The following is a 51,900-nucleotide window of genomic DNA, read 5'->3' as shown; positions in this document are numbered from 1 at the left end:
GCTCGTTGAGTGTCCGCATGGTCCCTGGACTGCGTCCAAGGTCCTTGACTACCAGCGCCAAGGGCGAACTTGCATCTCGCTTAATGAGAACTCCTGTAGAACATATGACCGACGTACCATCTTAGCCTGATCTCGCTGGAGGACTCAAACCGACGCCGGGCGCGCGCAAAGGCGCGGTGGTTTCAGCTGGGGACTCTGCGTGAAGGCGCAAGGTACCCGTCAAGCTTACCCTTTGCGTGGCGGTTCGGTGGGCGGCTCGCCAGCGAGGAGCCGTTTCAGCACGGACTTGGGAACAAAATCGGAGATATCGCCCCCCAGGACGCTGATTTCCTTGATCAGGGTGGAAGACAGGTGGACGTAATGCGCTTCTGCCGGCAGGAAGACGGTCTCGACGCCGGTCAGCTGACGGTTCATGGTGGCCATGGGCAGCTCGTAGTCAAAGTCCGAAGAGGACCGAAGGCCCTTGACGATTGCGGACACACCCCGGTTCCTGCAGTACTCGGCGAGGAGCCCTTCACCCATGGGCTCCACGATGATTCCGCGCAACGACGCCAGCGTTTCGCGTGCCATCTCCATACGGTCTTCGAGGCTGAACCGGTACTTCTTGGCGTAGTTCGTCGATACCGCCACGATAACTTCGTCAAACAAGCCGGCAGCCCGGGCGATGACTTCGAGATGTCCGTTGTGGATAGGGTCAAAAGATCCAGGGCATACCGCGCGTCTCATGAGACGAACCTACCCCATGGCTCTGCCGGGATACCATGGCTCCCATGGCATCCGCAGGCATCAGCCCCCTTGATACACACGCCGGCAACGGATCCCCCCAGGGTACGGGCAGCGCCGCCCCGTGGCAGCGGGCAGCCCTCGGAGCGAACCTGTTGTCGCCCAATGGAGGGCTCGGAGTCACCATCTTCGAGGAAATGACCACGCTGGCGGTATCCACGGGCGCCATCAACCTGGGCCAAGGCTTCCCCGACGAGGACGGCCCGTCGGAGATCAAGGCCGCCGCCCAGGATGCCATTGCATCCGGAGCCAACCAGTACGCTCCGGGCAAGGGCATCCCCGCGCTGAGGGAAGCAATCGCGGCCCACCAGAAACGGTTTTACGGACTGGACCCGAATCCCGACTCGGAAGTGCTGGTCACTACCGGCGCTACCGAGGCCATCGCCGCGGCCCTGTTGGCCTTCGTGCAACCCGGCGATGAAGTCCTGACCTTCGAACCGTTCTACGACTCTTACGGTGCCATTATTGGCATGGCGGGCGCCAAACACGTCACTGCTCCCCTGCTGGCACCGGACTTCATGCCGGACCTCAATGCCTTGGAAGACGCGTTCAGCAGCAGCACCAAGGTTGTGCTCCTCAACAACCCGCACAACCCCACAGGTGCTGTCTTCCCCCAGCAGGTCCTGGCAAAGGTCGTTGAGTTGGCGGCAAAGCACGACGCCATCATCGTCAGCGATGAAGTGTACGAGCACCTGACATTCGGCCCTGCCCACATCCCCGTCACGTCCCTGCCGGGGGCGGCCGGGCGGACCATCACCATCTCCTCCGCCGGAAAGACGTTTTCCTTCACCGGCTGGAAGATCGGGTGGCTGAGCGGCCCGGAACACCTCGTGGCGGCTGTGCGCACTGTGAAGCAATTCCTGACCTACAGTTCCGGCACTCCATTCCAGAGCGCCATCGCGGTGGGCCTCGCGCTACCGGACGAGTTCTACACCGGCATCGCAACGACCCTTAAGCACAAGCGCGATATCCTCGCCGCGGGCCTGCGTGCCGCTGGATTTGGGGTGTACTCCCCCAGCGGAACGTACTTCGTCAATGTCGATACCGCCCCCCTGGGCATCAGCGATTCCGTAGACCTGGCACGGCGGTTGCCCGGCCTGGTGGGAGTGGCAGCAATCCCGGTTCCAGTGTTCTGCCACCCTGAAGGCGCCGAGCGGACCCGCTCCCTGCTGCGCTTCGCGTTCTGCAAGAAAACCGGGGTTCTGGAAGAAGCTGCCGAACGCCTGGCCACGCTCAAGGACCGGCTCTGAACCCCGCCCAGCCCCATGCCACCCGCTTCCTTCGGACCACGGGCCAACACGCCACCATCGAGGCCGACACTCTCATAAACGGCAGCTTCGTCCTCAGCATCGGCGGAGCAGAACAATCCCACGTCAACCTCCAGGACCCGGCAGAGATCTTCTACGAGTACCTGCGCAGGATCGGACACGTGGTGGACCTTGCAGCAGAACCGGGCAAGCCCATCACCGCATTGCACCTCGGTGCCGGCGCCCTCACCTTGGCCCGCTACATCCAGGCCACCCGTCCGGGTTCGGACCAGTACGCCGTTGAGCTCGAGCGCGAACTCCTGGATTTCGTCCTCCAAAAGCTGCCCATGCCCGACGGCACGGCGCTGAGCACCCATATCGGCGACGCCCGCGACGCGCTGGGTGAGCTGCCCGCCCACCTGAGGTTCGACGTCGTTATCCTTGACATCTTCTCCGGACCCGAGGCACCAGCCCATATCGCCTGCCAGGAGTTCTACGAAGAGGCAGCCGCAAGGTTAAGCCCGAACGGCGTCCTGATCATCAACGTGGGCGATGAGCCCGCACTGACCTTGGTACGCAGCCAGGTAGCTGCGCTGCGGGAAGCGATGACGGACGTCGCCGCCTTTGCCGAATCAGGCATGTTCGAGGGGCGGTACCCGGGCAACATCGTCCTGGTGGGCACCCAAAAGCCATGGCCACCCGGTTGGACCGCTGAGCTCCTTGCCCGCGGACCGCATCCGGCCGCCGTACTCACAGGCGTCGACCTCGATCGCATTACAGGCTAGGCACGGACACGCCTCAGGACGGCTCCGCGAACCACAGTTTGGTCTCGCCGTATTTCTTGTCCGCGAAGCATTCCAAGGACTGCGGCCACGCGGGTTCGGGACTGCGCGAACTTCGCTCCACAACTACCACGGCAGCCTCGTCCAGGTGCGGTGCCAGTTTGGCAAGCACAGCGCTGAGGGCCTCTTCGTCCAACGGGTACGGCGGATCCAGGAAGACCAGGTCCCACACATCAGCTTCGCCGGCACGTTCAAGGAACGATTCCACCTTTGACCTGTGGACCGATACCCTCTTGCCTCCAAGCACCTGGTTCACCAGGTCGGCATTGCGCTGGCAGATATCGCTGGCCTTGGCGTCAAACTCCACCAAATCAACACTGCGGGCGCCTCGGCTGGCGCTCTCAACTCCCAGCGAACCCGAACCGGCGTAGAGGTCCAGGACCCGGAACCCGTCAATAACCGCCAATGACTCCAAGCGGGAGAAGAGCGCCTCCTTGACCCGGTCCGTCGTGGGCCGCGTCGCTGTTCCGGGCACGCTCGCCAAGGGATTGCCGCCGGCGACACCGGCGATGATGCGGCTCATAGGGTGGTAGCTTTCAGGTCACAAAGCGTCCCTGGACTCTTAACCGCGTTCAAGGAACGCCTCCTTTTCGGGATTCAAATAGTCGTCGATCGCCGCAGCGAGGGCCGGCTGGTTACCCAAGACAGGGTCCTCTGACACGAGGGCCTGGGCGTCAGTGCGTGCCCGCGCAATAATGTCCTCGTGGTCAAGGACACGAAGCAGTTTCAGTGTGGAGCGGCCGCCGGATTGGGAAGCGCCAAGGATGTCGCCCTCCCTGCGAAGCTTCAGGTCCTCTTGGGAGAGCTCAAAGCCGTCAGTGGTTGAGGCAACGGCTTCCAGGCGCCGCCGGCTCGGGTGACCTGGTTCCAAGGTGGTCACCAACAGGCATGTGCCGGGCAGTCCTCCGCGGCCCACCCGCCCACGCAGCTGGTGGAGCTGCGAAATCCCAAAGCGGTCCGCGTCCAAGATCACCATGAGGGTGGCATTGTGGACGTCCACACCCACTTCAATGACGGTGGTGGACACCAACACCTTGGTTTGGTTGGCCGCGAACGAGGCCATGGTGTCGGACTTGAGCTGCGGGTCCTGCCGGCCGTGGAGCGGTGCCACCGGAACTCCGGACAAGGACGGCTCATCCAGGAGGCTTTCGACGACGGCAGTCACCGACGCGAGCTCCCGCGACGCACCGTCGTCCGCGAGGTCGGCGTCACTTGGTTCCGCTTCACCGGGACTGAAGTCCCCGTCGTCGTCCGATCCGATCTTGGGGCAGACGACGTACACCTGGTGGCCCGATTCGACTTCTTCACGGGACCGCTTCCAAATCCGGTCCACCCAGCCGGGGTTCTCAGCAAGGCCCACCACGTGGGTTGAAATGGGGGCGCGCCCCGCCGGAAGCTCGTCAAGGATGGACGTTTCAAGGTCGCCAAACACCGTCATGGCAACAGTCCGCGGGATAGGCGTGGCCGTCATGACCAGCAAGTGCGGGGGCCGTTGTGCCTTTGCCCTCAGGGCATCACGTTGCTCCACGCCGAAGCGGTGCTGCTCATCCACCACAATCAAGCCGAGGTCCTGGAAGCTCGTTTTGTCGCTCAGCAAAGCGTGCGTGCCGATCACGATGCCTGCATTCCCGGACGCGGCATCCAGCATGGCCTGTTTCTTCGCGGCGGTGGGCATGGAGCCCGTCAGCAGCGTCACCTGGACGGTACCCTGAGCGGGATCGCCACCGAGCATCCCAGCGCCGCCAAAGACGTGGTCCCGCGCAAGCTCCCCCAATGTCCGCCGGATGGAGTGGAAATGCTGGGCGGCCAGCACCTCAGTGGGGGCAAGCAGGGCGGCCTGGCCACCGGCGTCCACCACCTGAAGCATCGCGCGGAGGGCAACGATCGTCTTGCCGGATCCCACCTCACCCTGCAGCAACCTGTTCATGGGCGTGTCCCGGGCGAGTTCTTCCGCAAGCGTCTTTCCGACGGCGGATTGGCCGGCTGTGAGGGTAAACGGCAGGTTTTGGTCGAACTTGCCCAGCAAACCACCGCTGATCGGCCGCCGGGCCGTTGCTTCCTCCGCCGCGAGCTGGGCCCGTCGGCGCGCCAAAGCTGTCTGCAGGACAAGTGCTTCCTGGTAGCGGAAGCGCTCCTGTGCCCGCTGCCAGTCCTTGGGGGTCTCCGGCGAATGGATCAGGCGATATGCCTCGGCAACACTGAGGTGCCCGTCCCGATGAACGATACGCTCCGGAAGGGGATCGCTCATCGCCTCCAGGTCCATGGTCTCCAGGAGGGCGCTGATGACTTTGTGGATGGACCAGCTGGTGAGTTTCGCGGTGGCCGGATACACCGGGATGGGCATCGCGGCGAGCTTTTCGGGGTCCATGGAGCCTTCAGCCCCGGGATCCTCGTCAAGTAGCAGGAAGTCAGGGTTGGTCAGGCCCAGGGCACCACCGTAGCGGGTCACCTTGCCCGAGAACATTGCCCGGCGGCCCGCGAGAAGCTCCGACTTGGCCCTGAAACCGTTGAAGAAACTGACCTTCAAGGTGCCAGGCACGCTGGTTCCGCCGGCTTCATCGGTGACCACGACATCGGTAATGGAACCTCGCCGGGCACGCATTTGCCGGGTGGTGTTGGACAGTACCCGGGCAATCAGCGTGACTTCCTCGTCCAAGGGAAGGTTGCTGATGGGCGTCAGCTCACCGCGGCTCAGGTAGCGACGTGGAAAATAGTTCAGCAAGGAACCGACGGTCTTCAGGCCCAGGTGTTTGTCGATGACCGAAGCGGACCGCTTGCCGATACGGCGTTCCAGGGGCAGTTCGAGTTCAGAATTCATGCCGTGGCTGGCCCGGGTCACCGGGTACTTCCTTGTCCTGGGGACCGGTGTCTTGGGCGGCGCCGGACGGAACCGCAAGCTGGCTGACAGCGATGTCCGTGGGTTCCCCCAACGAACGGATCAGGGCCACGGCGGGCTCAGGATCAGGGACGTGCACATGCACACGCCAACGGTAGCTGGGCTCCACGGCTGGCTCGTCGTCATCCTCCGGGCCCTGCGCTCCGCCAACCTGGCTCATGATCACGGAGTCGCCCATTTCGTCCAGGCGTTGCCGGAGGATGGCCGCGTTGAGTGGAGACAGGCTGATGGTGCACATGACTTCAACACCGTCGTCGGCAGGCATGTGCTCATGGATATGGGGATCCTGCAGTTTGTAGCCGTGCAGGCCGTCCAACAGCTCATCCTGGAGCTCTTCGCCGAGGACAGCCGAGCGGAGGCAGTCGAGCACCAGCAGCATGCCAACGCCCCCGGCGTCGACCACGCGGGCTTCGTGGAGTTGCGCGAGTTCGTCTTCGGTGCGGACAACGGCCTGGTAGGCGGCATCCACCACGGCATCAAGCGAAAGGCCCAAGGCATGGTTGCTGTCATCACCGTTCTGGGACGCTTCCACGGCCTGGGCCGCATTGGCGGCCGCTTCCAGGACCGAGAGCATGGTGCCGGCAACAGGTTCACTCAACGCCGACCACGCCCTGATTTGTGCCCTGTTCAAGGCAGTTGCGAGTAGCGGCGCGCTCAAACGTGACTTGCCGTTCAGGGGCTCAGCTGCTGCGCAGAGGAAGACGGCGAAGAGCGTACCGGAGTTGCCGCGTGCCTGTTCCATGGCAGCCTGGCCGGCCCGGGAAAGAACCGCTCCCACGTCGTTGCCCGTTTCGGTGGAATCCGGCGTGGTGCCACCCAGCGCTGTGACAGCCGCCCGGACCGTGAGGTAAAGGTTGGTGCCGGTATCGCCGTCGGCTACAGGAAAGATGTTGATCGCGTTGAGGCGGTCACTATGGTTCCCCAGGACTACTTCCGCTTTGCCGAGCCAGCGTTTCATGGCGTGCGCATTCGCGGCGATCTTAGTCTGCAAAGTGATCCCATCCAACGGTGTCAGCGGCGTGCCCGGCAATCCGGATACCGCTGCCTGGCGGCTCGACAACGGCTTGAACCGAGCCTATCGCAGTGAAGCCCTCCGGTAGCTGAATTCCAGCTGGGAACGTAGCCAGGAGGCCGTGGTCCTCCCCGCCACCCAGGACCCAGGACATGGCATCGGCGCCCAGAAGTGTTGCTGCCGGCTCCAAGGGTACCGCGTACGCCTTCAGGGCCGTGGGGTCGAAGTCCAGGATTACCCCGCTGGCCGAGGCGAGCCGGTTGCCGTCGCGTAAAAGGCCGTCCGAGATATCCAACATGGCGGAGGCGCCAGCCCGCGCGGCGGCAGGGCCCGCCGCCAGAGGAGGCAGGGGGCGGCACTGGTTGTCCACCAGGGCGCGGAGTTCTGCTGCCAGGCTGCCCAGCGGAACGTCGCTTTCAAGGAGTGCCCAGCCGGCCGCGGCCCGGCCCAGCGTGCCGGCCACGGCGAGTTGGTGGCCCGGTTTCGCGCCCGAACGCACCACCGGTGCAAGACCGTCCAGCGAACCGACGACGGCGACCGTCACCGCGATCTCGCGGCCACGGCCAAGGTCTCCCCCGGCAACGGAGCAGTCGCTCGGGCCCAACGCGGTGATGGCCGCGGTCAGGCCATCGGCAAAGGATTCGACCCATTCCACCGGAGTGCTCGGGGGCATGGTCACGCTGACCACCAGCGAAGTAGCCGTACCGCCCATCGCGTTGATATCGCTGAGGTTCTGGGCGGCCGCTTTCCACCCGACATCAAACCCTGTGGTCCGGTAACCGTTGTTCCATTGCAGCCGGAAGTCCTGGTCCTGGGTCTGGGTGTCGATGGAGATCAAGGTGCGGCCATCCGGAGCGGCAACCAGGGCAGCATCGTCCCCGGGCCCCAACAATATGCCTGGACTGCGGTTCAGGCGCGGAAAGATCCGGGCAAGGAGCTCGGACTCCGAAAGGTCTTGGACGATCAATTGTTCTGCTGGCACGGCTCTACGCTATCGCGATCCACCGACAGGATAGCGTCGGGGTCGTTTCCATGGGTCATCCCGGATTGTGACCCGGACAACGCGAATCTGCGGGCCAGCACACGCGGGATAGGCTTGATTCATGCACCACAAGACCCTCCGACGGACTGCCATGTCCGCGTCACTGGCCGTTGCTTCCACCCTCGCCATCACGGCCTGCTCACCGGCCGTGGACGTCACGGCAGCTTCGGATGCGGCCAATCCTGCCTGTGCCCCGATGATGGTGGCCCTCCCGGACCGGATCGGGGACGCCGCGCTCCGCAAGACCAACAGCCAGGCCACAGCAGCATGGGGTGACCCGTCGCAGGTGATCCTCCGGTGCGGCGTGAATGTTCCCGGCCCCACCACAGACCGCTGCGTGAGCGTCAACGGCGTCGACTGGGTCATCAAGGAAGGCGACCCCGTTTACACCTTGACAACGTTCGGCCGGGAACCGGCCACGGAAATCCTGATCGACCCCGTCAAGCTGGAAGCGGCCAACATCAGCTCCGCCACGGTCCTGACCGAACTCACCGCGGCAGTCGGCAAGATCAAGGCAACCGGCAAGTGCGTCGGCCAGGAAGACCTCCAGAACCTGCCGACCGGCAAGTAGTTTGCGCAGGCCAGTTCTGAGTTAGCGCAGGCCAGTCGTGAGTTAGCGCAGGCCAGTCTTGCGGGTCAGCGCCAGCTGGATCAGTTCATCGATCAGTTCGGCATAGCCCAGCCCCGATGCCGCCCACATTTGCGGGTACATGCTCTTGGGGGTGAAGCCCGGCATGGTGTTGATCTCATTGATGATCAGCTCGCCGGCCGGGGTGTAGAAAAAGTCGACGCGGCTGAGTCCTTCGGCACCAACGGCGTCGAAAGCGACGGCGGCCAGCTCCCGTACGCGGGCGATGGCCTCGTCCGGCATGTCGGCCGGGCAACTGAGGGCCGCAGCGCCGTCCTCCACATATTTGGCAGCAAAGTCGTAGAACTGGTGCTCTCCGGCTGCCACCGCAATTTCGCCGGGCATGGAGGTGCGGGGAACGTCGGTGCCCCGTCCTTGGAGAACGGCGCACTCAATCTCCCGGCCAACGATTCCTGCTTCGATGACCAGCTTGAGATCGTGCCGGCGGGCTTCCTCGATGGCGGCGTCGAGCCCCTCCAGTGAATCCACTTTGGAAATGCCCATGGAGGAACCTGCCCGGGCCGGTTTGACGAACACCGGGAACCCCAACTTGTCGACGCGCTTCCGGACAGCCTCCGCATCAGTGAGCCAGTCACGGTCAGTCACGGCCACATACGGCCCCACGGTCAATCCGGCGGCTTCGAAAACCACCTTCATGAAGTGTTTGTCCATGCCCACCGCGGAGGCCAGTACACCGGCGCCAACGTAGCGTGTATCGGACAATTCAAGGAGACCCTGGACAGTTCCGTCCTCGCCCCACGGCCCGTGCAGCAGCGGGAAGACGACGTCGACCGAACCCAGCTCCTGGGGAACCGCATTGGGCTCGGTGACGATCAGCTGGTGTTCGCCGCCGACCTCCGCCAGGGTCACAGTCCGGCCCGACGGCGTCACCTCGGGAAGCGCTGCCGAGCTCAACGACCATTGGCTGGTGTCGCCTGACGCCAGGACCCATTGTCCCGACTTCGCGATACCGATGGGAATGACCTCATACTTTTCCCTGTCGATGGCACCCATGACACCGGCCGCCGTGACGCAGCTGACCGCATGCTCACTTGAGCGCCCACCAAAGAGGATCGCGACCCGGGGGCGGTGTGTAGCAGGAGTGGAATCTTCAGTCACCATCAGTAGTCGCCTTCGGACTTCAGCGCCCGGGCCAGCAGTCGCGGCCCCAGGTCATCAACGGACATTCTGCCTTCAAGCACAGCCACAACGGCTGCCGTGATGGGCATTTCGACATTCAATTTGCCGGCGAGCTCGTGGACGGCCGGGCCTGATTTGATGCCCTCGGCAGTCTGGGTCATCTGTTCTGCCACTTGTTCCAGGCTGAGCCCTTCGCCGAGCAGCCGGCCGGCAGTGTGGTTACGGGAAAGCGCCGACGAGCAGGTAGCCACGAGGTCACCGAGACCGGCAAGCCCGGCCATGGTCAGGGCCTCTCCACCCAAAGCCAGGGCAAGACGGGAGGTCTCCGCCAGCCCACGGGTGATGACCGATGCCTTGGTGTTGTCCCCCATCTGGCGTCCCTCGCAAATACCCACCGCCAGGGCAATGACGTTCTTGACGATTCCGCCGATCTCCACACCAACCACATCGGTGCTGGTGTACGGGCGGAAATACGGCGCGGTGCAACAAAGCGCAATGGCAGCCGCTGTTTCGTTGTCGCTGCAGGCAACAACTGAGGCGGTGGGCTGCTCCCTGGCGATTTCCATGGCCAGGTTTGGTCCGGACACCACGGCTACCCGTGAATCGGGGAGCCCCAGTTCCTGCGCAATGACTTCACTCATGCGCGCATCCGTGCCCAGTTCCAGGCCCTTCATCAGGGACACCACCACGGCGTCGGGTGCCAGGAGGGCTTTCCACTCCCCCAGTTGCGGTCGCAGGGACTGCGCGGGGACGGCCAGGACCACCAGCGTTGCGTCCTTCAGCACTTCGGCGACGTCGGTGGAAGCCGTAATGGACGCAGGCAGTTCGATGTCCTTGAGGTACTGCCCGTTACGGTGAAGCGAGTTGATCTCAGCCACGACCTCTGCGCGCCGCCCCCAGATCCGGATGCTGCGTGTGTCACCGGACGCGGCAGCCGCGTCAGCCAGGATCTTGGCGAAGGTGGTCCCCCATGATCCTGCCCCCAGGACAGCGATGGTCTCCGGAATCCCGGCAGGGCTCTCCACGAGGGTCATTCGCCGTCCTCCGCTTCCGGAGTGCCCGTGGATCCACGTTCGACAAAGCGGCCGTGCTTGGACTGCTTGTGCATCGCGGGGTCCCACCGTTCCTTGGGAGCAGTCTCGCCCCGAAGTGTTTCAAGGAGCGTGGTGATGGCATCCATGATGACGTCCGTGGCCTCGGACAGCGTGGCCCGATCCAGCGGCCGGTCTGCGAAGGCGCTCAAGTCCACGGGTTCTCCCACGAGCACCCGCGCAGTCTTGCGCGGGAAGACGTGGAAACGCTTTGCGTACCTGGGAAAGACTTCATGGGCACCCCAGTGGGCTATCGGCACCACGGGGGCCCCGGTCTGCAGCGCCAGCCTGGCAGCACCAGTGTGCCCCTTCATGGGCCACAGGTCCGGGTCACGGGTCAGTGTTCCCTCGGGATAGATGATGATGGCGCCACCGGCGTCCACCACCTCCTTGGCGACCTGCAGCGAGCGGTTGGCACCCGCCGTCGAGCGTTCAACCGGGATCTGTTTGGTGGCCTGGAGCAGTGCACCCAAAACCGGGACTTTGAACAACCCGGCCTTCGCCAGGAAGTGCGGCGGCCGCTTCTGGTTGTAGACCATATGCCCTACGACGATGGGATCGATCTCGGTGCAATGGTTGGGTACCGCGATGAAACCGCCCTGCGGCAGTTTCTCCAGCCCCTCCCATTTCTTGTTCATCAGGATGTTCATCAAGGGGCGCGCCAGGCCCGCCAGCAAGATGAACGTGGCACGGCTCTTGGCCGATTCCTTCACAGGATCTCCCGCTACTTGGTGGTAGTGATGTCGAAATCGGCGCCCAAGCCAGCCAGTTTCTCGGTGAAGCGCTCGTATCCGCGGTTGATGATGTCAATCCCGGTCACCTTGGAGGTGCCCGTCGCAGCCAGGGCTGCGATGAGGTGGCTGAAACCGCCGCGCAGGTCCGGGATGTCGATGTCCGTTCCCCGCAAGGGAGTGGGTCCGGAGATGACAGCCGAGTGCAGGAAGTTCCGCTGTCCGAAGCGGCAGGGGACGCTGCCCAGGCATTCGCGGTGTACCTGGATGTTCGCACCCATCCGGGCCAGGGCTTCGGTGAACCCGAAACGGTTCTCGTAAACGGTCTCGTGGACGATCGAAACGCCTTCGGCCTGGGTCAGCGCAACCACGAGGGGCTGCTGCCAGTCAGTCATGAAGCCGGGGTGAACGTCGGTTTCCAGGACCAGCGGGGTGAGCTTGCCGCCCGGGTGGTAGAAGCGGATGCCGTCGTCGCCGATGTCCATGCCGCCACCGACCTTGCGGTAGGTGTTCAGGAAGGTCATCATGTCGCGTTGGGAAGCGCCCTCGACGAAAATGTCGCCACGGGTAACCAGCGCAGCAGAAGCCCAGGAAGCGGATTCGTTGCGGTCCGGGAGCGCGCGGTGGTTGTAGCCCCCAAGGTCCTTGACGCCTTCGATGCGGATAGTGCGGTCCGTCTGGACGCTGATGATCGCGCCCATTTTCTGCAGCACCGCGATGAGGTCAATGATCTCCGGTTCCGTCGCCGCCCCGATGAGTTCGGTGATGCCCTCGGCCCGGGTAGCACTGAGCAGTACCTGCTCGGTGGCTCCCACAGACGGGTACGGCAGGGAAATCTTGGCGCCATGCAGGCCATGGGGAGCAGAAATGTGGATCCCGCCCGGACGCTTTTCCACCACTGCGCCGAACTGGCGGAGCACATTCAGGTGGTAATCGATCGGCCTGTCGCCGATTTTGCATCCGCCGAGATCAGGAATGAAGGCCTCGCCGATGGCATGGATCAACGGCCCACACAAAAGGATGGGAATCCGAGAGTCGCCCGCGTGTGCGTCAATAGCGGTACTTGAAGCAGTTTTAGCGCCCTGGGGATCCAGCGTCAGGTCACCCGTCACGGGGTCCTTCACGACAGTCACGCCGTGGAGCTGCAGCAGGCTGGTGACAACCTCTACATCCTTGATTTCCGGCACGTTCCTCAGCACCGATGGTTCACTGCCCAGCAACGCCGCCACCATGGCTTTGGGCACCAGGTTCTTGGCACCGCGAACGGTCACTCGCCCGGTTAACGGGACGCCACCGCGGATTGTCAGAACACTACTCATCTATACCGGTTTCCTCACGACTACTCGCCCCCCAAACTTACAAAGGCTCCAGCTAAGCATAGAAGCTCGCGTTACCGAACCGAAATGGACGCACCCGGCGATACAAGGATTGCCGTCGCGCCGAAGTCCAGTGACAAGGCGGTCATTGGCCCACGAAAAAGGACCCCCGGGCCCCCAAATAGGGCTCCGACGGTCCTCTCTCAGCGCAATTCCGGCGCCATCAGTATGGCTACTGAACCTTCGCCGGCAGCGTCTTGGGTTTGAACGACGGCCGCGTTGCTTCGTATGCCGTGATGTCTTCCTCGTGCTGGAGGGTCAGCCCGATGTCATCCAGGCCTTCCAGGAGGCGCCAGCGGGTGTAGTCGTCGATCTCAAACGGAGCTACGACGTTGCCGCACTCCACCGTCTTGCTGACAAGGTCCACCTTAACCTCGGTGCCGGGCTGGTTCTCCAGGACCTTCCAGATCAGCTCGATGTCGTCCTGGGCAACCTGGGCTGCCAGCAGGCCTTGCTTCCCGGAGTTACCGCGGAAAATATCGGCGAACCTCGAGGAGAGCACGGCCTTGAAGCCGTAGTCCTTCAGGGCCCAGACTGCGTGCTCACGGGATGACCCCGTGCCGAAGTCAGGCCCGGCCACCAGTACGGAACCGGCATTGAACGGCGCCTGGTTGAGGATGAAGGACTCGTCCTTGCGCCAGGCAGCGAACAGGGCGTCTTCGAAGCCGGTCCGCGTGATGCGCTTGAGGTAGACCGCAGGGATGATCTGGTCGGTGTCAACGTTGCTCTGTCGCAGCGGTACACCAATGCCTGTGTGGGTTGTGAATGCTTCCATGGGATCCTCCTAGACTGCGGTTCCGGTCAGTGTGCCCGCGGAAACGGACTCGAGGTCCGACGGCGAGCTCAGTGTTCCCCGGACGGCTGTGGCTGCTGCCACCACGGGCGAGACCAGGTGCGTGCGCCCGCCCTTGCCCTGGCGGCCTTCAAAGTTCCGGTTGGACGTGGACGCGCAACGCTCCCCCGGCTCCAGCTGGTCCGGGTTCATGCCCAGGCACATGGAGCAACCGGCGAAGCGCCATTCTGCTCCGAATTCCTTGAAGACCTTGTCCAGGCCCTCAGCTTCGGCTTCCAGGCGGACCCGTGCGGATCCCGGGACGACCAGCATGCGGACGTTGGGGTCTTTGGCCCGGCCGCGAATGATGTCCGCGGCGATACGAAGGTCTTCAATGCGGGAGTTCGTGCAGGAGCCCAGGAAGACGGTGTCCACGCGGATGTCCTTCATGGGCGTGCCTGCTTCGAGGCCCATGTACTGCAGGGCGCGTTCGGCGGCAGCCTTTGCGTTCTCATCGCCAAAGTCCTCCGGGGAAGGAACCTTGGCGGAGAGCGAAACGCCCTGGCCGGGGTTGGTACCCCAGGTCACGAACGGTTCCAGGGTGTCGGCGTCCAAATCGACTTCGACGTCGAAGGTCGCGTCAGCGTCCGTGTGCAGCGTGTTCCAGTACTCGACGGCGGCATCCCAGTCAGCACCTTCGGGCGCGTGGGGGCGACCCTGCATGTAGTCGTAGGTGGTCTGGTCCGGGGCCACCATGCCCGCACGTGCACCAGCTTCGATGGACATGTTGCAGATGGTCATGCGCGCATCCATGGACAGGGACCGGATGGCCGAGCCGCGGTATTCCAGGACGTAGCCCTGTCCGCCGCCTGTGCCGATCTTGGCGATCACAGCCAGGATGATGTCCTTGGCTGTGACGCCGGGGCGCAGGGTTCCCTCAACGTTGATGGCCATGGTTTTGAACGGCTTGAGCGACAACGTCTGGGTGGCCATGACGTGCTCAACCTCGGACGTGCCGATGCCCATGGCCAGCGCACCAAAGGCGCCGTGCGTGGAGGTGTGCGAGTCGCCGCAGACCACTGTCATGCCGGGCTGTGTGAGGCCCAACTGCGGACCGACCACGTGGACGATGCCCTGCTCTTTGTCACCCAGGGAGTGCAGGCGGACGCCGAATTCCTTGCAGTTGGCACGCAGCGTTTCAATCTGGGTGCGGCTAGTCAGGTCGGCGATCGGCTTGTCGATGTCCAACGTTGGAGTGTTATGGTCCTCCGTGGCAATAGTGAGGTCCACGCGGCGCAGCTTCCTGCCCGCCAGGCGCAGGCCTTCGAAGGCCTGCGGAGACGTCACTTCGTGAACGAGGTGCAGGTCGATGAAGAGAAGGTCGGGCTGGGCATTGGCTCCTTCGCCCTCACCTTTGCGCACGATGTGCGCATCCCAGACTTTCTCGGCCAGTGTCTTTCCCACGGCCTGCTCCCTTCACTGCGGTTTGGTTGTTCCTAGACCACTGAAGCAGCACCGCTGCAAGATAGGCCAGCGAAACAACTTGCATCTCAGATATTGAGACGGCAATATCATTACATGGACAATTCTAGTGGAGTCGGTGTCATTGATAAAGCGGCCCAGGTCCTCGATGCCCTCGAGGCCGGACCAACGACGCTCGCGCAACTTGTAGCTGCCACGGGCCTCGCCCGGCCCACGGTTCACCGGCTGGCTTTGGCGCTGGTTCACCACCGTTTGGTGAGCCGCGACATCCAGGGCCGGTTCGTCCTCGGCAGCAGGCTCGTGGAGTTGGCATCCGCTGCCGGAGAAGACCGGCTGATCGCTTCGGCGGGCCCCGTCCTCATCCAGCTTCGCGATGCCACCGGCGAAAGTGCCCAGATCTTCCGCCGGCAGGGCGACTGGCGCGTTTGCGTGGCTTCCGCGGAACGCCCCATCGGCCTGCGCGACACCATTCCCGTTGGTACCCAGTTGTCCATGAAGGCCGGCTCCGCCGCCCAGGTACTCCTGGCATGGGAAGATCACGACCGCCTGCTGGAGGGGCTGCAAAATGCCCGCTTTACGCCCACCGTCCTGGCAGGAGTACGACGCCGGGGCTGGGGTCAGAGCCTCGGCGAACGCGAACCTGGGGTCGCCTCGGTTTCGGCCCCCGTCCGTGGGCCTTCCGGAAGGGTGATCGCGGCCGTCTCCATCTCGGGTCCCATTGAGCGCCTCACCCGCCAACCGGGCCGCCTGCACGCCGAAGTGGTCTGTAACGCTGCCCGTGTCCTGACCGAAGCACTGCGGAAGAACAACGACTAGTCCCCCACTGCTCTACGCTGTTCCAGCATCCACCCCTCCGGACGGGAGCCCGGCATGAACAACTACGCGATATTCCTCCGGGGCATCAACGTCGGCGGGATCAACATCAAAATGGCCGACCTCAAGAATGCGCTCCAGGACTACCCGTTCACCAAGGTCAAGACGTTACTGGCCAGCGGAAACGTCGTGCTGCAAACCGAACTCAGCGCCAAGGATGTCAAGGACCAATTCGAGAAGTGCCTCAGGGATGCCTTCGCCTACGACGCCTGGGTGGTGGTTCTCTCCGCCGAGCGGGTTGCCGAACTCGTCGAGGCTTGTCCCTACCCTGCCGACGACAAGTCCACCCACAGTTATGTGACACTGGCATCCGATACCGCCATGCTCGACGAACTTTTCGACGCAGGCCAGGCACTGGACGGCGTTGAACAAGTACGGCTCGGCCCCGAAGCGTCCGCCTGGTTGGCGCCCGCGGGCGGCACGCTGGACAGCCCTTTCAGCAAGCTCTCTTCGAAAGCGCGCTTTAAAGCCAGCACCACCACCCGGAACCTGCGGACCCTGATCAAAGTCAGGGACGCGGCGGCAGCACTCTAGGTCGAACGGGCATCCTTCAACGCCGCGTTAAAGGCCTTCAGGCGTGTCATCTCCACCTCGACGGGCTCAACGATCCGCTTCTCGGCCACTGCGGCCACGGACACCTTCAACCTTTTCGCAGCTCCGGAAGCCCGTAACTTAGCTGCCCAGCGACCCAGGAAGCGGCCAACAATCGCCAAGAGGATTCCTAACGCCACTCCCCCGGCAACCATCAAAGTGGGCCACGGCCAGCCCTCCGTTCGCGGGACGTCCGGCACCGGCATCTGGAAATAACCCAGCGCGGCCAGGACTCCGAGCCAGCCAAGTCCACCCACCGCCACCACAAATGCCAACCATTGAAGGGAGTTGAACAGCGCCCACCACACGGGCCTCTTGGTGGTCTTCAGGTCGGTTCCGGCGATGGCCTGGTCCAGGGCATCGGGCAGTTGTTCGCGGCCGTCCCTGGCGACAGCGCGGATAGCGGCGCGCCACGGTCCCGGAGCACCTGTGGAGGCGTCATCCACGAAGTCCCGGACAGCGGCATCCGTCCGCGCCCGCTCGGGCGCGCCTGCCGGAGGCAGGGAGGTCCGGCTCAGCTCCGGCTTAGTATCACCCCGGCCCAGGTTCAGCCGGCGCAAGGGGTCCGGTCGGAAGCGCAGCAGCCACCGCGTCACGGGCCACCCTGTCCTCCGGGCCGACTCCCTCATGAACGAGCGCTGGACCGCGTTCACCACAACGGGCACGTTTGCTGCGGCAGCCAACTCCGACGCGAGCCGCGCCTTGGCATTTGCCTTGATCCCGCGCGCTTCGCCCTCTCCGGAGGCTCTGGCCAGTTCCGTGGCCGCATTGGCTACATCGGCTGCGAGGCGCTGTGTCGTTGCCTCCCGCTGGACCACGACGTTCCTGATCGCATCGCGGACGGCCGCTACGCCGTCGCCCGTCAGTGCGGAGGCACTGAGCACGCGCACCTTACCCAGGCCATCGCGGGCCAGGATGCCTTCCAAGGACTGCAGGACGGCGGAGGCGTCCGTGGGGCTGAGTCTGTCCACCTGGTTCAGGACCACCAGCGTGACGGCGCCATGGGAGGCCATGGGCCTCAGGAAATCATTATGGACCGCCGCGTCTGCATACTTCTGGGGATCAAGGACCCACACCAGAACGTCCACCATGCCCACCATGCGCTGGGCGATCTCCCTGTTCTCTGCGCGGGTGGAGTCGAAGTCCGGCAGGTCGAGGAGGACCAGGCCTGTATCTTCGTCCGCAAGCCCGGCCACCGGTGGCAGAGTGTGGCGCTCCTTGACGTCCAACCAGTCCAGGAGTGGTCCGCTGCCCTCTTCTCCCCAAACCCCTGCCAAAGGCTCTGAAGTGGTGGGTCGCCGCGCCGTCGCTGTCGCCAGCTCACTGCCGGAGACTGCGTTGAACAACGAGGATTTGCCGCTGCCCGTGGCACCAAAAAAGCCCACCACCGTGTGTCCTGCTGATAACGAACGCCGGGACGCTGCCCGCTCCAGGACGTCGTACACCGATTGGAGCTCACCGTCAGGAAGTACTCCTTCGGCAAGTTCCCGGGCTTCGTTGAGCGATTCAAGCCTGCGCTGCAGGCGGGAGGATTCACGGACCTGGCTGTGGCGGCTCATGCGGCTTCCGCCAGGCGGCGAAGTGCGGTGGCGTGCCGGGCGAGGTCGTTGCCGGAACGTGGATGCGCTGCTTCAAGGCGGCCCAGGAAGCGTTGCTTTTCATCGTCCAGGAGCCGTTGACATTGTGTGTGCAGGTCTTCCCTGGCCTGTTGCGCCAAGCGCCTGACCGCGTCCTCCCCAAACACAGCTTCCAAGAGTTTCTGCCCCACTACTGCCGTTCCACCCGCGATCCCGATCTCAAGGCCTGTCAATCCGGCGGTCATCGAGAACACCACCACCATGAGCGCGGCACCCAGCCCGTTGATGCCGAAAGACAGCCAACGCGCCTGGGTCCGCTTGCCCTGTCCCTGCGTCCGGATCATCTCCATGAGGCCTTCCTGCCACGAGCGGATGGCGGCGGCGGACCTTGCATCGAATCCTTCGCTGGTGCCGGACAGGTCATCGGGGCCCAGCAGCTGGCGCCCCGCGGGATCCGAACGCCATCGCCGGTCCACGTTCTCCGCGGCGTTAGCAGCCTCGTCCAGGATCACTGCCTGCAGCCCGGTTTCGATGGCCGTCTCCACCTTCACGGCGGGGGCGGGTTCGCCCCGGAAGAAGGCCCCCATGCGGTCGCGCATGCGACCTATGTTTTGTTCGAGGGTCCGGAAGAACTCACCCGTGCCCACAAAGTCCTGCCAGCGTGCCAGGACTTCACCCCGCAGGAGCGCTCCGTCTTTGGTAGCGGCGAGAATGCGCGAAAGTGCCAGCTCATATTCCTCCACGCAACTTTCCTCCAGCTCGTGCGCCGCGGTGTCCTGCGCTGCCGCTGCGCCGGCTATGCCGTTCAGGCGGGTACTCACCGCCTTGACGGCTCCGTTGAGTGTGCGGCGGGCGACGTCAGCACGTCCTGCTGCGTTGGCAGCCAAGGCGCCCAGCCATTGACGCAACGGGACCACCGCCTCGTGGGGCAGCATGCCAAGCGCGTCCAGCTCGCTCTCCGGAACCACGAAGAGCTTCGCTTCGCCAAGGCCCTGCCGGTCAAGCATCGCCTGCAGATCGGCCCTCACCTCATCCTCGGCGGCGGCCGGTACCCGGTCCAGCACCACAGCGACGGTGATGTCCCGTGAAGCCGCATCCAGAAGCAGACGCCAGGGGACGGCGTCGGCGTATCGGTTTGCGGTGGTGACAAACACCCAAAGGTCCGCAGCGGCCAGGAGCTGCCCGGCCAGCCTGCGGTTGTCATCGGAGATGGAGTCGACGTCGGGCGCGTCCAGCAGTGCAATGCCTTGGGGCACGTTGTCATGGCCCACCAGTACCAGCGACGTGATCGCCTGGGCGTCAGGGGCAGCTCCTGCTTGGTTGGCCGGCACAGGGTTTGCCGACACCGTGCCGCGGATCCGGTGCAGGTTTGGCAGGATGCGGTTCCCTTCGAACCACTCGGCGTCCTGCGGGTGGTGCAACAGGATGGGCTGGCGCGTCGTGGGCCGGATGGCCCCGGCGCGCGTCACCGGAAAGCCGACCAGCGCGTTGACCAAGGTGGATTTACCGGCTCCGGTTGAACCGCCGACGACGGCCAGCAGCGGTGCGTCCAGGCTCCGGTATCGGGGAATGACGTAATCGTCGAGCTGGGCCAGCGACTCACGGATCCACTGGCGGGCTTCCTGCGCCTCAGGCACCGCCAGCGGCAAGGTGGTGGCCGCGAGTTCGGCGCGTGCGGCTTCCAGGGTTTCGACGGCGGCCGCCGCTCCCCTGGGAACTGGACTGGCCCCGGATGCTGATGGGTCTTGGTTTGCGATCACAGCGTCATCATGCCAGCCCGATCACTATAGAACGCTCGGGGCAGGCGCCCGGGCAAAAAGAAATCCCCCGGAACCGTGAAGTTCCGGGGGATTCGACTGTGACCCCAGCGGGATTCGAACCCGCGTTACCGCCGGAAGCGGGTTAGTGTCGTTCAGTGTCACTACTTCCCTTTTATGACACGACATGACACAATAAGGTATGCAAACTTTTGAGGGCTATAACACTGGCTTTCACTAGACAACATAAGGGATTTGCGAAAGTGATGAGTTTCAGTGGAGCAAGTCAGGATCAAAGGAGCGGGGCATGAGCGTGATCATGACGGTGGATAGCTTGAAGATGATCCGCGAGACAATGTGCCTGGCCGAACACGCCCTGCATGTATCGGCTCGAACGGGGTCAAGTCGCCCAAGCAAGGGCGACTTTGCCCGCATCCAAAGAATCCTGGACGACATCGACCGCCAACGCCCACTCGGATCTAACGGCAAACACGGCAACCTCCACACACAAACCTGCGGATGCGAGTCATGACCCCGTGCGGCAAGTACAAAACCAACCGCCTGAGCAGAGGACAACAATGAGCCGACGAATCAACTGCCGAGTCTGCACCGAACCACTCACTGAGGATGAGTTCGAGTATTGCGACCCATGCTTGTTGGAAATGGAAGATGCTGATGACAACGACGAAGACGAGGATGACTAATGAGTGACATCGAGACTCACCAGTGCGTAGATATCGACCGTTGGCAACAGTGCCCAGAGTGCGGTAAGAACTTGAGTGACGGAGCATGACCGTCCCTGACGAAGCGGTAGAAGCGGCGCTAGTGGCAGTTGAGCGTCTTCCGACGGTCTCCAACAGGAGTCGCCGCAAACTTGTCCGCGCTGTTCTAGAGGCAGGGGCGCCCGTGCTCATGGCCCGCGCATGGGACGAAGGCTACGACGAGGCCGAACACGAACCCGTCTACCAGCACTCCCCCATCAATCCATACAGGAGCAAAGATGATTAGTGATGAAGCGGCAGAGGCTGCGGCGCGGGTATATGAGCCGGAACAGTGGAACTACTTTGACGAGAACGGCGCCGGAGAAGCGGGATCGCCGGTTGCGCTCATGCGGAACAGGTCACTAAGCCTCGCCCGCCGAGTGCTTGAAGCTGCTGCCCCGTTCATCGCCGCGCAAGCACTCGATGAAGCGGAACAGTTCCATGCGCGGTTACCGGACGGGACAGGCAACGGGCGAGCATACAAATCTCACCAAGTAGCTCTGATGCTCCGCGAACAATCTGACGCCTACAGGTACGTGAGTAGGCTGTTGCCGTGACTCCTGCTGATCTTTCCCGCCGCCTTACCTTGTTGTTGGATGTGGTGGAGGTTGAGCGTGGCAGGCCGGTGACGTTCCGCGAGATACGCGACGCGCTGGCTGATCGTGGTGTTACGTTGTCTCGTGCGCGGTGGTTCTACATGAAAGACGGAACCGGGCGCCTAGTCACTGACGCGGCATTACTCGATGCTGTCAGTGACCTGCTCAGCAAACCAGGGTACCTACGCAACGGCGGCGACTTCACCGAACAGCAACTAGCAGCAGTTCGACACTTGCGCGCCCAACGAGTAAGCGACTACGCAACCAAACAACTCGCCGACATCGCACCAGAACTCCTGCAAGACATAGAGCAAGCAATTACAAACGACCGCAGGAGAAGCGAATGAACGACAGCTACTTTGAGATAACTTACTTCTCCGATGGAACAATGCCGCTCAAGAAGCGCTTCGATGACGAGCCAGCAGCTAGGGCGTTCTGGGACGACGTGAATGCCGACCCATACAAGTCTGCAAGCTCACTCGTGCGCGTGGAAGTTCTCGAAACCAGATGATGATTGCAGATTCGTAGCGCCACCACCACATATAAGTAATGGCCCCCGCGTTGACTGGTTGCGGGGGCCATACTTGTGTTCGGGGTTATGCGGCGTTGAATTTTTCGAGTGCGCTGCGTTGGTCTGAGGGTTTTCGGTCCTTCTCTATATAGTGCTTCCGCGTGATCTGGTCGGAGGTGTGGCCGAGCTGGGTAGCCGCAACCTCACTGCCGAGTTCCAGGTTAATCAACGTCGCCACCGTCTTCCGCAACGTCTTCTGCGTCACCCAATGCCACGGGAACATCTCGTCCAGAGTGCCGGCATTGATCAGCTTCTCCCGCTCGACTGGTTCAGGGGCGAACAACGACCGCCACGTCTTCCGCATATTCGACGGGTCGATCAGGTTGTTCCGCACGTTCGTGAACACCAAACCCATATCATTCGCAGGCAGTTGTTGGCGGCGCCTCAACATCTCAACAGCAAACCCAGGCAACGCAAGGTTGCGTACGTCCTTCTCCTTAGTAGGGGCTAACACCAACCCCCGCTCCTTCTCCCTTATAACCTGCTGACGGATACGAACCCACGGCACCTCATCATCTAAATGCACATCAGCCCACTGCAAACCCAGCGGTTCACTAGCGCGGCAACCTGTCCCAATGAGGAAGTCGATCACATCCAACGGTGTTTGCGCCCGGTTCGTGCCACCCATTCGTTTCAGGTCACCACCAGCACGAGCCAACCGTTCCCCACGAGTCAGCGGCCTGAGTTGTTCCTCAGCGTGCCGGCGCATCCCCAAAAACTCTTCCAACGACAACGCCCGGATCACGCCACGCTCACGCTTCGGCACACGAGTCGCCGCCACAGGATTCACAACCACAGCATCATGCCGCTGCGCCTCAGTAAACACACCCATCAACGCAGAACGAACCTGAACAGTAGTCGTCGGCCCAAGCGTTTGAAGAAGATCCCGGATAAACACATCCAAACGGGCAGTCGTCGCCTCACGAACCCTGAGCCCACCAATCCGCGGAACAATATGCCGATCAACATGACCCCGCAAACGCTCCAACGTTCGGTACTTCAAACCCTCCGTCTGCTTACCAGCCCACCAAACCTCCACCAACTCACTGATCCTGGTTTCAGAATTGATGTCACCAGTGCCCATACGCATCGCATCAAGCTTCACCTTGAGCGCCTTCAACGCAGCAGTCTTACCCGTAGACGTGACCGCCTTATCGTCACGCCCACGCCCAACACCCTGCGCAGACACCTGACGAGTCACACCATCCAAACCCCTGAACCGGCACTTAGCAACAACCACCGGCAACCTGAGCGTGTAACTCACCGCCCCAAACTCACCCACACCCAACTGAGGACGCGGACTCACGGTAAAAGCTCCACGGGCTGGCTACCTGCTACATGCACGGAACCAGCGCGGGCAAGACGGACAATTGTCGTTATACGCCCAAGCGCATAGTCGGGCACTTCCTGAAAATAGTTTGGTTCCTCAATAACATCCGCTTCGTGGGAGATGCCAGCAAGAGTGTCTTGGAAGATGGCATCGCCCTGGACGAAGCGGATGATCCGCCCGAGGTGGGTCCGGTTTAGGTTCGCCGCTTCTGTCTCGAACTTGTTTTCGCTGCTCATATCACAATCTTACACTTGATAACACTAAACAACACTAGGCGGGTTGTTTGCGGCGTTTGCGGGCCTGGATCGCGGGGCACTTGAGGCAGTCGAAACAACCCGCCGCTTTGGCTTCCTTGTCAGTCAACGTTGCGGCGCGGTCCATGAGAACCTGCTGCGTCACACCCAACTCAGTCGCCAAATCCTGAAGTGTCTTACCGTTCTTACACACCCCAACAATCCGATCCAACGGAAGGAGACGCCGAGCCACCTCATACCGGACCTGCATCTCAACAGCCTCAACCTGATGACCCGAATGGCCCAACTCAACATGCACCAACTCATGCAACAACGTGCAGAGCATCTGAGCAGCGTTCAACCGGTCATCCAACCAAATCGTGTCACCATCAGTGCAACCCGCGTAACCATTCTCCAAACGCTGCCTAACAACCTTCACCACAACAAAACCCCAGACTTGTCCATGTCGCTACCCCCAGTTGAGAGCGAATGATGTTACCGTAACCGACCCCGACGACAATTAACGCCAAAGACTGGACAGAACAGGTCACACCTCGGACACAAAACTTGACCGTTCAGGTAACAAGGCCGTTACCTACGGCTCCAAATGCTCCATATTCCGGCCCGCATCCATCGAGTTAGCAGCCAAACCAAACACACCCTTAGGCTCCGAACGGTCAGCCGCGTTCTGCTCCAACAACTCATTACGCGCCTGCAACACACCAACCCTGCGCGTCAACTCCAACACCAACTCATCCAGAGACAACTCAGACGCGCGAGCAACCGGTTTCTCCGACTCGCCAACCTGAGTCCAGTCACGCAGCTCAGACAAAACAAACTCAGAACCGGGCTTCGAATCCAGGACAGTCGCGACAGAACCACGCTTCCAACCCAACACGTCCTCCAGCACGGCCCGCTGCCCAACACCCACAGGCGCGTGGCTGCCGGCCATCCAGTGATAAACCGCGCGGCGCTTCACAGTGTCCGGGAACGACCTAGCGAACTCTTCCTTACCGAGGCCCTTATCCGCCAGGTGTTCGAGGATCAAACGCGCCAACTCTGCTCTGTTGACTTCTCTCATGTAAACCAATGTCCTTCCGGCGCCCACGTTTGCATAGGGCAACCAGTACTTGTCTTTTTAGTAGCACCCTGCTCGATGCCACTGGGTAGTACTTGATCTGCTCATCCAGTGCTACTTGGTTCTAGCTTCACCACTCTTCCATGCAAGGTCCAGAAATTTCTTGTCATTCAAACCGTGCCGAATCGTGCAATGCGACACTGAATGACATCTTTTTTTGCCTCCAAAAACCGCTAGATCACGCGGAAAAGTGCCTACCTTGCAAAATATTGCACCGTCCAACACTTGTTCATTGCACCTGATTGCACTAGTGTCTTTTTCATCAGGGAGAGCAGCCCTGAACCCCAAAATTCAGGAGGACACCATGAGCAAGATTTCCGACATCGACCACGAACGAATCGCACACCTCGTCCGACTCGGCATGAGTGTAAAGCGACTCAAAGTAGCTCCCCTCGCCAAGCACATCGGCGTAGACCAGACCACGCTGACGAACTACCGCACCGGCTACCGGCCCATCCCCGCAGACCGTATTGACCGTCTCGCGGAAGCCCTTGAACTCGATCCGCGTCTACTTGACGCGCAGGCCGCATGACCGCCGTCGTGGCTATCACCGTCCGATCCACGACGGGGACCGCTCCAATCGAGATAGAGCGGATCAGCCCAGAGAAAGTCCAGATCACCACGGAAGACGGCGCAACTCAGGAGTACTGGGTAGCCGACCTACGAGCCGCACTAGAAAACGAAGCCTACGGAGAGCAGCAATGAGCGGAACGTTCGAGCAGTGGGAGAAAGCAAAGCGCCGCCGAGACAACGCCGCCTACTTCATCGCAAGGTCCTACGCAGGCGGCAACCAAGTACGAGACGTGGACCTCGCCACATTCAAAGCAGCAGAAGAAGAGATGAAGAACCTCGAAGCCAAATTCTCGGAGGACTCATGAGCCCAGACCGCGAATTCGAACGACAAGTTGACCGCTACCTAGACCCACAGGAAGAAGAAACCAATGAGTAACCGACTCCGCAACCAGGAACTCACAGGACGGCCCCGCGTCATCGCAGACGCCGGCGAATACAAAGTCCAGTGGGTTGGCAAATACTCAGGGCAGGCTTGCGAATATTCCTACCCAAATTTCTCAGACGCATTCCGCGCAGCTCACAACATCGGCTACGCACACAGGATCAAGGCATGATCGCCCTGTTCCTGGCCGGCACCATCATGGCTGGCGTGTTCACCCGCTGGGCCGTCATCGAGGACCGGAAGCTGCCATGACGTTCACCCCTGACCGTAACCGTCACGAACGCTGCACCGCCACCCGCGAATATGTTGGCCCGTTCCCTGTCACCACAACCCACCACCACCCCACATGCACCGACCGTACCGACAAAGAAATGAGAACCCGATGAGCCGCCACCTCGCCCTCGTACCCGCCAACGACTTGGTGAACCCCGCATCAGTGTTCAACCGCGACATGCTGCTGGGTTCCGTTTCCACCACCGAACACGAACGCCGAGCAGCAGCAAAATACCTCGCCAAGAATGCCCCGGACCTGCACCAAATGATCCTCGGGGGTGTGGCCTAATGAGCGCACACGAATGGATGGCCCATCAGTACGGCGTCCTGCTAGACGAAGCAACTTACAAGCCCTTCACCACCCTTGAAGCCGCTGAAAACGAGCTTCTCTACCTTGAGTTTCGTGGAGTCCCGGCAACTCTTGCCCATCGAGAAGTCCACACAAAGGTGTCAGAGACTCCATGGGTTGAGCTTCCCCATCCTAAGAATGACGGTCAGCAATGACATCAGCAGATTTCTACTACTTGGAAGAACATCGAGACCTTCTCCGCGCGTCTAACGCCAACCTCGCAGCCACGGTACGCAACCAACACAACCCCTCCTGTCCCTGCCACCAAGACCAAGCCATCACCGAACCCATCAACCCCGAGGACGCCGAATAATGACAGTCACGGTCGAGTCAGAAGCAAGCAACCTCCACATATTCGATGACCTCATCCAGGGCGAACCGGAATGGTTACAGGCAAGGTGCGGCATTCCCACGGCCTCAGTCATCGGGCAGTTCATCACCCTAGGATCCCCGGATGCCTTAGCCGTTGATTGTTCAAGGTGCGGGGAACCAGCAGGGAGTCAGTGCATCAGCACCGCACGGAAGGTCCCCACTCCGATCAAGACCCCGCACGACGAACGCGCACACGCCGCGAACCATCTCCCACCCGTTTTCAAAGTCTCGTCAACTGACTACTCCCGTGCACTCACACTCGCTCTGGTAGCGGAACGGATCACCGGCTACGTCGAACCAGTACAAGAGAGCCGCGACATGCTGCGCGGAACCCTGGATGAGCCGTACGCCCGCGACGTGTACAGCGAACGGTACGCGCCGGCACATGAGGTCGGGTTCATGGTTCGTGACTTCGGCTGGGGACGTATCGGCTACAGCCCGGATGGGTTGGTGGGTGATGACGGGTTGATCGAAATCAAGTCACCCCGCCAGAAGAAGCACCTCGCCACGATCCTTGCCGACGAAGTTCCCGCGGAACACATGGCCCAAATTCAGACAGGCCTCTTGGTGTCAGGCCGCGAATGGCTGGACTTCATGTCCTACAACGGCGGCATGCCCCCATTCGTGAAACGCGTCCACCCTGACCCTTTGTGGCAAGCCGCGATCATCGAAGCCGCCCGTGAGTTTGAGAACACGGCAGCCGTCATGATCGGCAACTACCGACTCGCCACAGCAGGCCAAGAACCCACCGAACGCATCAACCACTTCGCAGATATGGAGTTCTAACCATGGGAATGTTCGACAGCTTCTACGACGCAGACGGCACCGAATGGCAGACCAAAGCCTTCCGCTGCAACCTTGATCGCTACACATCGAGCGACAACGTGCCTGCAAGCATCGATGACTTCCAAGTGGAAGTACTGGGCGGAAAGCGCGGGGAGACATCTCAAGATGCACTCGCCACAATCCGGGACCGCAAGCTGTCAAAGGTTCCAGACGTGCGGGACGAAAGCCTCCCCCTCATGGACTACCACGGCTACATCGACCACTACGCAGAAATCGAGTTCTAACCATGGACATGACAGCAACCATCGCCCCAAAGTCTGACCAGCTCAACGCTGACGATCTGATCAGTGGCCCGGTCACGGTGACCATCCAGGAAGTTGTTCAAGGCAACGCTGAGCAGCCCGTGGACGTTCGATTGGTCGAATACCCTGGACGCGCTTACCGGCCCTCCAAGTCCATGCGCAGGGTAATGGTCATGGCGTGGGGACCAGAAGCAGCCTCCTACGCTGGTCACCGCCTCACCCTGTACCGCAACCCGGAAATCACGTTCGGCAGGGAAAAGGTAGGCGGCATCGAAATTAGCCACCTCTCCCACATTGAGAAACCTCTCACTGTCGCACTCACAGCCACTCGTGGGAAGCGCAAGAACTTCACCGTCACACCCCTCCCGGCACCAACAACAGCCCGTGACTTCCTGGCTGAGGCACATCAAGCAGCAGGTGACATCAACAACATCAAAGCCGTCTACTACGCAGCACAGAAAGCCGGCGCACCACAGGAAACCCTGACCGCCATCTACCAGCTCGCCACCCCCGCTGATGAAAACCCTCCGGCCTGAACGCCTCCCCCGCCGCTGCGACTGCGGCAAATTGAAATGCCGCAGCATCGAACACGCCCGCCACATCCACGCCATCATCTGGGCCACGAAAGGCGGGGAAGCCGAAGTCAGATTCTACGAGTGCGAACACCACGGCTACCACTGGACCCGATGGCTCGACCCAACACCCGAACAAATCCAACAACTGAAAGCAGCAGCTTGAAAACCCGCACCATAACTGTGTACACCACCCCTGGATGCGTCCAGTGCAAACCCACCAAACGCTGGCTCGACAAGAAGCACATCCCTTATACGGAGGTCGATATAACGCTCCCCGAAAACGAAGCCGACGCCGAAGCTGTGAAGGCCCTCGGGTTCACTCAAGCGCCCGTTGTCATAGTCTCAACCGGCGACCCAGAAACCGACCTCATGTGGTCAGGATTCCACCCCGACAACCTCAGCAAGTACACACACACAACGGAAGCAGCAGCATGAGCAACCTCGACCCAGCCCGTGTAGACCGAGCACTTCGGCTCCTGATCAGTGACATCGACTACGACACCCACAAATCCTTGGAAAACGACGAAGAAACCGGCGAGGACAGCTACCCGGAACTCGTCCAAGACTTCATCATCTCCTACGAAAAGAGCAACTAGCCATGGCCGGCGAAACCACCCTGACCGTTATCGGCAATCTCACGAATGACCCGGAGCTGCGTTTTGTGCCCAGCGGATCCGCGGTCGCTAACTTCACCATCGCGTCTACGCCGAAAGTGTTCGACCGCCAATCGAACGAATGGAAGGACGGGGAGACATTGTTCCTCCGGTCCTCTGTTTGGCGGGAAATGGCTGAGAACGTAGCTGAGTCCCTGACTAAGGGTATGCGTGTCGTCGCTTCCGGGCGGCTCAAGCCCAGGCAGTACGAGGTCAATGGTGAGAAGCGAACAGCTATCGAGTTCGAGATTGACGAGATAGGCCCGTCGCTCAGGTTCGCGAATGCCAAGGTCAACCGCACCCAACGGGCCGGAAATGCCGGAGGGTTCGGCGGGCAGCAGCAGCCAGCAATGGCAGCAGCCGCACCACAAGCGGACCCTTGGGCGGCACCGCAACCCACGTTCGGATCCGAACCGCCCTTCTAGCCACCCCCGTGTTCGAGATATCGGCCATTACGCCAAGAACCCGTTTTGGTCGGTATCTCGAACATCACCCCACACCCCAAGGAGCAAACCATGACCCAGTACCGGGACACAGGCGTAGGAACCATCGGCGGACGCGGACAACAAGAACCAATCCCCGAAACAACCCCACAACACATCCTCGAACTACGCATGGTCATGACCAGCCAGCACGTCTCTTGGTTCACAACACCAGCCCAAGCCATCCAGGAACGCGCCGACCGGCTCAAAGAAAACCACACACCATTCACCCGTGACGGCATGACGCTCCACTACACCGACAACCACGGGTACGACGTAACACTCACTTACAAGGACCCGTCATGACCTTCAAAGACAGCATGGCCGACAACGTAAAAGCACTACGCATATGGCACCAGGAACACCATCACGCCAACAACTGGGCCTCCTGCCCGCACTCCCCCTGCAACGTAACCACACCAACATTCCGGCAGAACTGGGACCAGCCATGAGCATCCTCGCCCGATCCAAACCCTACCCAACCCACCAACCAAGCTCATACACCTGCGGACGATGCGGCATCCAACGCCCCAACCGCAACAAACACAAACCCACCCACTGCCCAGACTGCCGCCCATACACAAAAGGAACCAACTAATGACCCCCGTGGAACTCGCCCTCACGTTTCTCGGAATAGCAGCAACCGCTTGTGTCGCCAAAGTATGCATCGGAATGACATGGAGCAGGACCATAACCATCTTCGGGGGAGCCGTCGCGTTTGGTTCGGTTCTTGGTCTGGTGATCGCCGCAGCAACAGGCCTTTGGAGGTTCTGAGATGGCATACGTGTGGACTGGCAAACCGAAAAGCGTTCTCCGATCAGCAGAACAGACCCTCGAACAAGAGACCAAAGACCTCCTCAAAAAGCTCAGGTCACTAGAGACACGCAAGAAGACTTGGGCCGCAAAAGTGGAGGAATCCAAAGCTGACCTGGCCGAAATTAGGAAGCTCGCCGTTGAAGAACTCGCAGTCTTGGAAAACCAAAAGTACCTTGCTCGCCAAGAAATCATCGACGCCCAACGAGAAGCATCACTCATCCGAGAGATGGCAACCGAACAAGCCAGAGCCCTCGCCGAACGCGCATACCGATCAGGTTTCGAACGCGGACAGGACATCGCCAAAGCGAAGCACATAACGTTCGCCAAGGTCCAGCGCCTATCTGAGCAGAAAGCGCTGGCTACCGGACCTGACGGACGAGCAGGAGTTACGAGGATAGGAATAGCAGCATGAGGGATCCCGAAATCATCGAAGAAATCGAATGGCAATTCGCGCTAGGACAATCCAGGCACGCAGCCATGACCGCCGTCGGATACCGGCAAGAACAAACACTCGCCCGCTGGCTACGACGCCACAACCGCCCAGACCTCGCCATCCGATTCGAGGAAAACCATTGACCACCCACAGACACGCAAAGGACACCGCAGCATGAGGCACGTCAGGTACTTCTCGATGTTCTCAGGCATCGGCGGCTTCGAACTCGGCATCGAGAAAGCAGCCAAGACGCTTGGAATCGAAGCTGAATGCGTCGGCTATTCCGAAATTGACAAGCACGCCATCGCCACATACGAAAGGCACTTCAATCATGACAACTACGGAGACGCTACCCTCATCAACCCCGATGCCCTACCAGTCTTCGATCTTCTCGTTGGTGGATTTCCCTGCCAGGCATTCAGCATCGGAGGAAAACGGCTCGGGTTCGAAGAAGCAAGGGGAACCCTATTCTTTGACATCGCCAGAATCCTCGCCGTCCGACAGCCCCGACGCTTCATCCTCGAAAACGTCAAGGGCCTCATCAACCACAAGGGCGGGGAAACTTTCCGAACCATTCTCCGGACCCTTGATGAACTGGGGTATGACGTCCAGTGGCAGATACTCAACAGCAAGGATTACGGAGTCCCCCAGCACCGGGAACGGGTGTACCTTGTCGGAAATCTTGGAGGAACACCCCGACCCCAAGTATTTCCTGCCCCAGGAGCGCGTAATCAGAATCCTCAGGCAGGGCGCAACCAGGGGCGGTTTGGAGTAGTTCGGAACAACTACCCAGGGAAGCCTGAAATGTATGTCGAGCGTCCCAATGGATTAGCCACTACGATCGACGCCAACTACTGGAAGGGGCTCGATAACCACGGGGCTCGAACCGGAATCGCCGAGGTGTCGATTATCGAAATGACAGGCCACCGCAGCCAGTCACAACGCCTATATGACCCTGCCGGGCTCTCCCCGACCATCTCCACTGGTGGCGCCTCCACTGGCGGAGCCGAAGTGCCAAAGATTTCCCTCCAAACCACGATCCGTCGTTTGACCCCCACCGAATGCGAGCGGCTGCAAGGCTTCTCTGATGGGTGGACTGTTGGTAGTGACACGCAGCGTTACAAGCAGTGCGGTAACGCCGTAAGCGTCCCCGTGGTGGAGTACGTGGCAGAGCGAACACTCGCATGACGCACGCCTCGGATCAGGAGCGCCGGCAGCAGCGTAAGCAAGCGGACACGGCACGGAAGCAAACCATGCGGGAACAACGGGAACGCGACAAGAAAGCGGTAACCAATTGACAGTCAGCAAGCGCCTCCGCTTCGAAATCCTAAAACGAGACAACCACACATGCCGATACTGCGGGGCATCAGCCCCCGAGGTGAAACTACATGTAGACCACGTAACGCCCACAACGCTTGGCGGCACAGACACCGCTGACAACCTCGTAGCAGCATGCGTAGATTGCAACTCAGGCAAAACATCAGTAAGCCCAGAAGCAGCAACCGTAGCCGATGTAGCCCAAGACGCTATCCGGTGGGCTGCCGCAATCAAGCAAGCAGCAACGATTGAAGCCGCGGAACAGTCCAAACACTTCGAATACCGAGACAAGTTGTTCAACCATGTTGACCGTTATGACAACGACCGAGGATGGTTCCCGTTGCCGTCCAACTGGGAACAAACAGCGGTCTCATTCTACGAAGCAGGACTCCCGATCGAGACACTACTTGAGTGTGTTGACATCGCCGCTACCGCTTATGGGGTCTACAGCAATAACAAGTTCCGCTATGCCTGCGGTGTCGCGTGGAAGCGTGTTGCAAAGCTCCAAGAAATAGCCAAATCTCTCCTGGAAGCTGAGGGCGAGTGAATGGCTCTCGAAACTGGTGTGGAGTGGGTTCGGACTGAGGCTAGCATCTACCGGAACCATAAGGTGCTTGGCTTGCTTGGCCAGCCTAACGGTTGGCGCACAGCGGTTGTCTACTGGTTTTCGTACGGGTATGCCGGCGAAAACGGGGCATCAGGCATCATCCCGAAGCTAGCGCTGCCGATCATCCAGGGAACCGCTAAAGACGCTCAGAGGCTTGTTGACGCCGGTCTATGGGAGCCGTCACCCGAGGGATGGAAGATCCACGACTACGACCTCTACCAGCCTGATGCGGCTTACATCCAGCGGCGTTCCGAAGCCGGCAGGAAAGGCGCAGCCGCCAGGTGGGCTAAGCGTGGCGATGCGCCGATTAAAGCTGTGGAAGATAGCCCTGGCGAGCCCCCGATTTAGTTATGCGATTCGTATGCGATCGCATCCAAAATCGCATTACGCGGGGCATTGCGAGACCCAATGCACGTATACGTTATACGCGCACGGCGCTCGTCTCGCCTTTCGCTTTCAAAAAAGATTGGGCTTCTTTCCGCCGCCGCCGTCACTAAGTTTATACGCGAAGGTTCCGAAAAAATGACGTACAAATTCAACGAATACGACGCTAAATGCATCGCCTGGCTGGTCATCAAACGTAGGCCTGACTGGACTCTTGTGGGGACGATCCGGGTACTTGAGAAGGCTGCGATGAGTGGCGCTTCACTTGGTCAGGTGACGGCGGCGGCGGATCTTGCAACGAAGAATAAAAACGCTACGTCGCCGGGGGCGATCCTTTGGGATGAGCACATCAACGCATCAGTTACGAAGCAGACGCGTGTTGAGGGTTCGCGGGTTTGTGGTGAGTGCACCAGGAAGAAGCCTTTGGATGAGATGACCAGGAACTTGCAGGGCATCTGGGTTTGCAACGATTGCAAGGAGGATTCATGAGCCGGTCTAGGGCTAGCGCGAAGGCTGCGGGTGCGAGGCATGAGCGTTCTATCGCGGACTACCTTCAAGCACACGTGTCACGGTTCATTGATCGGATGCCGAAGTACGGTGCACATGACCGCGGGGACGTGCTGAACGTGGAGACATTCAACGAACAGCCGGTAGCGATAGAGGCAAAGGACTATGGGGGCAGGTTGGAGGCGGGTTCGTGGCTCAAGGAAGCTGAGACGGAACGCCTCAACCTTGGCGCTGTCGCTGGTGTGGTCATAGCGAAACGGCGCGGGGTCACGGATCCTGGACGCCAGATCGTTCTCATGGAAGTCGATGACCTCGTAGCTTTACTAACCGGCGCCCGCCCCCCAAAATAGTGCATGTTTCGACAGTAAAACCGTGTCTTTCAGTGTCGTTTTTGGTAGACTTAGTGGACTAGCCCCGGAGCAGTCGGGGCCACCAAACCCTTGAAAGCCGACGCATCATGACCGAGACAATCAAAACCCTGCTACAACCAATCCAGGACCGACTCAACGCCGCAACACCCGGACCATGGGACTTCGAGCCTTTCGATGGATCGTTTGGCATCTACTCGCTAGAAATGCAGGACGACGGCTCATTCCCTGCCGTCATTGGATACGCGGATGCCTCAGAGGCCGGGACCCAGGATGACGCAGCGTTCATCGCCGCCGCTCCTACGGATCAGGCCCGCCTACTCGCCGCCGTACAAGCCGTTGAACGTATGGCTCAGTACTTGGACAAACTGGCTGACGGTGACCGCCACTACGCCGACTTGTTCCGCAAAGCAGTCACAGACGCCCTGACCGAGGCCCGCTGATTGAGATGCCAACCCACCCCGAGCATCACCAACTCGCCCACTTGTTCGAGCTGATCGACGGCCTCGACGAAGGCACCCAATGGGCACTCACCCGCGAACTCAAACTCACCGCACACACCATCGCAAAAGACATGGAGAACGGACTATGAGCCCAGAAGACCGCGCCGTTGACCTGCTCAGCAGGGGCTATGTCGAGGTCACCGACATCGACGGACTCAACCAAGGCGCCCGAATCCGCCACAACAACGAGCAGTACAGCGAGGCTTACCGCAGCGGAACGGGAAATATCGAACGCCTCTTCTACCGGAACAATGCCAGCTTCGAGCGGAAGTGGGGCTGTAAGGACGTGGAACTGATCGTGAAGCGTGACAAGCCAAGGTTCGGGCCGAATGACACGCACGCCTACGTTGCCAACTACCACGTAACGGTGGTGAACCCATGAGCCCGCAGCGTGTGCAGCGGAAGCGCACCAAAGGGTGGCGGATGCCAGAGAACACCGTCTACGTCGGACGCGGTTCCAAGTGGGGTAGCCCGTTTCAGTACCGGACGCCGTCCGCCTTGGTCCGGTATCAGCCAGAGGTTCCTGGGGTATGGGAATACGAGGGCAGGATAAGCGCCGATGGGATGAACCACGCGTACTACCACCCGGACGGCACCATCACTCCGTACATGGTCCGTTACGCGACCCGCTCCGAACTCGTGGAACTTTACCGGCGGGCACTGCTGGAACCGGATCGCGGAATGCTGGGAGCGTACCCGTCCAACAAGGGCCGCCTGATCACCCACCGGACGGGAAGGCTGCAGGAGCAACTGATCACCATCACGCCTGAGCTGGTCCGAGCTGAACTGGCCGGCAAGGATCTCGCCTGCTGGTGCGCCCCGGAGCATCCATGCCATGTGGACATCCTGCTTGAAGTAGCGAACCGATGACCGCGGCGGAGCGTCTCGCCCAACTCGCCACGACTTGCCCGCACCTCGCCCGAAACCTGGGACTACTCCCACCCGAACAACTCAACCAAATCCTCACAGAGGACCACTCAGCGAAAGCGACACCATGAGCAACCGATCACGATGGGCACGCAAGCAACGCCGTGAAGTCTGGCCGCCATCTCCGTCCAGCAAAGCGGGCGCACTACATCGCAGGGTCCTTCGAATCTGGTCACAGCCGTCCTACATGAACGGTCTCGGAAAGAACACATTCATCCACAACGGGGGAAAACCATGAGCACCGAACGTGACGAACTGGCCGAGCGCATCAGGGGCGAAATCAGCCACCACATCTCTCCTGTCATCGGCTGGCTGCGCCTGGATGCCGAGAAGGGCCGATCTGACGAGGATGGCAAGCGGCATGACGCATGGCTGGAACGGTTGGATAAGGCCGCCGAAGCTGTAGCCGAACTCACGAAGCCCCGGACGATCACCACCACCGAAGAACTCGACGCGCTGCCGCACGAGTCCATCATTCTGGACGCCAAGAACGTCTGCCGTGAAGGCCTCACGAGCATTGAGGGCCGGAATTGGTGGCGGACAATGGGGCCAGCGAGGGTGCTCCCCTCACGTGAGGTCCAACTACCCGCGACGGTCCTGCACGAAGGGGCCGAATCATGACCGCCACCAGTATCCCTGCCCTGCTCGAACCCATCCAGAACCGACTGGAGGTCATCACGCCCGGCAAATGGTTCCGCGAGTACAGCGACGTCATCATCAGCGATCCTGACCCGCGAGACGTGGAGGAAGGCTACGACGATCCCCGCAGCATGCGGATCGTCCGCGCAGCACCTCACCTCAACAAGCGTGAGCCGCAGGGCATCAAGAATGCGGACTTCATCGCGAACGCTCCCACGGACACCGCCCGCCTACTCGCCGCCGTGAAAGCCGCTCTGGATGTCTGCCAAGAATTTGACGACGTTGCCGCAGCAAACTCCGGAGTACCAGAAACCAAGAGCTTCCAATCAAACCGGATCCGCGGAGTCATTGAAGCCGCACTCAGGGGTGCCGGTGTGTGAGGCTTCCCGTCAGCTCGCGAAAGCCCGGCACCTACTCGAACTCATGCACGGCAACGGCGTATACGACATCCCCCAACTCCAACAAACACTCAACCACAACTGCGAACACGAACAGGACAACGGATGAGAGACCCGAAGCGCATACCGAAGCTACTTGCTCAACTCGGCGAGCTATGGATGGAGCAACCTGATCTGCGCTTGGGGCAGATCATGGGCAACGCATCAATCACCTACTACACCGAGGATGACAAGGCCGCTCAAGCCTTGCAGCAGTGGATCGACTACTACAGGGAGAACAAGCATTGAGTTGCAAGTGCGGGAATGAGACAACCGCGGGTGTTTGGTTGTGCGGGACGTGTGGTGACGCTTTCGATGTCCGCCTTGGTGAGGTTGGCGGTGTTGTTGCGCAGGTTGAGGCTGTCATCCCCCGCCTCACACTCACCGCCACATACGGGGAACGCATGGGCGGGTCCAAAGCCCAACACGCGCCCGCACCAGTCTCAGTTGACGCCGTATCCAGCCTGGACGAACTGCAACGCTTCCTACTCAACACGGCCCTCAGCATCGCCACCACGAATAACCTGCTGCATGGGCGCGGATCCGGTGACGTAGCTGACTACCTCGCCGGGAACATGCACCGAATCAAAACCCTGCCTAACGCTCACGACCGCTACAAGCAGCTGGACGCGCTACTCCGCAACTGCGAAAACGTCGTCCGCGTCGCAGAGCAACGAGTGTTCGCCGGGAACTGCGCCGAATGCAACACAGACCTCTACGCCGCAAAAGGCGACCACGAAGCACGCTGCAAAACATGCGGCACCACCTACGAAGTCCTCAAATGGCGGGCCCACGCTATCAAAGCCGCAAAATACTATGTCGGCACCGCAACCGACCTCTCACGCAAACTCGCCGCCCCCGAATACGGGTACAACATCACCGCAGACCAAATCCGCAAATGGGGAACAAGACTCATCGGTGGTCAACCCAAACTAATCCGCCAAAACCCCACCCACGACCAACACGGCACACCACTCGCACCCACCTACCGACTCGACCACGTACACGAACTAGCCACCAACCGAAAACCACTCGACGGGACAGCAGCATGAAGATCAGCGACGAAGCAGTAGAAGCGGCGCATAAGGCGTGGCGTGAACAAGACGCGCTTAACGGCTCCATTTTCGAGTACAACCTCCGTGCTGCTCTTGAGGCTGCTGCCCCGCACATCGCAGCAGATGCGTGGGATGAGGGGCATAACCACTGCTTCCGAGTCGAGAACCCACGAAACAAAGACCGCAACCCATACCGCAGCCCGGAGAAGCCATGAACAATGACACAAACCGCCTAGCCCAGATCATCGCAAACGCAGCGGACAAGGAACTCGGCACACGAGTTCTATCAGACGGGCAACCACGCCGCCAAGACAAAGCAGCAGCCAAAGCCATTGACTCTGAGTACCTGGTTATCCGACGCGACGAACTACCCAAAACCAGTATCATTATGCGAGGCAATAGCGCCCACGTTGAAGTTGAGGGCTCCGATGCCGGTACATGGCCGCTGAACCACCAAAGGAACACCTCTGAGAGCAACCGCCAATGGGGTCTCGAATATATTGCAGCGTCCATCGCCATCCAAGAATGGCGCGACAAAGAAGCTGAACGCGCGCGCCAAAAACGCAAGATGGACCTGTGGGAGCAGATGGGCGCGGTTCCCGGCGAAGTGGATGAGCGCCTAGAGAAAGCCATCGAACGGATCATCGAACTGGAAAAAGGTGCGCCATGACCCTAGTCAAGTTCCTTGAAGCCAGGATCGCTGAGGATGAGGCTGGTGAGGCGCGGAAGTACAGGCCTCTGGAAGAGAAGCTTGTAGATCTGTTCGGCCCCTGCACTATCATCCGCCCCAGCCCGTATACGGTCATGGTCAAGTCACAAGATGGCAGTGATCGTGTCCTATTGGACGCAGTAGAGTTCCGTGAGCATTACACCGAACCAGCCCCCGATCAGAGAACGCTTGCTGAGTGCGCGGCGAAACGTGCCATCATCGAACAGTGCCGCGAAGACCACGAGGACTCACTGACGCGCAACGATGACACGGAAGAGCTTGCCAGCGGCGTGCTGTACGCGCTTGCAGGAGTCTACAAGGACCACCCGGACTACCAGCAGGAGTGGGCGCTATGAGCATCTTGGATGAGCCGACGAACGAGTACAGCATGCGTCACGCGGCGAACCTGCTGGACAACCTGGTTCGCGCCAACGAAGGCAACATCTCACCATCGGATATGGAGGTAATCGACTTCGCCTACCAGCAACTCCACCGAGGCGCGAACACACTGCGTAAGAACCAAGCGGGGAGCTGAACGCATGACCCTGACATGGTTTGAGAAGATGCCTCACACGGACGCTTACCGGGTCAACGGACACTTCGCCCCATACGCTGTTCTCGCCCGCCCGGTCAGGTTCAGTGACGCGGAACTGGCGGCAGAGTTATACAGGCAAACTGCCTGGATCTCCGCAAACGGGCGAGGGCACGCAACCGGCGAAGGACGAAACATCTTGCTCGAAGCCGGCTTCACATTCGGACCAATCACGAGAGATGAACATGAGTGGCTAACCGTCAAACACTTTGCCGACTACCCCCACTTCGATGAGGTCTGAAACGAATCTGACATGAAAAGACAGTGAAAAGTTGCACTAAACAACACTGTCCTGTATATTTTTTAGTGTGAAGCAATTAGCTCTTGGGGAGCTAAGCAGTCCGCACCACGCCAAGAGGCCACCCGCTGGGGATGGCCTCTTGTTGCGTTAACCCCACACATTGGAGGTTGGCCGTGAACGTAGTGAAAACCATGATGCTCGACTGCTCCCACCGCTGTGATCGTTGCGGAAGTCAAGCATACGTTCTCGCGGTACTCGACCTCACACCAGCCAAACAAGCAGCCGGCGCCGGGGATGAGCTCTACTTCTGCGCCCATCATTGGCGTGCCTTTGAACTCAACCTAGCCCCACAATGCGGGCTCATCGTAGACGAAACCGACCGGCTAACCGAACACGTACGCGACGACATGCACGTCAACTAAATTTTTGAATAGAACAGCACAACTGATCCTTGTGCTCTAGTGAGGCCCCGCATCCAGAGTGCGGGGGCTCACGCTTAACCTCTGGAGTAAAGATGTCAAAACCGCACAAAGGCCCACGCAAAGGCGTCAAGACGGTTGCCGAGCGCTTCTGGGCCAAGGTCGAAAAGACGGACGCCTGTTGGAATTGGCTGGGTTGCCGCAACAATGACGGCTACGGGCTGATGACATACGAAACCGGAAAAGTTCGCAGCGTGCACCGCATCTCCTGGGAGATGGCCAACGACTCCATCCCTACAGGAATGGAGATAGATCACATTTGCCACAACAGGGCCTGCGTGAACCCGGCGCACTTGAGGCTAGCAACGCGTTCAGCTAACAACCAGAACCTTGCGGGGCATCGCAGAGACAGCACCTCCGGGCACCGAGGGGTCTTCTGGTCTAAGCAGCACAAAATGTGGAGGGTCAGGGTTCAGAAGGACAAAGTTCCTTATGAGTTGGGCCTATTTCATAACCTGGAGGAAGCCGTTATGGCAGCACAAGCAAAACGCAGGGAACTGTTCGACTTCAACCCCGCGGACTATGCGCCGGTTGCCGTATGACGTATAAGCACAGCCCCTCCATCCGGCAGATAGCGGAGTCCAACGACACGCACCTACTCACCGGTTGCATCACCCACTTGAACTCGACGTTGGATCAGCTCGACACCCAACCAGCCCGCCAAGCAGTCATGCGGGCCATCCAAAACTTGAACGGCGCCCGAAAAAACATCGGACCCGTCTAAAACTTCCTGGCGTTGGTAAAGCACAGTGACGCACCCCACGGGTTTCCGCTGTGTCAAGCCACACCGCTGCTCCGGTAAAGGGGCTGCCAACGCCAGGAACAAACGTCCCCGAAACGTACAGCCCCTTGGGAGGCAGTCAGCCGGGGAACGCAACACCGGAGCACGCCCAGACACCGGAAGCACAAAACGGGGCACACTTTCAACACCCAACCTGAGCAGGGGAAAACCAATGAGCCGCAAATGCAAGTACGGTCTGGTCAAAACACCAGCACACGACACCATGCCATCACGGCAAGTCGCGCGGCTCCTTGGCATCTCCAAGTCAGCAGTCAACGACTGCCGCTCAGGTAAATGCGTTTGCGAACCAGAATCGCAAACCCGCCCTGCAACAGCGCAAGTCCTCACTGGCAAAGCTGACATGCGGCCTGATGGTGGTGAGTTCATTGACGTGCAAACCGAACAGCCCGTCACCGACTGGACCCACATCTTCCAAAGGTTCAACCTGGACCCCGCAGAGTTCGCCGTCGTCAACGACACAGTACGTTGCGCAACATGGCAGCAGTCCAAAGCTTTGGAAGACGGTACCCGTGATGTCGTGAACCTGTACTCCTACCGGGCACAGTTCACCCGCAAACAAGCACAGGACCGCATAGACCTTCCAGCCCTGTACGCAGCAGCCAAGACAGCAACACCGCAGGCCACGCCGAACCACAGCGACCGTGCAACCGTCATTGTTTGGGCTGACCCGCAGATCGGCAAGACCGGGTCCCGCGGCGGCACAGTAGAACTCATAGCACGATCAACAGTCATCCGCGAAAAGCTCGATGCTTTGTTGGCTGAGCGTGCACCCGATCAGATCATGATCGCTGATGCCGGCGACGGCATCGAAGGGTTTGAGTCAGGCGGCAACCCGATGTTCACCAACGACCTCTCACTCAGCGGTCAGTTGGACACGTACGGTACTGAGCTGTTCGAGTACATCAACCTCGCCCACTACCACGCACCCGTAACCGTTGCAGGAGTACCCAGCAACCACGCAGCATGGCGCTGCGGCAAGCAGAACCTTGGGCGCCCCAGTGATGACCTTGGCCTGTTCATGCACAAACAAGTCGCACGGGTCACCAAAGCATCCAAGATGGCCGTCAACTGGGTAACACCAGCCGAATACGACGAATCCGTTGCGGTCGACTTCTACGGAACACGCATCGGCCTCGTACACGGCAACCAGTTCGCACCCGGTCAAGCAGTCGCATGGTGGCAGAAACAAGCGTTCGGTGCACAAGCAGCAGCCAACGCCGACGTGCTAGTCCATGGTCACTACCACTCATTCAGCGCATCGGTCGCAGGACGCAACCCGATCAGCGGCAAACAACGCTACTGCCTCGGAGCACCAACGCTCGACAACGGATCAGACTGGTTCCGCCAAACACAAGGCCGAGACTCAGATCCTGGCCTGCTCGTGTTCGACGTAACACCAGACGGGTTCGACCTCGCATCACTCACCATCCTCACCGCATAGGAGGCGACCATGCGCATAGGCAACTGGCCCGACCCAATGGATGCCTAATGCGTCTCTACCGTGCACTCTGTGAGTACTTCGAAGCCCTAGCAGCACAAGCCCGAACAGACACGCTGGAGCGCGAGTTTGAACAAGCGGACTGGTCAGAGCACCAAGGCGCATGCTGGGACGAAGACTAAAAGCCTAGACAGTCGAAGCACGCTGAAAGGTTGGTGGCACTGTCTGCCGCGCCAGGCTCACGGCGCACGCACTAAACCATGCGACTGTAGGGAATAGTGCACGCCCATGCTGAGAAGCACGGCACCCCACAAAAGAATAGCCCGCGAACATGAGCGCGGGAGGTGGGTCCGCGCCCTGCTGAGGGACGGATTAAACGACCAAGAACTTGGCGCCCACCACACCCCAACACTTCCTTGCCGCCTACCAACAGGCACGTGACAGGTCGCACCTGGCTTCACGATGGAGACTCGCAAGCTCTAGACGGCAAGGGAACAACGTAAGAGGTAGAGCATGCCACGCGCCAAGAAGATCTGCGCCAAGCCCGGATGCCCCGCCATTGCTGACGGTGGTAGCTACTGCCCAACACACAGACGTGAAGCAGACGCGGCACGAGGAACGCGCGATCAACGAGGCTATGGTTCCGAGCACGTCAAGCTACGTAAGCAGTGGGCTCCCATTGTTGCAAGCGGCGCTGCCACATGCGCCAGATGCAAGCAACCCATCTACATCGGGCAAGCATGGGCACTAGACCACGACGACGCTAACCGGTCCCAGTACTTAGGGCCAAGCCATTCAAGCTGCAACAACCAAGCAGGCGGAAAGCGCCGGCACCAATAACTGAACACAAAAGAACCACGGACTAATTACCCGTGACAGTAAGGCCCGCACTCTCCCAGGTGCGGGCCTTACGCATTCCTGGGAGAACCAATGCAGAACAGAAGTAGATCCGATTCCCCGTCGAAGAACTGCACCGTCGAAGGATGCAGCCGACCACTCCGAGCTAAGGGTAAGTGCGCCACCTGCTACAACAGAACTGTTGGGCGTAACCCGCAGAGGCATGAACGCACCAAGGTCATGCAGTGTTTCATCTGCGATAAGGACGTGATCAAGGCCGCGTCGCGTGGCAACCGGCACGCTGTCACCTGCTCCAACGAATGCAAGAAGACGCTGACGTTCGGCACGCCACTACCCGATGATCACTGGGCAAGATGGTGGGGCAAGACAAGTAAGTGGACTGCACCCAAGGCGAAGAAGCCAGAGGCCGCAAGGTTCATCTCCAACAACTGTAACGATTGCGGCTACACGTTCGTGGAACGCAACACGAACAACACCAGCAAGTACTGTTCAGATCGTTGCAGCAAACGTGTAGCAAGACGAACCCGCAAGGCACGAGAGCACAACTCGCCCGGCAACTACCGCTGGTCCGACGTGATCAAGCTATGGATAGCAGCAGGCAAGCGATGCTCCTACTGCGACCAGACCATGACAGGTCAACCCGATCCCGACCACGTTGTTCCGATCAGCCGCAACGGACGCAACGACTTGGGTAACATCGTTCCTTGCTGTCGCCAATGCAACGGTGACAAGGGAGACCAGACACTAGACGAGTGGGCAGACGAGCGAGCCAGGCTTGGTAAGCCAGAGCTTCGCTACTCACTGACCTTCGATGACCCGAGGTTCAAACACTTGACACTCGGAGAAGCAAAAGGCATTTCACATCGAAGAGCACTTGCTCTCGCGGCCTGATATACCAGGGGGCTAACCTCTCCCCCACCCCCACTAAGCGACACCGCTGGTGAGGTCGCTCGGAGGTTTTCCAGAATCAAAGCCTTTTCGAAAGTGGTTCTCAACAACCTGATTGGTGGTGTTTCCTATGGGCTCTGGTGGAGCTAGGGGGAATGCTGGGCGGGTTGCCGATCCGAATGCGTTGCGGCGTGATCGGTCTGGGGACTCTGCTACTTGGACGGTTCTGGTTCCCTTTGATGGGGATGCTCCTGCTTGGCCTTTGTCTGAGAACGAGATGCTTGGTCACCGTGAAATGGCTATTTGGGAGCGGCTGTGGAAGCGCCCGCAGGCTTCGGAGTGGTTGCGTCTTGGTCTTGAGGATGAGGTTGCGCTGTATTGCCGTTACATGGCGGAGGCTGAGCTTCCTGAGGCTAAGGCTGCGGTGAGAACGCTTGTGAAGCAGCACCAGGAGTTGCTGGGGTTGTCTACTGCCGGACTGAACCGGCTGCGCTGGCAAATGCCGGCTGGTGAACCTGAGAAAGTCGATGCACCGAACGGCAGGCGTAAGTCTTCGTCTCGTGCCCGGCTAAAGGTTGTGGGGAATGACGGATGATTTCAGCATCAATTTCCTTTCGAGCCAGACTCTAGGGTTTCTTGGCGCCGATTGGATTGAGGCTCACTGTTCGGTACCGGATGGGTTCGATAAGGGGACTCCTTTTATTCCCTCCGACTGGCAGTTGCAGATCATCGCCAATCACTATCGTGTCAAGCAGGCTGCTAAGTGGGTTCCGGAGCGTCCTGTGCTGGCTCCTGCGTTCACGTATAGGCGTTCGCAGGTTGTTGCGCCTCAGAAGACTGGTAAGGGGCCTCTTGCTGCCGCGGTGACGTTGCTTGAGGCGGCTGGGCCTGTCGTGTTCGGAGGTTGGGCTGAGGGTGGCGAGGTCTACTCTTGCCACGCTAATGGCTGTGACTGTGACTTTTGGTTTGAGTATGAACCTGGTGACGCCATGGGTATTCCGCGGAAGACCTCGCTGATTCAGTTGGTGGCTACGTCTGAGGAACAGGTAGACAACGTTTATAGGCCTTTGCAGTCGATGGTTCGTTCTGGACCGTTGGATTCGTTTATGAAAACTGGCGAGCAGTTCGTTCGGTTGCCGCATGACGGGAAGATCGAGGCTGTTACTAGCTCGGCCCAGTCCAGGCTTGGTAACCCGATCAACTTCGCTAACTTTGACGAGTCCGGTATTTACACGGTGCAGAACAAGATGGTCCGTGTGGCAGAGACTATGCGTCGTGGTTTGGCTGGTATGGGTGGTCGCTCGATTGAGTGGACGAACCCGTGGGATCCGGCTGAGAACTCGGCTGCGCAGCGGACTTACGAGTCTAAGAGCACTGACATTTACCGGTTTTACCGTAAGCCTCCTGCTGAGTGGAGCTACAAGAACAAAGCTGACCGTCACAAGATCCACAAGTACGTGTATCAGGGCTCGCCGTGGGTTGATTTGGCTGCGATTGAGGCTGAGGCTGCGGAGCTGATGGAAACGGACCCGGCGCAGGCTGAGCGTTTCTACGGTAACCGGATCGTTCATGGTCTTGGTACGTGGCTCAAGGATGGTGTTTGGGATGGTGCTTATGCCGGAAATGTTGTGGCTCCCGAATCCTGAGAAGGGCACTCAAGTGTGCATCGGCATGGACGGTTCAGAGAATGACGACTGGACTGCTTTGCAGTGCGAAACAATCACTGGTTTGTCTTTCACTCCCAGGTATGGGCCGGATAAGCGCCCCGCGATCTGGGATCCGGCTGAATGGGGCGGAGAAATTCCGCGCAGTGAAGTTCATGCGGCTGTCGATGAGGTGTTTACGAACTTCCGGGTGAAGCGCATGTACGCAGATCCACATGGTTGGTACACGGAAATCGGTGACTGGTCGTTGGAATACGGCGAAGACCGCGTTTTTGAGTGGCCTACGAACAAGATCGACCGGATGTACTCCGAGATTAAGCGTTTTGAGATTGACCTCGCGCAGGGCCGCATCACTCATGATGGGTGCCCTGTTGCTGCGGTTCACGTCGCCAACGCGAAGAAGAAAGCCAAGCCGGGACAGAAATATGTCCTGGATAAGCCAACGAACCACCAGAAGATCGACGTAACCATGTCGAAGATCCTTGCTCACGCAGCGGTTTCAGACGCTTTGAAAGCGGGCTGGGCTGTTGAACCGCCACGACGGCGAATAGTTGTTTCCTAGACGATGGAGGGCCTGATGGCTGTTGTTCCTAAGGCCCTTTCCCGGCTGGATGTGAAGCTTGCTCAGGCTATTCCGACGTTGGACAGGTATGACAAGTACTTTGAGGGTGAGCAGCCTTTGAAGTACATGGCGAAAGCTATGCAGGCTGAGCTTGGGGACAGGGTTTCTCAGTTGGTTTTGAACTGGCTACGGCTTGGCGCCGAGGCTTACGAGAACCGTTTGGATGTTGAAGGGTTCCGGTATCGGGGGCAGTCGTCCAGCGATGAGGAACTGTGGCGCATTTGGCAGGCAAACGACCTTGACGAGCAGTCCCAGCAAGCGCATCTTGACGCTTTGGCGCTTGGTAGGTCGTATGTGATTGTCGGTAGCGCCGATGATGATAGCGCTGACCCGATTGTGTCTGTTGAGTCGCCCTTCCAGGTTTTTGCTGAGCGGGATCCTCGTACTCGTCGCGTGTCGGCGGCTATCAAGCGGTGGCAGGAGGGTGAGGGTGCGGATGTGGTGCAGCGGGCGACGCTGTATCAGCCTAACTCCACAGAATCGTTCGCTTTTTATAAGGGTGAGTGGTGGTCTACTGGCCCCGCTGATGAGCATGAGCTTGGCGCCGTCCCTGTCGTCCCTTTGGTCAACAAGCCTCGCTTGCTGCGGCCTGATGGCATCTCTGAGTTCCATGATGTGATTCCGGTTGCTGATGCAGCAAACAAGATGGCTACGGACATGATGATTTCGGCTGAGTATCACGCGATGCCGCGACGTTGGGTTGTAGGTCTTTCTGAGAAGGACTTCGTTGACAAGAGTGGCAACCCTATCGGGGTCTGGTCGCGTGACGCCGGCAGGTTGTGGGCTAGCGAGAACAAAGACACGAAGATGGGCCAGTTCCAAGAGTCTGATCTTGTGGTGTTCCACAACTCGATCAAGATCTTGGCGCAGTTGTCTACGCAGCTTTTGGCTTTGCCGCCTGACTACATGGGCTTTGGTGGGGATAATCCGCCATCTGCTGAGGCGCGTAAGGCGTCTGAGGCTCAGCTTGTGAAGCGTGCTGAGCGGAAGCACACCTATTTGGGTGGTTCTTGGGAGGACGTGCAGCGGCTTGTGCTTCGTTTCAAGAATGGAGTGTGGGACGAGGGCGCGAAGTCGTTGGAAACGATCTGGCGTGATCCTTCGACCCCGACTCGTGCTGCTGTGGCTGATGCTGCGGTCAAGTTGTCTTCTGGTGATCGTCCGATTGTTCCTGTTGAGCAGACGCGTGAGGATCTGGGTTACAGCCCGGAGCAGCGTGAACGGATGCTTGAGATGGACGCCCGTGCACGCTCGAATCCGGACATCGCTAACTTGGCTAGGGCTGTGAACGGGGAGTAACCGATGGTTCCGGATGCTGCCGTGAAGCACTACAAGGCGATGCAGCGGTTCCAAGCGTTGGTTGTGTTGCAGGCTGCTGATTTGTGGTCTGAGGTTAGCCTGTCTTCTTTGGATGGTTCGTGGGCGGCGCAGGTGCCTTTGCTGGTGCCGGCGCTCACGGACGTTCAGGGTAGGGCTGCTGCTGCTGGCGCATCCTACGGGGCGTTGACGCTGGCTGACCAAGGCCTGTATGAGGCACCGGAGCATTTCGTGGACCCGTCAGGGTTCGCTGGTAGGGCATCTGATGGTCGCACCCTTGAGGGGCTTCTGTGGGGGCCTGCCCCGCATGTGAAGACGCTGATTGCGGGCGGGATGGCCCCGAACCAGGCTTTAAAGGCTGGCGGGAAGTACTTGACGACGCTGGTTCGGACTCAGGTTGCTGATGCTGGCCGCGCTGCGGCGGGTGTTGATGCTGCTACTCGCCGGAATGTTGGTTATGTGCGGATGCTGAACCCGCCGTCATGCTCGCGGTGTTCGATTCTTGCGGGCAGGTTTTATCGCTGGAACAACGGTTTCAACCGTCATCCGAAGTGCGATTGCGTGCATGTGCAGACAACTTCTCGTGCGGCTGCTGAGACTGAGGGTCTAATCCATGACCCTTACGAGTATTTCAAGTCCTTATCCCCCGCGGAGCAGGACAAGAACTACACGAAGGCTGGGGCTCAGGCCATCCGTGACGGTGGTGACATCTTCCAGGTTGTGAATAGCCGGCGCGGGATGAAGCCGGGCGGTTTGACAACTACTGAGGGCACTTCTAAGCGCGGAAACTTCGGGCGGAGTGGTCCGCGTCTGACTCCTGAGGCTATTTATGGCAAGGGTTTGAGCCGTGAGGCGACCCTGAAGGAGCTTGAGCGGTATGGGTACATCCTGCCGGGCGGTCAGGATCCTACTGGCGTGAATCGTGGTCAGGTTGAGGGTTTCGGTCAGCTTGGGCGTGGTGGTACGCGGGTTGGTGCTCGTGAGGCTGTTCTTCGGGCTCGCGAGACTGGTGTTCGTGACCCGAAGGCGCGGGCTACGATGACCGCTGCTGAGCGCAGGGTATTTGATGCTCAAGCTAACTGGGATGCCGTCCGCGCTGGCCGCAACCCGTTCACGAATGCGAAGAACGCGAAGGTCACCCCTGAAGTCGCTGCCCGCGTGGAACGCGAGTACCGCAAACACATTCTCGGCTACTAAGCCGCGGCTTGCGCCCGTCATAGCGCCCATTCGGAGTTGGTGCAGTGGTAGCACGGCGGTCTCCAAAACCGCAGACCGGGGTTCGATTCCCCGACGCCGGGCTTTCCTTTCCGGGATGGACAAGGAACAACAAAACGATCAGATCAGGAGGCCGTGATGGCTGACGATACAACCACCACCGAGACTGTTGAGGAAGCCACTGAGGCTACCGAAGCAGCTAACGAATCAACCACCACGGAGACAGCGGCAACTGAGGGCACAAGCTCTGAGGAAGTCGCCCGGATCCGTGCCGCTCTTGCTAAGGCAAACAAGGAAGCGGAACGGCTGCGCCTCAAGGAGAAAGAACGTGAGGACGCGCAGCTCTCAGAAATCGAGAAGGCCAAGCGTGATGCTGATGAGGCCAAGATCGAGCTTGAGAAGCTTCGTTCCGCTAAGGTCCGCGCTGATATCGCGTTGGAGCTTGGTTTGCCTGCTAAGTGGATGGGGCGCCTCCAGGGCGACACTGAGGATGAATTGCGTGCGGATGCCGCTGAGATCCTCGCTGATCTGAACAAACCGAAGAAGCCTGCGCCGGATGCATCGCAAGGTGCCCGCACTTCGGCTCTTTCGGAAGAAGACCAATTCTTTGAATCCATTTACGGAAAGCAGGCCTGATCATGGCTGAATACCTGCCTATTCGGACCCCTGGTGACGCTCTTGTCGCTACGGCGTCCGCGACTATCACTGGCGGCACTCTTGTCGCTGTTTCTGGCAACGGGACCGTTGCTACTGCTGGCGCTAACGCCCTGAACTGGGTCGGCGTGGCCGCATTTGATGCGGTCAGCGGCGACTCGGTGACGGTTTACGCGTCTGGCGTTCAGGAGCTTACTGCTACTGGCGCGATTACCGCTGGCGATCTTGTTGTTGCTGCTGCTACGGGCACCGTTTCGACGCTGGCCGCTGTGACTACCCCGACTGCCGGCGATGTTACCGGTACCCGCGCTGTGGTGGGTGTCGCTCTGACAACTGCCGCTAACGGCGCCAAAGTCCGCGTCAAGTTCGAGCGCTGAGAAGAGAAATAGACTATGCCTAACGCATTCCCTCCCGCATCGCCCACTATTGCCGGCGATTACATGACCGTTTCGCGGTTCCTTAACACGCCGAGCCTTGTTGCCCGTCGTATGCGGACCCTCGCGGAGCAGCGTCTTATCGCTACTTCCATCCTGACCGGTCGTGAGACTGTTTCGGGTGGCGCTATTTCCTTCGAGCAGAACGAAGGGCTCTACACTGACCGTGCTGTTGAGGCTGTCTCTCCCGGTGGAGAGTACCCCATCACGACTGTTGGCGATGGCACTGCCCAGCTCGCCAAGACGGTCAAGTGGGGTCAGGACACCTTTGTCACGGATGAGGCTGCTAAGCGCAAGGCCATGTCTGCTGTTGATAAGGCACTACTCAAGCTCATCAACACCGCCGCGAAGAACGTGGACACGGTTGCCCTGGCTGCTATCGCTTCGCAGGTAAGCCAGTCTCAGGCCGCTGCCGCTGCTTGGGGGGCCGCTTCTGGCGTGCAGATCCTCCGGGACATCCTCACTGCTAAGGCTTCCCTGTCGGCCCTGAACCAGGGCTACGAGGCTGACACTCTGATTGTCAATGACGCATCCTGGGCGCTGCTCGCATCGGATCAGGTGCTTATCAACGCTATTGCACGCGAAACCCAGTCGAACGCTGTCGTTACCGGCAATTTCGAGCTGATCGCTGGCTTGCGGATCATGCGTACGCCGAACCTGCCGGCTTCTGGCGCTTGGGTTCTGGACTCTGCCCAGCTTGGCGGTATCGCGACTGAGGATCTTGGCGGCAACTACGACAAGGTTGACGGCATCCTTGAGTCGAAGTCCATGCGTGACGATGACAACGATCAGTGGCGCCTGCGTGCTCGTGCTGTGTGCGTTCCGTACATCAACGAGCCGAACGCTGCTATCCGCATCACCGGCATCTAGGAGGGCTCAAGATGGCTGTTCGCAATGATTCAAAGGACTCCAAGAAGTCCTACACCGTCGTTGGCGCTCTTGCGATTGTCAAGGGTACTGACGGCAAGGTCAAGTACCTGTACCGGGGCTCTGTGGTCCCGGAGGGTGTCTCTGATGAAGAGATCGCCCGCCTTGAGGAACTTGGGCTTGTTTCCACCGACGCCACTGATGTGGTGCCGGGCCTCGCTGTAAAGCCTGCGTAGTTAGGGAGGGGACGTTATGGCTGTTGTTGTGACTCCTGATGATGTTGCCGCGGGATGGCGTCCCCTTACCCTTGCTGAGGTTTCGGCTGCTGAGGGTTTGATTACCGAGGCCGGCGTTCTTTTGGCTGCGCTGGTCCCTGATCTTGATTCCAAGGATGAGGGGCTGGTGCGGTTGGTGGTCGCCCGCATGGTTCGACGGGTTTTGAAGAACCCTGACGGCTGGCGGATCGCTCCGGGCCTGAGCATTGATGATTATACGGAGAGCGGTGGCACAAGGGACAACACCTTGTCCACGGGTGAGATGTACATCTCTGATCTTGAGCTGTCATGGCTTGGGGTCGAGGCGGATTCCCCTGGCGCGTTTGAGATTGTGCTGGGTGGCTCATGAGCGTCGTCGATCTTGTCCTGCGCGGGCGTACCGCTGCTGAGTCCCTGATGTTGGATACGTGTACGGTGCATCGTCCTGGTGAGCTGGTGACTGATGGTGATGGCAACGTAACCCCCTCGCTCACGCTGCTTTATACGGGTCCGTGCAAGATTCAGCAGACCCTAGCTCAGTCAAGCAACCCTGAGGCTGGCGGGCACCAATACACGGTGCAGGATACGCGGTGGGATACGCCGGTTGCTGCTGGGGTGTTTGCTGTGGATGACGTGGTGACTGTCACTGAAGCCATTTTGGATCCTCAGTTGACGGGGCGTGTGTTCCGGGTGACTGAGCCTTTCCATAAGACGGGTGCGACTGCTCAGCGGACACGGGTTGAGGAAGTGGTTGCGTGAGTGATGGCTTGGAGGAAGTTCGCCGGCTCGCCCAGAATCTCGGGCGTATCGCGGGGTCTGCGGTTGAGGATGTTGATGCTGTCCTTAAGAAGGGTGTGCAGAGCATCAAGACTGAGATGCAGGCGGATGTTAGCTCGTCGGAGCATTTCAAGGGTATGGCTGGTTCGATTAGTTACGAGTCGCGTTATTTGCCGGGTCGTCCGCGGTATGTGGTTGGCCCGGATAAGGGGCGTCGTGGTGGTTCGTTGGGCAACATCTATTATTTCGGTACGTCGCGTGGTGGTGGCAGCGGTGATATTGATAAGCCGTTGCGTAACGAGGAACCACGGACTGTTAGTGCGCTTGAGGCGTTGGCTGCGCGTTGGGCGGGCCGGTTATGACTGGTGATGCTCTGGCTAACGGGTTTGAGGCGCTGCTTACTGGGTTCACGGTTTATAAGGACAAAGTCCCCAAGGAGCCGTCGTTTCCGTATGTGTTTGTGTTGACGAATTTCCCTGCTGTGGCTGGTCGTTCTCATGCTCGCACGGTTCATTCTAGGCAGTTGCGTTCGAGGACGTTGGTGGTTGGGTTGACTGCCGTGTCGGTTCGGATTGTTGCGCAGAAGCTCACGAATTGTCTTGAGGCTAAACGTCCGGTGGTGGCTGGCTGGGTGTTGGGAACTATCGAGAACGTCCCGAATGAGCAACCTATCCAACCTGACCTTGACGTGACGATCCCTGGAACTGCTGAGAACCCGTTGTATCAGCCGTTCGATTGGATCCTTACAGGCTCCCAGGTCCCGTAATTTACGCCCCCTGGTGGGGCGTTTTTCTTTGCCCTGAAAGGGGTTCCCATGTTTGTCCGCGTGAAGGATTCAACGTCAGGCCACGAGTTTGACGTGCCTGAGTCTGATTGGCGG

General features: G+C 60.0%; 76 protein-coding genes and 1 tRNA gene (1 of these 77 only partly in view). 59 read left to right on the top strand and 18 right to left on the bottom strand.

Annotated features, from left to right (window positions below; all coding sequences use genetic code 11):
- Together ABHM97_RS09755 and coaD are read right to left on the bottom strand one after the other, a co-directional pair.
- Positions 1–61: the beginning of a YceD family protein gene (locus tag ABHM97_RS09755; RefSeq protein ID WP_235521511.1), read on the bottom strand. 467 nt of this gene lie to the left of the window's left edge; 61 of the gene's 528 nt are visible here — the first part of the coding sequence; the start codon lies at positions 59–61; the stop codon falls past the left edge of the window.
- Positions 62–225: 164 nt separating this feature from the next.
- On the bottom strand, positions 226–726 hold the full coding sequence (gene coaD / locus ABHM97_RS09750) for a pantetheine-phosphate adenylyltransferase (RefSeq protein ID WP_211713506.1): 501 nt from the start codon (positions 724–726) through the stop codon (positions 226–228).
- A gap of 35 nt (positions 727–761) precedes the next feature.
- On the opposite strand from coaD, the gene ABHM97_RS09745 reads away from it, so the two are divergent.
- The gene (locus ABHM97_RS09745) at positions 762–2,033 is read left to right on the top strand and encodes an aminotransferase class I/II-fold pyridoxal phosphate-dependent enzyme (protein WP_235521512.1); all 1,272 of its coding nucleotides are present in this window, start codon (positions 762–764) and stop codon (positions 2,031–2,033) included.
- Positions 2,030–2,815 (top strand): spermidine synthase, encoded by a 786-nt coding sequence (locus tag ABHM97_RS09740; RefSeq protein ID WP_235521625.1) that lies wholly within the window; start codon positions 2,030–2,032, stop codon positions 2,813–2,815. Before ABHM97_RS09745 ends, ABHM97_RS09740 begins: the two co-directional genes overlap by 4 nt.
- 13 nt (positions 2,816–2,828) lie before the next feature.
- Here ABHM97_RS09740 and rsmD read toward each other — a convergent pair whose 3' ends face one another.
- From rsmD to thiL, 4 genes are read right to left on the bottom strand one after another with little or no spacing between them, the layout of a single operon-like run.
- Positions 2,829–3,395, bottom strand: a complete 567-nt coding sequence (gene rsmD / locus ABHM97_RS09735) for a 16S rRNA (guanine(966)-N(2))-methyltransferase RsmD (RefSeq protein ID WP_235521513.1) — start codon at positions 3,393–3,395, stop codon at positions 2,829–2,831.
- Between the two features lie 39 nt (positions 3,396–3,434).
- Positions 3,435–5,690, bottom strand: coding sequence for an ATP-dependent DNA helicase RecG (locus ABHM97_RS09730; protein WP_349470539.1), 2,256 nt, complete (start codon positions 5,688–5,690; stop codon positions 3,435–3,437).
- A complete protein-coding gene (locus ABHM97_RS09725; RefSeq protein WP_349470509.1) occupies positions 5,680–6,726 on the bottom strand; it encodes a DAK2 domain-containing protein in 1,047 nt (348 codons plus the stop codon). Before ABHM97_RS09725 ends, ABHM97_RS09730 begins: the two co-directional genes overlap by 11 nt.
- A gap of 22 nt (positions 6,727–6,748) precedes the next feature.
- Positions 6,749–7,762: a thiamine-phosphate kinase gene (gene thiL / locus ABHM97_RS09720; RefSeq protein WP_349470508.1), complete on the bottom strand. Its 1,014-nt coding sequence runs from the start codon at positions 7,760–7,762 to the stop codon at positions 6,749–6,751.
- A 121-nt stretch (positions 7,763–7,883) separates the two neighbouring features.
- Here thiL and ABHM97_RS09715 point away from each other — a divergent pair, with 121 nt between their 5' ends.
- Positions 7,884–8,393: a DUF3515 domain-containing protein gene (locus ABHM97_RS09715; protein WP_235521516.1), complete on the top strand. Its 510-nt coding sequence runs from the start codon at positions 7,884–7,886 to the stop codon at positions 8,391–8,393.
- A 42-nt stretch (positions 8,394–8,435) separates the two neighbouring features.
- On the opposite strand, the gene ABHM97_RS09710 is transcribed toward ABHM97_RS09715, so the two are convergent.
- The 6 genes from ABHM97_RS09710 to leuC form a co-directional block, all read right to left on the bottom strand.
- Positions 8,436–9,572, bottom strand: coding sequence for a D-alanine--D-alanine ligase family protein (locus ABHM97_RS09710; RefSeq protein WP_235521517.1), 1,137 nt, complete (start codon positions 9,570–9,572; stop codon positions 8,436–8,438).
- The gene (locus ABHM97_RS09705; protein ID WP_257369071.1) at positions 9,572–10,624 is read right to left on the bottom strand and encodes an NAD(P)H-dependent glycerol-3-phosphate dehydrogenase; all 1,053 of its coding nucleotides are present in this window, start codon (positions 10,622–10,624) and stop codon (positions 9,572–9,574) included. The genes ABHM97_RS09710 and ABHM97_RS09705 overlap by 1 nt, the downstream gene beginning before the upstream one ends.
- The gene (locus ABHM97_RS09700; RefSeq protein WP_349470507.1) at positions 10,621–11,394 is read right to left on the bottom strand and encodes a lysophospholipid acyltransferase family protein; all 774 of its coding nucleotides are present in this window, start codon (positions 11,392–11,394) and stop codon (positions 10,621–10,623) included. Before ABHM97_RS09700 ends, ABHM97_RS09705 begins: the two co-directional genes overlap by 4 nt.
- 11 nt (positions 11,395–11,405) lie before the next feature.
- On the bottom strand, positions 11,406–12,731 hold the full coding sequence (murA, locus tag ABHM97_RS09695; protein WP_235521520.1) for a UDP-N-acetylglucosamine 1-carboxyvinyltransferase: 1,326 nt from the start codon (positions 12,729–12,731) through the stop codon (positions 11,406–11,408).
- A gap of 229 nt (positions 12,732–12,960) precedes the next feature.
- Positions 12,961–13,563, bottom strand: a complete 603-nt coding sequence (leuD, locus tag ABHM97_RS09690; RefSeq protein ID WP_235521521.1) for a 3-isopropylmalate dehydratase small subunit — start codon at positions 13,561–13,563, stop codon at positions 12,961–12,963.
- Between the two features lie 9 nt (positions 13,564–13,572).
- The gene (gene leuC / locus ABHM97_RS09685) at positions 13,573–15,024 is read right to left on the bottom strand and encodes a 3-isopropylmalate dehydratase large subunit (protein WP_235521522.1); all 1,452 of its coding nucleotides are present in this window, start codon (positions 15,022–15,024) and stop codon (positions 13,573–13,575) included.
- Positions 15,025–15,138: 114 nt separating this feature from the next.
- On the opposite strand from leuC, the gene ABHM97_RS09680 reads away from it, so the two are divergent.
- Both ABHM97_RS09680 and ABHM97_RS09675 read left to right on the top strand, forming a co-directional pair.
- Positions 15,139–15,858, top strand: a complete 720-nt coding sequence (locus tag ABHM97_RS09680) for an IclR family transcriptional regulator (RefSeq protein ID WP_014922101.1) — start codon at positions 15,139–15,141, stop codon at positions 15,856–15,858.
- Between the two features lie 54 nt (positions 15,859–15,912).
- The gene (locus ABHM97_RS09675; RefSeq protein WP_349470506.1) at positions 15,913–16,449 is read left to right on the top strand and encodes a DUF1697 domain-containing protein; all 537 of its coding nucleotides are present in this window, start codon (positions 15,913–15,915) and stop codon (positions 16,447–16,449) included.
- Here ABHM97_RS09675 and ABHM97_RS09670 read toward each other — a convergent pair.
- Both ABHM97_RS09670 and ABHM97_RS09665 read right to left on the bottom strand, forming a co-directional pair.
- A complete protein-coding gene (locus tag ABHM97_RS09670; RefSeq protein ID WP_349470505.1) occupies positions 16,446–18,065 on the bottom strand; it encodes a GTPase in 1,620 nt (539 codons plus the stop codon). The two genes, ABHM97_RS09675 and ABHM97_RS09670, sit on opposite strands and share 4 nt — an antisense overlap.
- Complete coding sequence (locus ABHM97_RS09665) at positions 18,062–19,840, bottom strand: dynamin family protein (RefSeq protein WP_502921280.1); 1,779 nt, start codon at positions 19,838–19,840, stop codon at positions 18,062–18,064. The genes ABHM97_RS09670 and ABHM97_RS09665 overlap by 4 nt, the downstream gene beginning before the upstream one ends.
- 307 nt (positions 19,841–20,147) lie before the next feature.
- Between ABHM97_RS09665 and ABHM97_RS09660 the strand changes: the two genes are divergently transcribed.
- The 5 genes from ABHM97_RS09660 to ABHM97_RS09640 all read left to right on the top strand — a co-directional run bounded on the left by ABHM97_RS09660 (position 20,148) and on the right by ABHM97_RS09640 (position 21,708).
- Positions 20,148–20,372, top strand: coding sequence for a hypothetical protein (locus tag ABHM97_RS09660; RefSeq protein ID WP_349470503.1), 225 nt, complete (start codon positions 20,148–20,150; stop codon positions 20,370–20,372).
- 257 nt (positions 20,373–20,629) lie between these two features.
- A complete protein-coding gene (locus tag ABHM97_RS09655) occupies positions 20,630–20,848 on the top strand; it encodes a hypothetical protein (protein ID WP_349470502.1) in 219 nt (72 codons plus the stop codon).
- Positions 20,841–21,158: a hypothetical protein gene (locus ABHM97_RS09650; protein ID WP_349470500.1), complete on the top strand. Its 318-nt coding sequence runs from the start codon at positions 20,841–20,843 to the stop codon at positions 21,156–21,158. The genes ABHM97_RS09655 and ABHM97_RS09650 overlap by 8 nt, the downstream gene beginning before the upstream one ends.
- Positions 21,155–21,544, top strand: a complete 390-nt coding sequence (locus tag ABHM97_RS09645) for a hypothetical protein (protein ID WP_349470499.1) — start codon at positions 21,155–21,157, stop codon at positions 21,542–21,544. The genes ABHM97_RS09650 and ABHM97_RS09645 overlap by 4 nt, the downstream gene beginning before the upstream one ends.
- Positions 21,541–21,708 (top strand): hypothetical protein, encoded by a 168-nt coding sequence (locus ABHM97_RS09640; protein WP_349470498.1) that lies wholly within the window; start codon positions 21,541–21,543, stop codon positions 21,706–21,708. The genes ABHM97_RS09645 and ABHM97_RS09640 overlap by 4 nt, the downstream gene beginning before the upstream one ends.
- 85 nt (positions 21,709–21,793) lie before the next feature.
- On the opposite strand, the gene ABHM97_RS09635 is transcribed toward ABHM97_RS09640, so the two are convergent.
- The 4 genes from ABHM97_RS09635 to ABHM97_RS09620 form a co-directional block, all read right to left on the bottom strand.
- Complete coding sequence (locus ABHM97_RS09635; RefSeq protein ID WP_349470497.1) at positions 21,794–22,888, bottom strand: tyrosine-type recombinase/integrase; 1,095 nt, start codon at positions 22,886–22,888, stop codon at positions 21,794–21,796.
- A 182-nt stretch (positions 22,889–23,070) separates the two neighbouring features.
- Complete coding sequence (locus tag ABHM97_RS09630; protein ID WP_349470496.1) at positions 23,071–23,334, bottom strand: hypothetical protein; 264 nt, start codon at positions 23,332–23,334, stop codon at positions 23,071–23,073.
- Positions 23,335–23,368: 34 nt separating this feature from the next.
- Positions 23,369–23,773: an ImmA/IrrE family metallo-endopeptidase gene (locus ABHM97_RS09625; protein WP_349470494.1), complete on the bottom strand. Its 405-nt coding sequence runs from the start codon at positions 23,771–23,773 to the stop codon at positions 23,369–23,371.
- A 153-nt stretch (positions 23,774–23,926) separates the two neighbouring features.
- Positions 23,927–24,412: a hypothetical protein gene (locus ABHM97_RS09620; protein WP_349470493.1), complete on the bottom strand. Its 486-nt coding sequence runs from the start codon at positions 24,410–24,412 to the stop codon at positions 23,927–23,929.
- Positions 24,413–24,773: 361 nt separating this feature from the next.
- On the opposite strand from ABHM97_RS09620, the gene ABHM97_RS09615 reads away from it, so the two are divergent.
- From ABHM97_RS09615 to ABHM97_RS09380, 49 genes are all read left to right on the top strand, one after another.
- Positions 24,774–25,001 (top strand): helix-turn-helix domain-containing protein, encoded by a 228-nt coding sequence (locus ABHM97_RS09615; protein ID WP_349470492.1) that lies wholly within the window; start codon positions 24,774–24,776, stop codon positions 24,999–25,001.
- Positions 25,002–25,170: 169 nt separating this feature from the next.
- Positions 25,171–25,347 carry a hypothetical protein gene (locus ABHM97_RS09610; protein WP_349470491.1) on the top strand — a complete coding sequence of 59 codons (177 nt, stop codon included), beginning with the start codon at positions 25,171–25,173 and terminating at the stop codon, positions 25,345–25,347.
- A 63-nt stretch (positions 25,348–25,410) separates the two neighbouring features.
- Positions 25,411–25,596 carry a hypothetical protein gene (locus ABHM97_RS09605; protein ID WP_349470490.1) on the top strand — a complete coding sequence of 62 codons (186 nt, stop codon included), beginning with the start codon at positions 25,411–25,413 and terminating at the stop codon, positions 25,594–25,596.
- Positions 25,597–25,806: 210 nt separating this feature from the next.
- Positions 25,807–25,986, top strand: a complete 180-nt coding sequence (locus ABHM97_RS09600) for a hypothetical protein (RefSeq protein ID WP_349470489.1) — start codon at positions 25,807–25,809, stop codon at positions 25,984–25,986.
- A 211-nt stretch (positions 25,987–26,197) separates the two neighbouring features.
- Positions 26,198–26,359: a hypothetical protein gene (locus ABHM97_RS09595; RefSeq protein ID WP_349470488.1), complete on the top strand. Its 162-nt coding sequence runs from the start codon at positions 26,198–26,200 to the stop codon at positions 26,357–26,359.
- Positions 26,359–27,204 (top strand): lambda exonuclease family protein, encoded by an 846-nt coding sequence (locus tag ABHM97_RS09590; RefSeq protein WP_349470487.1) that lies wholly within the window; start codon positions 26,359–26,361, stop codon positions 27,202–27,204. Before ABHM97_RS09595 ends, ABHM97_RS09590 begins: the two co-directional genes overlap by 1 nt.
- A 2-nt stretch (positions 27,205–27,206) precedes the next feature.
- Positions 27,207–27,488, top strand: a complete 282-nt coding sequence (locus tag ABHM97_RS09585; protein WP_349470486.1) for a hypothetical protein — start codon at positions 27,207–27,209, stop codon at positions 27,486–27,488.
- A gap of 2 nt (positions 27,489–27,490) precedes the next feature.
- Positions 27,491–28,042, top strand: coding sequence for a hypothetical protein (locus tag ABHM97_RS09580; protein WP_349470484.1), 552 nt, complete (start codon positions 27,491–27,493; stop codon positions 28,040–28,042).
- A 198-nt stretch (positions 28,043–28,240) separates the two neighbouring features.
- Entirely contained in the window at positions 28,241–28,516 is a 276-nt protein-coding gene (locus ABHM97_RS09575) for a glutaredoxin domain-containing protein (RefSeq protein ID WP_349470482.1), read from the top strand.
- Positions 28,513–28,677, top strand: coding sequence for a hypothetical protein (locus tag ABHM97_RS09570; RefSeq protein WP_349470480.1), 165 nt, complete (start codon positions 28,513–28,515; stop codon positions 28,675–28,677). The genes ABHM97_RS09575 and ABHM97_RS09570 overlap by 4 nt, the downstream gene beginning before the upstream one ends.
- A 2-nt stretch (positions 28,678–28,679) precedes the next feature.
- On the top strand, positions 28,680–29,159 hold the full coding sequence (locus ABHM97_RS09565) for a single-stranded DNA-binding protein (protein WP_349470479.1): 480 nt from the start codon (positions 28,680–28,682) through the stop codon (positions 29,157–29,159).
- 90 nt (positions 29,160–29,249) lie between these two features.
- Positions 29,250–29,522, top strand: a complete 273-nt coding sequence (locus ABHM97_RS09560; RefSeq protein ID WP_349470478.1) for a hypothetical protein — start codon at positions 29,250–29,252, stop codon at positions 29,520–29,522.
- A 469-nt stretch (positions 29,523–29,991) separates the two neighbouring features.
- On the top strand, positions 29,992–30,444 hold the full coding sequence (locus ABHM97_RS09555) for a hypothetical protein (protein ID WP_349470477.1): 453 nt from the start codon (positions 29,992–29,994) through the stop codon (positions 30,442–30,444).
- On the top strand, positions 30,441–30,608 hold the full coding sequence (locus ABHM97_RS09550) for a hypothetical protein (RefSeq protein ID WP_349470476.1): 168 nt from the start codon (positions 30,441–30,443) through the stop codon (positions 30,606–30,608). The genes ABHM97_RS09555 and ABHM97_RS09550 overlap by 4 nt, the downstream gene beginning before the upstream one ends.
- A 31-nt stretch (positions 30,609–30,639) precedes the next feature.
- A complete protein-coding gene (gene dcm, locus ABHM97_RS09545) occupies positions 30,640–31,653 on the top strand; it encodes a DNA (cytosine-5-)-methyltransferase (RefSeq protein WP_349470475.1) in 1,014 nt (337 codons plus the stop codon).
- Positions 31,654–31,759: 106 nt separating this feature from the next.
- Positions 31,760–32,329 (top strand): HNH endonuclease, encoded by a 570-nt coding sequence (locus ABHM97_RS09540; protein WP_349470474.1) that lies wholly within the window; start codon positions 31,760–31,762, stop codon positions 32,327–32,329.
- On the top strand, positions 32,330–32,737 hold the full coding sequence (locus ABHM97_RS09535; protein WP_349470472.1) for a hypothetical protein: 408 nt from the start codon (positions 32,330–32,332) through the stop codon (positions 32,735–32,737).
- A gap of 174 nt (positions 32,738–32,911) precedes the next feature.
- The gene (locus ABHM97_RS09530; protein ID WP_349470470.1) at positions 32,912–33,262 is read left to right on the top strand and encodes a hypothetical protein; all 351 of its coding nucleotides are present in this window, start codon (positions 32,912–32,914) and stop codon (positions 33,260–33,262) included.
- Positions 33,259–33,630 carry a hypothetical protein gene (locus ABHM97_RS09525; RefSeq protein ID WP_349470469.1) on the top strand — a complete coding sequence of 124 codons (372 nt, stop codon included), beginning with the start codon at positions 33,259–33,261 and terminating at the stop codon, positions 33,628–33,630. Before ABHM97_RS09530 ends, ABHM97_RS09525 begins: the two co-directional genes overlap by 4 nt.
- Positions 33,631–33,737: 107 nt before the next feature.
- Entirely contained in the window at positions 33,738–34,091 is a 354-nt protein-coding gene (locus ABHM97_RS09520) for a hypothetical protein (protein ID WP_349470467.1), read from the top strand.
- Between the two features lie 5 nt (positions 34,092–34,096).
- The gene (locus ABHM97_RS09515) at positions 34,097–34,240 is read left to right on the top strand and encodes a hypothetical protein (protein WP_349470465.1); all 144 of its coding nucleotides are present in this window, start codon (positions 34,097–34,099) and stop codon (positions 34,238–34,240) included.
- Entirely contained in the window at positions 34,237–34,533 is a 297-nt protein-coding gene (locus ABHM97_RS09510; protein ID WP_349470464.1) for a hypothetical protein, read from the top strand. The genes ABHM97_RS09515 and ABHM97_RS09510 overlap by 4 nt, the downstream gene beginning before the upstream one ends.
- A gap of 41 nt (positions 34,534–34,574) precedes the next feature.
- Entirely contained in the window at positions 34,575–35,021 is a 447-nt protein-coding gene (locus ABHM97_RS09505) for a DUF4326 domain-containing protein (RefSeq protein WP_502921274.1), read from the top strand.
- A 291-nt stretch (positions 35,022–35,312) separates the two neighbouring features.
- Complete coding sequence (locus ABHM97_RS09500) at positions 35,313–35,699, top strand: hypothetical protein (protein WP_349470460.1); 387 nt, start codon at positions 35,313–35,315, stop codon at positions 35,697–35,699.
- Positions 35,696–36,097: a hypothetical protein gene (locus ABHM97_RS09495; protein ID WP_349470458.1), complete on the top strand. Its 402-nt coding sequence runs from the start codon at positions 35,696–35,698 to the stop codon at positions 36,095–36,097. The genes ABHM97_RS09500 and ABHM97_RS09495 overlap by 4 nt, the downstream gene beginning before the upstream one ends.
- Positions 36,098–36,274: 177 nt before the next feature.
- Positions 36,275–36,403 (top strand): hypothetical protein, encoded by a 129-nt coding sequence (locus tag ABHM97_RS09490; protein ID WP_349470456.1) that lies wholly within the window; start codon positions 36,275–36,277, stop codon positions 36,401–36,403.
- A 38-nt stretch (positions 36,404–36,441) separates the two neighbouring features.
- Positions 36,442–37,206 (top strand): hypothetical protein, encoded by a 765-nt coding sequence (locus ABHM97_RS09485; protein WP_349470455.1) that lies wholly within the window; start codon positions 36,442–36,444, stop codon positions 37,204–37,206.
- Positions 37,203–37,424 carry a hypothetical protein gene (locus tag ABHM97_RS09480; RefSeq protein ID WP_349470453.1) on the top strand — a complete coding sequence of 74 codons (222 nt, stop codon included), beginning with the start codon at positions 37,203–37,205 and terminating at the stop codon, positions 37,422–37,424. The genes ABHM97_RS09485 and ABHM97_RS09480 overlap by 4 nt, the downstream gene beginning before the upstream one ends.
- On the top strand, positions 37,421–37,879 hold the full coding sequence (locus tag ABHM97_RS09475) for a hypothetical protein (RefSeq protein WP_349470451.1): 459 nt from the start codon (positions 37,421–37,423) through the stop codon (positions 37,877–37,879). Before ABHM97_RS09480 ends, ABHM97_RS09475 begins: the two co-directional genes overlap by 4 nt.
- Positions 37,876–38,274, top strand: coding sequence for a DUF6221 family protein (locus ABHM97_RS09470; RefSeq protein ID WP_349470449.1), 399 nt, complete (start codon positions 37,876–37,878; stop codon positions 38,272–38,274). Before ABHM97_RS09475 ends, ABHM97_RS09470 begins: the two co-directional genes overlap by 4 nt.
- Positions 38,271–38,453: a hypothetical protein gene (locus ABHM97_RS09465; RefSeq protein WP_349470448.1), complete on the top strand. Its 183-nt coding sequence runs from the start codon at positions 38,271–38,273 to the stop codon at positions 38,451–38,453. The genes ABHM97_RS09470 and ABHM97_RS09465 overlap by 4 nt, the downstream gene beginning before the upstream one ends.
- Positions 38,454–38,882: 429 nt before the next feature.
- Positions 38,883–39,173: a DUF7455 domain-containing protein gene (locus tag ABHM97_RS09460; RefSeq protein WP_502921273.1), complete on the top strand. Its 291-nt coding sequence runs from the start codon at positions 38,883–38,885 to the stop codon at positions 39,171–39,173.
- Between the two features lie 92 nt (positions 39,174–39,265).
- Positions 39,266–39,772, top strand: coding sequence for an HNH endonuclease signature motif containing protein (locus ABHM97_RS09455; RefSeq protein ID WP_349470446.1), 507 nt, complete (start codon positions 39,266–39,268; stop codon positions 39,770–39,772).
- 411 nt (positions 39,773–40,183) lie between these two features.
- Positions 40,184–41,473, top strand: coding sequence for a hypothetical protein (locus tag ABHM97_RS09450; RefSeq protein WP_349470444.1), 1,290 nt, complete (start codon positions 40,184–40,186; stop codon positions 41,471–41,473).
- A 510-nt stretch (positions 41,474–41,983) separates the two neighbouring features.
- Positions 41,984–42,310 carry a DUF8602 domain-containing protein gene (locus tag ABHM97_RS21490; protein WP_502921272.1) on the top strand — a complete coding sequence of 109 codons (327 nt, stop codon included), beginning with the start codon at positions 41,984–41,986 and terminating at the stop codon, positions 42,308–42,310.
- Positions 42,311–42,547: 237 nt separating this feature from the next.
- Positions 42,548–43,219 (top strand): HNH endonuclease, encoded by a 672-nt coding sequence (locus tag ABHM97_RS09445; RefSeq protein WP_349470442.1) that lies wholly within the window; start codon positions 42,548–42,550, stop codon positions 43,217–43,219.
- A 259-nt stretch (positions 43,220–43,478) separates the two neighbouring features.
- A complete protein-coding gene (locus tag ABHM97_RS09440; protein ID WP_349470441.1) occupies positions 43,479–43,811 on the top strand; it encodes a hypothetical protein in 333 nt (110 codons plus the stop codon).
- Positions 43,801–44,862 (top strand): terminase, encoded by a 1,062-nt coding sequence (locus ABHM97_RS09435; protein ID WP_349470439.1) that lies wholly within the window; start codon positions 43,801–43,803, stop codon positions 44,860–44,862. The genes ABHM97_RS09440 and ABHM97_RS09435 overlap by 11 nt, the downstream gene beginning before the upstream one ends.
- Positions 44,822–45,442, top strand: coding sequence for a terminase TerL endonuclease subunit (locus tag ABHM97_RS09430; protein WP_349470437.1), 621 nt, complete (start codon positions 44,822–44,824; stop codon positions 45,440–45,442). Before ABHM97_RS09435 ends, ABHM97_RS09430 begins: the two co-directional genes overlap by 41 nt.
- Before the next feature lie 15 nt (positions 45,443–45,457).
- On the top strand, positions 45,458–46,801 hold the full coding sequence (locus tag ABHM97_RS09425) for a phage portal protein (RefSeq protein ID WP_349470435.1): 1,344 nt from the start codon (positions 45,458–45,460) through the stop codon (positions 46,799–46,801).
- A gap of 3 nt (positions 46,802–46,804) precedes the next feature.
- Positions 46,805–48,016, top strand: a complete 1,212-nt coding sequence (locus tag ABHM97_RS09420; protein ID WP_349470434.1) for a VG15 protein — start codon at positions 46,805–46,807, stop codon at positions 48,014–48,016.
- 30 nt (positions 48,017–48,046) lie between these two features.
- Positions 48,047–48,117, top strand: a tRNA-Trp gene (locus ABHM97_RS09415).
- 55 nt (positions 48,118–48,172) lie between these two features.
- Positions 48,173–48,670 carry a hypothetical protein gene (locus ABHM97_RS09410; protein ID WP_349470432.1) on the top strand — a complete coding sequence of 166 codons (498 nt, stop codon included), beginning with the start codon at positions 48,173–48,175 and terminating at the stop codon, positions 48,668–48,670.
- A 2-nt stretch (positions 48,671–48,672) separates the two neighbouring features.
- Entirely contained in the window at positions 48,673–49,065 is a 393-nt protein-coding gene (locus tag ABHM97_RS09405; protein ID WP_349470431.1) for a capsid cement protein, read from the top strand.
- 15 nt (positions 49,066–49,080) lie between these two features.
- Positions 49,081–49,992 (top strand): major capsid protein, encoded by a 912-nt coding sequence (locus ABHM97_RS09400; protein ID WP_349470429.1) that lies wholly within the window; start codon positions 49,081–49,083, stop codon positions 49,990–49,992.
- 11 nt (positions 49,993–50,003) lie between these two features.
- Complete coding sequence (locus ABHM97_RS09395; RefSeq protein WP_349470427.1) at positions 50,004–50,225, top strand: hypothetical protein; 222 nt, start codon at positions 50,004–50,006, stop codon at positions 50,223–50,225.
- Between the two features lie 16 nt (positions 50,226–50,241).
- The gene (locus ABHM97_RS09390) at positions 50,242–50,613 is read left to right on the top strand and encodes a hypothetical protein (protein WP_349470425.1); all 372 of its coding nucleotides are present in this window, start codon (positions 50,242–50,244) and stop codon (positions 50,611–50,613) included.
- Complete coding sequence (locus tag ABHM97_RS09385) at positions 50,610–51,002, top strand: DUF6093 family protein (protein WP_349470424.1); 393 nt, start codon at positions 50,610–50,612, stop codon at positions 51,000–51,002. The genes ABHM97_RS09390 and ABHM97_RS09385 overlap by 4 nt, the downstream gene beginning before the upstream one ends.
- The gene (locus tag ABHM97_RS09380) at positions 50,999–51,382 is read left to right on the top strand and encodes a hypothetical protein (protein ID WP_349470423.1); all 384 of its coding nucleotides are present in this window, start codon (positions 50,999–51,001) and stop codon (positions 51,380–51,382) included. Before ABHM97_RS09385 ends, ABHM97_RS09380 begins: the two co-directional genes overlap by 4 nt.
- Positions 51,383–51,900 lie beyond the last annotated feature (518 nt).

It is taken from the genome of Paenarthrobacter sp. CAP02 (genome assembly GCF_040137855.1).
In the GTDB taxonomy this organism is placed as follows: domain Bacteria; phylum Actinomycetota; class Actinomycetes; order Actinomycetales; family Micrococcaceae; genus Arthrobacter.
This window is presented reverse-complemented; position numbering and strand designations above follow the sequence as displayed.

What these genes read in the sequence shown, in the direction of transcription:
- coaD (WP_211713506.1), bottom strand. Translation starts at nt 726, where the DNA reads ATGAGACGCGCGGTATGCCCTGGATCTTTTGACCCTATCCACAACGGA.
- ABHM97_RS09745 (WP_235521512.1), top strand. Translation starts at nt 762, where the DNA reads ATGGCTCCCATGGCATCCGCAGGCATCAGCCCCCTTGATACACACGCC.
- rsmD (WP_235521513.1), bottom strand. Translation starts at nt 3,395, where the DNA reads ATGAGCCGCATCATCGCCGGTGTCGCCGGCGGCAATCCCTTGGCGAGC.
- ABHM97_RS09730 (WP_349470539.1), bottom strand. Translation starts at nt 5,690, where the DNA reads ATGAATTCTGAACTCGAACTGCCCCTGGAACGCCGTATCGGCAAGCGG.
- ABHM97_RS09725 (WP_349470509.1), bottom strand. Translation starts at nt 6,726, where the DNA reads ATGAAACGCTGGCTCGGCAAAGCGGAAGTAGTCCTGGGGAACCATAGT.
- ABHM97_RS09715 (WP_235521516.1), top strand. Translation starts at nt 7,884, where the DNA reads ATGCACCACAAGACCCTCCGACGGACTGCCATGTCCGCGTCACTGGCC.
- ABHM97_RS09710 (WP_235521517.1), bottom strand. Translation starts at nt 9,572, where the DNA reads ATGGTGACTGAAGATTCCACTCCTGCTACACACCGCCCCCGGGTCGCG.
- ABHM97_RS09705 (WP_257369071.1), bottom strand. Translation starts at nt 10,624, where the DNA reads ATGACCCTCGTGGAGAGCCCTGCCGGGATTCCGGAGACCATCGCTGTC.
- murA (WP_235521520.1), bottom strand. Translation starts at nt 12,731, where the DNA reads ATGAGTAGTGTTCTGACAATCCGCGGTGGCGTCCCGTTAACCGGGCGA.
- leuD (WP_235521521.1), bottom strand. Translation starts at nt 13,563, where the DNA reads ATGGAAGCATTCACAACCCACACAGGCATTGGTGTACCGCTGCGACAG.
- ABHM97_RS09680 (WP_014922101.1), top strand. Translation starts at nt 15,139, where the DNA reads ATGGACAATTCTAGTGGAGTCGGTGTCATTGATAAAGCGGCCCAGGTC.
- ABHM97_RS09675 (WP_349470506.1), top strand. Translation starts at nt 15,913, where the DNA reads ATGAACAACTACGCGATATTCCTCCGGGGCATCAACGTCGGCGGGATC.
- ABHM97_RS09670 (WP_349470505.1), bottom strand. Translation starts at nt 18,065, where the DNA reads ATGAGCCGCCACAGCCAGGTCCGTGAATCCTCCCGCCTGCAGCGCAGG.
- ABHM97_RS09660 (WP_349470503.1), top strand. Translation starts at nt 20,148, where the DNA reads ATGAGCGTGATCATGACGGTGGATAGCTTGAAGATGATCCGCGAGACA.
- ABHM97_RS09655 (WP_349470502.1), top strand. Translation starts at nt 20,630, where the DNA reads ATGACCGTCCCTGACGAAGCGGTAGAAGCGGCGCTAGTGGCAGTTGAG.
- ABHM97_RS09650 (WP_349470500.1), top strand. Translation starts at nt 20,841, where the DNA reads ATGATTAGTGATGAAGCGGCAGAGGCTGCGGCGCGGGTATATGAGCCG.
- ABHM97_RS09640 (WP_349470498.1), top strand. Translation starts at nt 21,541, where the DNA reads ATGAACGACAGCTACTTTGAGATAACTTACTTCTCCGATGGAACAATG.
- ABHM97_RS09630 (WP_349470496.1), bottom strand. Translation starts at nt 23,334, where the DNA reads ATGAGCAGCGAAAACAAGTTCGAGACAGAAGCGGCGAACCTAAACCGG.
- ABHM97_RS09620 (WP_349470493.1), bottom strand. Translation starts at nt 24,412, where the DNA reads ATGAGAGAAGTCAACAGAGCAGAGTTGGCGCGTTTGATCCTCGAACAC.
- ABHM97_RS09615 (WP_349470492.1), top strand. Translation starts at nt 24,774, where the DNA reads ATGAGCAAGATTTCCGACATCGACCACGAACGAATCGCACACCTCGTC.
- ABHM97_RS09610 (WP_349470491.1), top strand. Translation starts at nt 25,171, where the DNA reads ATGAGCGGAACGTTCGAGCAGTGGGAGAAAGCAAAGCGCCGCCGAGAC.
- ABHM97_RS09605 (WP_349470490.1), top strand. Translation starts at nt 25,411, where the DNA reads ATGAGTAACCGACTCCGCAACCAGGAACTCACAGGACGGCCCCGCGTC.
- ABHM97_RS09600 (WP_349470489.1), top strand. Translation starts at nt 25,807, where the DNA reads ATGAGCCGCCACCTCGCCCTCGTACCCGCCAACGACTTGGTGAACCCC.
- ABHM97_RS09595 (WP_349470488.1), top strand. Translation starts at nt 26,198, where the DNA reads ATGACATCAGCAGATTTCTACTACTTGGAAGAACATCGAGACCTTCTC.
- ABHM97_RS09590 (WP_349470487.1), top strand. Translation starts at nt 26,359, where the DNA reads ATGACAGTCACGGTCGAGTCAGAAGCAAGCAACCTCCACATATTCGAT.
- ABHM97_RS09585 (WP_349470486.1), top strand. Translation starts at nt 27,207, where the DNA reads ATGGGAATGTTCGACAGCTTCTACGACGCAGACGGCACCGAATGGCAG.
- ABHM97_RS09580 (WP_349470484.1), top strand. Translation starts at nt 27,491, where the DNA reads ATGGACATGACAGCAACCATCGCCCCAAAGTCTGACCAGCTCAACGCT.
- ABHM97_RS09570 (WP_349470480.1), top strand. Translation starts at nt 28,513, where the DNA reads ATGAGCAACCTCGACCCAGCCCGTGTAGACCGAGCACTTCGGCTCCTG.
- ABHM97_RS09565 (WP_349470479.1), top strand. Translation starts at nt 28,680, where the DNA reads ATGGCCGGCGAAACCACCCTGACCGTTATCGGCAATCTCACGAATGAC.
- ABHM97_RS09560 (WP_349470478.1), top strand. Translation starts at nt 29,250, where the DNA reads ATGACCCAGTACCGGGACACAGGCGTAGGAACCATCGGCGGACGCGGA.
- ABHM97_RS09555 (WP_349470477.1), top strand. Translation starts at nt 29,992, where the DNA reads ATGGCATACGTGTGGACTGGCAAACCGAAAAGCGTTCTCCGATCAGCA.
- ABHM97_RS09550 (WP_349470476.1), top strand. Translation starts at nt 30,441, where the DNA reads ATGAGGGATCCCGAAATCATCGAAGAAATCGAATGGCAATTCGCGCTA.
- dcm (WP_349470475.1), top strand. Translation starts at nt 30,640, where the DNA reads ATGAGGCACGTCAGGTACTTCTCGATGTTCTCAGGCATCGGCGGCTTC.
- ABHM97_RS09535 (WP_349470472.1), top strand. Translation starts at nt 32,330, where the DNA reads ATGGCTCTCGAAACTGGTGTGGAGTGGGTTCGGACTGAGGCTAGCATC.
- ABHM97_RS09530 (WP_349470470.1), top strand. Translation starts at nt 32,912, where the DNA reads ATGACGTACAAATTCAACGAATACGACGCTAAATGCATCGCCTGGCTG.
- ABHM97_RS09525 (WP_349470469.1), top strand. Translation starts at nt 33,259, where the DNA reads ATGAGCCGGTCTAGGGCTAGCGCGAAGGCTGCGGGTGCGAGGCATGAG.
- ABHM97_RS09520 (WP_349470467.1), top strand. Translation starts at nt 33,738, where the DNA reads ATGACCGAGACAATCAAAACCCTGCTACAACCAATCCAGGACCGACTC.
- ABHM97_RS09515 (WP_349470465.1), top strand. Translation starts at nt 34,097, where the DNA reads ATGCCAACCCACCCCGAGCATCACCAACTCGCCCACTTGTTCGAGCTG.
- ABHM97_RS09510 (WP_349470464.1), top strand. Translation starts at nt 34,237, where the DNA reads ATGAGCCCAGAAGACCGCGCCGTTGACCTGCTCAGCAGGGGCTATGTC.
- ABHM97_RS09505 (WP_502921274.1), top strand. Translation starts at nt 34,575, where the DNA reads ATGCCAGAGAACACCGTCTACGTCGGACGCGGTTCCAAGTGGGGTAGC.
- ABHM97_RS09500 (WP_349470460.1), top strand. Translation starts at nt 35,313, where the DNA reads ATGAGCACCGAACGTGACGAACTGGCCGAGCGCATCAGGGGCGAAATC.
- ABHM97_RS09495 (WP_349470458.1), top strand. Translation starts at nt 35,696, where the DNA reads ATGACCGCCACCAGTATCCCTGCCCTGCTCGAACCCATCCAGAACCGA.
- ABHM97_RS09490 (WP_349470456.1), top strand. Translation starts at nt 36,275, where the DNA reads ATGGAGCAACCTGATCTGCGCTTGGGGCAGATCATGGGCAACGCATCA.
- ABHM97_RS09480 (WP_349470453.1), top strand. Translation starts at nt 37,203, where the DNA reads ATGAAGATCAGCGACGAAGCAGTAGAAGCGGCGCATAAGGCGTGGCGT.
- ABHM97_RS09475 (WP_349470451.1), top strand. Translation starts at nt 37,421, where the DNA reads ATGAACAATGACACAAACCGCCTAGCCCAGATCATCGCAAACGCAGCG.
- ABHM97_RS09470 (WP_349470449.1), top strand. Translation starts at nt 37,876, where the DNA reads ATGACCCTAGTCAAGTTCCTTGAAGCCAGGATCGCTGAGGATGAGGCT.
- ABHM97_RS09465 (WP_349470448.1), top strand. Translation starts at nt 38,271, where the DNA reads ATGAGCATCTTGGATGAGCCGACGAACGAGTACAGCATGCGTCACGCG.
- ABHM97_RS09460 (WP_502921273.1), top strand. Translation starts at nt 38,883, where the DNA reads ATGGCCTCTTGTTGCGTTAACCCCACACATTGGAGGTTGGCCGTGAAC.
- ABHM97_RS09455 (WP_349470446.1), top strand. Translation starts at nt 39,266, where the DNA reads ATGTCAAAACCGCACAAAGGCCCACGCAAAGGCGTCAAGACGGTTGCC.
- ABHM97_RS09450 (WP_349470444.1), top strand. Translation starts at nt 40,184, where the DNA reads ATGAGCCGCAAATGCAAGTACGGTCTGGTCAAAACACCAGCACACGAC.
- ABHM97_RS21490 (WP_502921272.1), top strand. Translation starts at nt 41,984, where the DNA reads ATGCCACGCGCCAAGAAGATCTGCGCCAAGCCCGGATGCCCCGCCATT.
- ABHM97_RS09445 (WP_349470442.1), top strand. Translation starts at nt 42,548, where the DNA reads ATGCAGTGTTTCATCTGCGATAAGGACGTGATCAAGGCCGCGTCGCGT.
- ABHM97_RS09435 (WP_349470439.1), top strand. Translation starts at nt 43,801, where the DNA reads ATGACGGATGATTTCAGCATCAATTTCCTTTCGAGCCAGACTCTAGGG.
- ABHM97_RS09430 (WP_349470437.1), top strand. Translation starts at nt 44,822, where the DNA reads ATGGTGCTTATGCCGGAAATGTTGTGGCTCCCGAATCCTGAGAAGGGC.
- ABHM97_RS09425 (WP_349470435.1), top strand. Translation starts at nt 45,458, where the DNA reads ATGGCTGTTGTTCCTAAGGCCCTTTCCCGGCTGGATGTGAAGCTTGCT.
- ABHM97_RS09420 (WP_349470434.1), top strand. Translation starts at nt 46,805, where the DNA reads ATGGTTCCGGATGCTGCCGTGAAGCACTACAAGGCGATGCAGCGGTTC.
- ABHM97_RS09410 (WP_349470432.1), top strand. Translation starts at nt 48,173, where the DNA reads ATGGCTGACGATACAACCACCACCGAGACTGTTGAGGAAGCCACTGAG.
- ABHM97_RS09405 (WP_349470431.1), top strand. Translation starts at nt 48,673, where the DNA reads ATGGCTGAATACCTGCCTATTCGGACCCCTGGTGACGCTCTTGTCGCT.
- ABHM97_RS09400 (WP_349470429.1), top strand. Translation starts at nt 49,081, where the DNA reads ATGCCTAACGCATTCCCTCCCGCATCGCCCACTATTGCCGGCGATTAC.
- ABHM97_RS09395 (WP_349470427.1), top strand. Translation starts at nt 50,004, where the DNA reads ATGGCTGTTCGCAATGATTCAAAGGACTCCAAGAAGTCCTACACCGTC.
- ABHM97_RS09390 (WP_349470425.1), top strand. Translation starts at nt 50,242, where the DNA reads ATGGCTGTTGTTGTGACTCCTGATGATGTTGCCGCGGGATGGCGTCCC.
- ABHM97_RS09385 (WP_349470424.1), top strand. Translation starts at nt 50,610, where the DNA reads ATGAGCGTCGTCGATCTTGTCCTGCGCGGGCGTACCGCTGCTGAGTCC.